Origin of the sequence: Pseudomonas pseudonitroreducens (assembly GCF_021603645.1) — a bacterium.
Classification (GTDB): domain Bacteria; phylum Pseudomonadota; class Gammaproteobacteria; order Pseudomonadales; family Pseudomonadaceae; genus Pseudomonas; species Pseudomonas pseudonitroreducens.
This window is the reverse complement of record NZ_BQHJ01000001.1, coordinates 741748-798084: the sequence shown is the minus strand read 5'-3', so window position 1 is coordinate 798084 and position 56337 is coordinate 741748. Positions and strand designations below refer to the sequence as shown.

Genomic DNA, 56337 nt, shown 5'->3' with positions numbered 1-56337 from the left:
CGAAGAACAGCGCCGAGGAACCCAGCAGCGTCACCGCGCGGATGCTCTGCCCGCGCACGTCCAGCTGCCGCCAGCGCTCAGCCAGCGGTCGGCCGCGCAGGCAGAGCAGGAACGCCGGCAGCACGCCGAAGGCCATGCGGAAGAAGGTCACCTCGTTGGCCGGGTATTTCAGCGCCACCACCTTGGCCAGCGCATCCACCACGGCGAAGCAGAACATCGACATCAGCATCAGGCCCACGCTGCGCATGGCATGGCTGCGTGGGGCGACGAGGGTCAGCTGGGGCATGTCGTGTTCTCCTGTTTCGTGGGTGGGTGGATGCGCCGTCAAGGCTTCAGCGCGAGCTGAAGCGGTTGGCGAGGAAGGGCAACACCGGCACGCTGGTGACCAGGTCGCTGGCTTGTTCGGCGAGCAGCTGGCCGGTGATGGCGGCGAGGGTCAGGCCGATGTGGCCGTGGCCGAAGTTGTAGAACACCTGCGGCAGGCGTCGCGACGGACCGAGCACCGGCATGCTGTCCGGCACCGAGGAGCGGAAGCCCATCCATTGCGAGACCGGCTCGTGCTGCAAGCGCAGGAAACGTCGAGCGCCACGGGTCAGGTAGCGGTAGCGTGCCGGGCTCGGCAGCGCCTCCAGCCCGGCGAACTCCACCGTGCCGGCGACGCGCAGGCCCTGGGCCATGGGCGTCATGTAGAAGCCGCCAGCACCCCAGCACACCGGGCGATTGAGCACCTCGCCGGCATGGCCGAAGAGCACGTGGTAACCACGTTCGGTGTCCTGCGGCACGGCATCGCCCAACTGCTCCACCAGGGTCCGCGACCAGGCGCCGGTGCACAGCGCCACGCGGTCGGCGGCCAGCCGCTCGCCGCTCGCCAGTTGCGCCTGCACCGCGTCCCTGCCCTGCCCGGCCGGTTCGATGCCCAGCAACTCGCCACGGCGGAATTCGCCGCCCATGGCCTGGAAGCGCTCGAACAGGCGCAGGCTCAGCGCATACGGGTCGAGCGTGCGGCTCACCCCCGGCAGCTCCACGGCGCAGCTCGCCCGGGCATTGAGCGCCGGTTCCAGCTCGCGTAATTCACCGCCGTCGACGAAGCGGATCGGCACCTCGAAGCGCCGGTGGTAATCCACCATGGCCTGGGCGTCGCCGCGTTCGTGCTGCTCGAAGATGTACAGCGCGCCATCGTGGCGGATCAGGTCATTGGCGCCGGCCGCATCGAACAACCCCTGCCACGCCTCCATGCACGGTCGCAGCAGGGTATTGAGATCGTGGCCGATGGCCTCGACGCGATCACGCCGCGAAGCCGCCAGGAACCGCAGCAGCCACGGCGCGATACGCGGCAGGTAGGCCGGGCGGATCGCCAGCGGGCTGTCCGGGCGCAGCAGCATGCCCGGCGCCTTGCGCCAGATGCCGGGCGTGGCCACCGGCTCCACCGAATAGGTGGCGAAGGTGCAGGCATTGCCGAACGAGGTGGCCAGGCCCGGCGGATTGCGGTCCAGCAGGGTCACGCGGAAGTCGCGGCGTTGCAGTTGCAGCGCGGTGGCCAGGCCGACCACGCCGGCGCCGACCACCAGGGCGTGGCGGCGCAGGTCGTTGGGCTGGGTCATTTGCCGCTCATCACTCGGGTCCACAGGCGGGTGCTCATGCGCATCCCGGAGGGCGACAGGGTCTTGATCGGGAACAGGGTGTCGAGCACTTCCTGCGGCGGATAGACGGCCGGGTTGGCGCGCAGTTCCGGCTTCACATACTGGCTCGCGGCGGCGTTGCCGTTGGGGTACTGCACGGCGTTAGTGATATTGGCGATCACCTCGGGCTGCAGCAGGTAGTTCATGTAGGCGTAGGCGCTGTCCAGGTGTGGCGCGCCCTTGGGAATCACCACGGTGTCCACTGCGATGGTGCTGCCTTCGCGCGGCAGGCTGTAGCCGATCTTCACGCCGTTGCCGGCCTGCTGGGCAGTGGTCATGGCCTGCAGCACGTCGCCGCTGAAACCGATGGCGACGCAGATGTTGCCGTTGGCCAGGTCGCTGACGTACTTGGACTGGTGGAAGTAGCGGATCGACGGGCGGATCGCCTGCAGCGCCGCCTCGGCCGCCTTGAAGTCGTCCGGGTTCTGGCTGGCCGGGTCGCGGCCGAGCACCTTGAGGGTGATGGGCACCATCTGGGTGGCGTTGTCGATCACTGCGATACCGCACTGGGCGAGCTTCTCCGCGTTCTTCGGATCGAACAGCAGCTGCCAGCTGCGGGTGACGTCGGTGTTGCCGAAGATGGCCTTGATCTTGTCCTCGTTGTAGCCGATGCCCACGGTCACCCAGAGGTAGGGAATGGCGTAGCGGTTACCCGGATCGCTGACCTCGAGGATCTTCATCAGCTTGGGATCGAGGTTGTTCCAGTTGGGCAGCTTGCTCTTGTCCAGCTCCTGGATGGCGCCGGCCTTGATCAGCCGCGGCAGGAAGTGGTTGGACGGGCTGGCCAGGTCGTAGCCGCTGGCGCCGGTCATCAGCTTGGCTTCGGTGGTCTCGTTGCTGTCCACCAGGTCGTAGGTGGTCTGGATGCCGGTCTGCTTCGTGAAGTTCGCCAGGGTGTCGTCGGCGATGTAGCTGCTCCAGTTGGCGATGGTGACGGTCGGCGCCGCCTGGGTGGTGCCAGCCAACAGCGACAGGGCCAGGCCTGCCAGGGTCATGGGACGGTTGATCATGCTGCCCTCGGTTTTTTGTTTTTGGAGATGGTCGATATGGATGGTCATGCGTGGGTAAAGCGCTGGATCAGGCCTCCGCGCGGGCGCGGCGCACTTCCCAGGCCATGCGCAGCGAAGCGCCGATATCGAAGAACGGGCTGGGCGGCAGGTAGCCTGGGGTGGCCTGCGCCAGCACATCGGCCAGCACCGGCGAGCTGTCCCCCATCGCCATCTCCACCAGCAGGCGGCCCCACAGGGTGCCGCGCGCCACGCCCGAGCCGTTGCAGCCGGCCACGGCATGCAGGCCCTGATCGACACGGGCGAAATACGGCTCGCCGGAGCGCGTGCCGCTCAGGTGGCCGGTCCAGCTGTAGGCAATGTCGGCGTCGACGATGCCGGGGAAGCGCTTCTGCAAGCCGACCAGATGACGGCGGCGACGCTCGGCCAGCGCGTTGTTGTCGAGGTCGCGATGGCGGTACTCGACGGTGTTGCGGATCAGCAGCCGACGCCCTGGCAGCAGGCGCACGGTGCCGCCGCCGGGCAATGGCGCAAGCACGCCCCATTGGCGCTCGCCGAACAGCGACTGCCAGCGTGGCTCATCCAGCGGGCGGGTGATGCTGGCACTGAGTTCCAGCGGGAAGGCACCGCTGTCGTGCAGGCCGGCGCGGGCGATGAAAGCGCCCAGGCAGACCAGCACCTGTGGCGCATGGACTTCGCCCTGGGCGGTACGCGCGGCCCAGCCCTGGCCCGTGCGGCGCAGGTCGGTCACACCGCTCTGCTCGAAGACTTCCACCGATGCCGGCAGGCTCTCGGCCAGGCCCTTCACATAACGCGCCGGTTGCAGCAACGCGTTGCCGCCGGTGCAGTGAATGGCCCGCGCGTAGAAGGCGCTGCCGAGCCGTTGCTCCAGCGCTGCCCCTTCGTAGTAGCGCGCGTTGGCGCCGACCGAGGCCAGCGTGGCGAGGATGCCGTCGACATCACCCAGGTGCTCGGCGCGGTGCGCGGCGAAGTGGTAGCCGTCGTTGTACAGCTCGCAGTCGATGGCCAGTTCGGCGATGCGCTGGCGAACCTCCTGCGCAGCCGCGATGCCGATGCGCGAGGCCACCTGGTAGGCGGCATGGCCGGGTTGCCCGAGGCGTTCGCTGGCCGCCGGCAGCTCGTGGGCGACGACGAAGCCGGAGTTGCGCGCGGAGGCCCCCTGGGCGATGCGCTGACGCTCCAGCAACACCACGCGCTGCTGCGGAAAACGCGCTGCCAGCGTGTGGGCGGCGGACAGCCCGGTGATGCCGCCGCCGATGATCAGCCAGTCCGCTTGCTGGGTGCCGCTCAGCGTCGGCCGTGCGGGCAACTCGCCCGCCAGGGCGATCCAGCCGCAGTGATTGTTCATTGCCCGGCACTCCTTCACAATCCATGCGCCGGGCGTATCCAAGCGATTTCCCCGATGGCGCGTCATGGCCAGAATCTACGGGCAGTAGCGCTGGACGCACCAACGCTCATTTTTCATCCTTGTATTCGCAAAACGCATAGATTGCAGAGGGAAGCCCGATGGACAGACTGCTGCGCGTTCCCTCCCTGCAGGCGCTGCAGGCCCTGGTGCAGGTCGCCGAGTCCGGCAGCTTCACAGCGGCCGCACAACAGTTGCACCTGACCCAGAGCGCCATCAGCCGCCAGGTTCAGCAACTCGAGGAGTACTACCGCGTACCGCTGTTCGACCGCACCAGCCGCAAGGTGGCGCTGACCGACGCCGGCCGCGAGGTGTACACGGTGGCCGAGGGCATGCTGCAGCAACTGCTGCGCCTGGAGGAACGCCTGGCCCCGGCCTCGGCGGAGCGGCCCTTCCGCATCCGCATCTTCGTCTCGCTGGCGGTACGCTGGCTGTTGCCGCGCCTGAGCTCCTTCTATTCGCGACACCCGGAGCTGTGCCTGTCCATCGAGACGGTGGGCGGCGAAGTGGTGGACGATGGCGGCGACTGCGACGCCTACGTGCTCTACCTGCCCAGCGGCAGCGACCCGCAGGGCCGCGCACTGACGCCGCTGTACGACGAATACCTGATCCCAGTGTGCGCCCCGCGCCTGGACGACGGCCAGGAACCGCCGCGCTCACTGGAGGAGCTGGCCCGGCACCCGCTGATCCACGCCTCCAGCGGCGGCCTGGAATGGCCGCAGTGGCTGCGCGCCCAGGCCGCGCCACCACCCACGCAGTTCAAGCACATGCTGTTCAACCTCGATGACCTGGCGCTGGACGCCGCCACCCGTGGCCTGGGCGTGGCGATGACCGACCGCCTGCTGGCCCACGACGCCCTGCAGCGCGGCGACCTCATCGTGCCTTTCGGCGAAGCGCTGAAAACCGGCGGCCGCTACGCCCTGTGGCTGCGCGACAGCGGCGCCGCCCACCCGGCCTGCCAGGCGGTGCTCGACTGGTTCGAGGAGCAGCGGCTGGAGCTCTGATCGGCGGTCCCTCGCAGTGCCGGATCCGCCACGCTCGCCGCCCCTTGCAGGCGCCCGGCGTCGGAATCCCCTGGGGCTCGAACGTCCCAGGTGAGCCACGCAATGTGATGCCGACCTTGCACGGCACCTACTGACGACGAGGGGTTCCCGCGCCCGGCGCGGGAACCCCTCGCGGCCTGCGATCACTCGGCCATGTTGAGGTCCGGCAGCTTCTGCTGGAACATCCGCGTCGCGCTGGCCAGGCAGACGAAGCCCAGGCACATCCAGGCGAAGCCGATCATGAAGGACATCCCCGACAGGCTCGACCAGAGCCAGATGGTGCTGAGGAAACCCACCGCCGGCAGCGCGCCGTAGCGCAGGTAGTTGCCGCGGCCGCGCAGGCGCTCATCGACCAGGTAGTGCTTGATCACCGCCAGATTCACCGCGGAGAAGGCGAACAGCGCGCCGAAACTGATCATGTTGGCGACGGTATCCAGGGTGACGAACAGCGCGATCAGCGAGAGCAGGCTGATCAGCATGATCGCGGTGGCCGGCACGCGCTTCTTCGTCACCAGCTTGCCGAACACGCGGGGCAGCGCGCCGTCGCGGCCCATGGCGAAGAGCACGCGGGAGACGCTCGCCTGGGACACCATTGCCGAGGCGAAGCACCCCGCCACATAGGTCGCGGTGAAGAAGGTCACCAGCCACTCGCCGCCGATGCGGCGCAGCACATCGAGCGACGCGGAATCGGCATCGGTGAGCGCCTGCCACTCGGGGAACACCAGCTGGCCGAAGTAGGCCATGACGATGAACAGCAGGCCGCCGATCAGGGTCACCAGCATGATCGCCGCGGGAATCTGCCGACGCGGCTCCGGGGTTTCCTCGGCCATGGTCGACACGGCATCGAAGCCGAGGAACGACAGGCACAGCACCGCCGCGCCGGACATCACCAGCGGCAGGCTGAAATGCTCGTCATAGAAGGGCTGGACCAGTGCCACCGGCTCCGGCTGGGCGCCCAGGTGGCTGAGCGAGAGGGCGATGAACACCACCACGAACACCATCTGCGCGACGATCAGCACCCAGTTGACCCGGGTGATCGATTCGATGCCGACGAGGTTGAGCAGGGTCACCAGCGCAATGGAGCCGAGGATCCACACCGACAGCGGGACCGAAGGGAAGTAGTCGGTCATGTAGATGCCGATCAGCAGGTAGCTCAGCAGTGGCAGGAAGATGTAGTCCAGCAGCAGCGTCCAGCCCGCCATGAAGCCGAAAGCGGCGCCGAAGGTCTTGCGTGTGTAGCTGTAGACGGAGCCCGAAAACGGGTGTGCCTGCACCATGCGCCCATAGCTGTAGGCGGTCAGCAGCATGGCCGCGAGGGTGAACAGGTAAGCCGCCGGCAGGTGGCCCTTGCTCATGCGGGTGACCAGGCCGTAGGTGGTGAAGACCGCCAGCGGAACCATGTAGGCCAGGCCGAACAGCACCAGCGCCGGGATGCCCAGCGATTTGCGGAAGGACCGTGAGGACGCGGACGGCTCATGGGGTTGATGGGCAGGCAAGGAGGTATCGGACACGCTTGTTGTTTTTTTCATGGCTGACTCTTGGACTGCGAGCCTCTGGGCTCGTTGGACTGGAACGGCGTGATGCCGGTCGAGGCTTCCTGCGCAGCGGTCGGATGCCCGGAGCTTTCAGCCGGGGCGAAGTGTCGGGCAGCCGCTGTCGGGGGAATTCAGCGGAGCTCGATCGGGACGGCCCGCCACGCTGGCGTGGCCGCAGGAGCAGGGAGGCGTTGCGCGAAGAGCGCACCCTCCCACGCGGCGACCCGAAGGCCGCCGTTCATGGCGTCACCGAAGAAAACCTGCGCTGCAAAACACTGCCGCCACTCGTTGAACGCTTGCACCTGGGCACTCCTGCTGGGCCGCCTCGAAGGACGTTGTTGTTCGAATGGGGGCGCATGGTGCTTCAGCTCGACGCCGAGGAAAATTAGTAAAAATATCTTCGCGGCCAAAGAAAAAAATGGCCCTGCACGGCGCACTGCCGGCCCCGCTTAGCTGTCGAGAGTGGCTGCGCGGGCTTGCATCCGAGCGTACCGGCGCAGCGCTCGATGCGCCCTTGGGGAGCCTGTGCGCCAGTCCGATTTCAGCGGAAAACCACCTGGGCTGATGTACCATGCCGCGCCTCAACCTCCGGCGAACCTCTGTCTGGCTGCCTATGTCCTCCAACGCGCTGTACACCGACCTGTCCTCCTACTACGACCTGATGTGCGCCGACATCGACTACCAGGCGCAGAGTCACTGTGTGCGCCGTCTGCACCAGTTGTTCGGCAACCCGGGACGGCGGCACCTGGACCTGGCCTGCGGGACCGGGCCGCACGTGCGCCACTTCCTCGACTTCGGCTATCAAAGCGCCGGCCTGGACATCAATCAGCCAATGCTGGACATCGCCCGCCAGCGCTGCCCGGAGGCGCACTTCAGCCGGCAGGACATGGCGAGCTTCGGTGTCGAGGAACCGCTGGACCTGATCACCTGCTTCCTCTACTCGATCCACTACAACCCTGGCGTGGAACAGCTGCAGGCATGCCTGGCGAGCGTGCACGATGCACTCGCCGACGGCGGTGTGTTCTGCTTCAACAGCGTGGACAAGGGGCTGATCGACAACAGCTCCTTCGTGCGCCACTCGGTGCAACACCAGGGCAGCCAGTTCACCTTCGGCTCGGGCTGGTACTACAGCGGCACGGGCGAGCAGCAGGCACTGCGCCTGAGCATCGAGAAGACCACGGCTGGCGAGACCCAGGCCTGGCAGGACGAACACGCGATGGTCGCCCTGAGCTTCGTCGAGCTGCAGCGCCTGCTGGAGCCACGCTTCGAGGTGCAGATTTTCGAGCATGACTACCAGCGGATCACGCCCTGGACCGGCAGCTCGGGCAATGCCCTGTTCGTCTGCGTGAAGCGCTGAGCGCACTGGGCGACGGCGCCGGGCCGGCGGCACTGGCGCCGACCTGACAGGACGCTCGGGTTACCATGCGGCCCGTTTCGCTCGAGCGGTCGCCGCGGCCGCGCCGGGGCAGCCTGGTCGCGCTCAGAAGCGCGCGTCGGCGATGGCAGGCAACGTCAGCTCGCGCACGAACGAGGCGCTGGACAAGCGCAGCAGCGCATCGACCAGGGTAACCACGTCGTGCAGCGGGATCAGTTGCCCTTCCCCACGCGCCGCCGCATCGTCGAGCGGCGTGGAAAGCAGGTCGTCGGTGTTCAGGTTGCCCAGTTGCAGCACGGTCACCGCCAGGCGCTCATCGCGGAAGCTTTCACGCAGCGCATCGGCCATGCCATTGAGGGCGAACTTGCTGGCGCCGAATGCCACTTCCGGACGGCCGCTCTGGCGCAGCGCCGAGGTCGAGCCGGTGAGGATCAGTTGCGGCCGCACCGAGCCAAGCAAGCGCGGGACCAGGTGCTTGAGCAGCAGCAAGGTGGCCGTGATGTTGACCTCGACCAGCGTGCCGATGGACGCGTCGCTGTCCTCGAGGAACGCGTACTGCTCGCTGAAGGCGTGCTCCTCCCAGATACCGACGTTGCAGATCAGCACATCGAGTGCGGCAGGCGTCTGCGCCGCGATCTGCGCCACCGCCGGAGCCGGCTGGGCGAGGTCCGCTTCGATCCACTGCAGATCGACGCCCGGCGCCATCGCCAGGGACTGCGGCCGCCGCCGCGACACGCCGATCAGCGTATCCCCCGGACGGCCAAGCCCTTCGAGCAGGGCCCGTCCCAGCCCCCTGCCCGCTCCCACGATCAGCATGTTCATCGCTTGTCTCCCTGCATTCATGGCGCGTCAATCCCAGCGAAGGTTGAGGACGAGGAAGTTCAGCAACACCCAGATGACCAGCACCAGGTGCGTCAGCTGCAGCCCTTCCTGGCGAATCCAGTAACCGAACCAGAGCCCGCCCAGCAGCATGCCGAAGAGGAAGGCCAGCGCCGCGCTCAGCGCCAGGTTCAGCCAGGCGCGCGCCGCGTCGGGGTCGCCGCCCAGCAGCAGCTCGTAGCAGCCGGCCCAGGCCGCGAGCGCTGCCATGGCCTGCAGCAGGACAATGACGACCAGCACCAGGCGATGCAGCGTCGGCGAGGACAGTGCGCGCGCGAGCAAGGGGAAGTCGATCACCGGTGGCTGGCGCAGCGGCGCCATCGCCATGGTCGCGCCGACCGCCGCGACCGAACTGGAGAAGGCGTGCAGATTGTTGATCAGCGCAATGCTCAGCCAGAGGCTGAAACCGAGGAAACAGATGGCCTGGAAAATCATCAGTGAAGCGTGGGTGTCCATACCGGGTCCTTGTGCGGTCATGTTCCGAATGCGCCCGCCCGCCGCCGGAAACAGCGGCGGCAGACAGGCCCGGACGGACTCTAGGACCTCAACCTAGGTTGAGGTCAACACACAGCAGAAGCGGAAACTGCTTCCCGAAACGCGCCGCGCTCAGAACGCCCCCTGCAGGGTGACCATGAAGTTGCGCGGCTCACCGTAGAATTTGCCCCAGGAAACGGCGCCGACGCTCTGGTAGTACTTCTTGTCGAACAGGTTGTTGCCGTTCAGCGCAAGGCTCCGGTGATCGTCGATGCGCTAGCCCACGCGGCCGCTGTAGATGGCGTAGCCGGACTGCACCCAGGCCAGGTTGCGGCTGCGCACGGAGGTGTCCTGCGCCAGGTCCTAGGCATCGGCGTGTTCGCCCGGGCGGCGGCGCAGCCAGCCCTTCAGCCAGCCGTGGTGGGCAAGGTAAAGCCGCTCGACATCCCGTTCGAATGCCCGCCCGCTGTCCATGAACGTCCAGTCTTGTTAAACATGACAATCGTTCTCAGCAATGCTGGACTTGCCCTGCCCTGCGCAAGTGGGCGAACGCTGCAGGGAATGACCTTCCTCCGGAGACGCAAGATCATTCCCTGCCCTGCCTCACGGCTTGATGGCGATCTTCAGTACACCGTCGCGCTGATGGGCGAACAGGTCATAGGCGCTGACGATGTCATCGAGTGCGTAGTGGTGCGTCACCAGCGAGCCGAAGTCGGCACGGTTCGACTCGATGATGCTCATCAGCCGGCGCATGCGTTCCTTGCCGCCGGGGCACAGGGCGGTATTGATGCGGTGGTCACCCAGGCCGGCCGCGAAGGCGGAAAGCGGTATCTGCACATCCTTGGAGTACACGCCCAGGCTCGACAAGGTCCCGCCCGGCTTGAGCACTTTCATCGCCTGCTCGAAGGTACTCGGCAGGCCCAGGCATTCGATGGACGAATCGGCGCCGCGCCCGCCGGTGAGCTTCATCACCTCTTCCACCACGTCGCACTTCGTGAAGTCCAGCGTGACATCGGCGCCCATGCTGCGGGAGATGCCCAGCCGGTGCTCATTGCCGTCCACCGCGATGATGGTCGAGGCGCCGAGCAGGCGGGCACCGGCGGTGGCGCACAGGCCGATCGGCCCCTGGGCGAAGATGACCACGGTATCGCCGATGCGGATATTGGCGTTCTCGGCGCCCTTGAAGCCGGTCGACATGATGTCGGGGCACATCAGCACCTGCTCGTCGGTGAGGCTGTCCGGGATCGGTGCGAGGTTGCCTTCGGCGTCCGGCACCAGCACGTATTCAGCCTGGGTGCCGTCGATCAGGTTGCCGAAGCGCCAGCCGGCGGTGGCCTTGTAGCCGTGGCAGGCGCAGCGGCCACTCTCGATCAGGTAACTGCCATCCTGCGAAGGCACGCCATCCTGCGCGGCATAGGAATTGAAATTCGGGCAGATCGCCCCGGCGATGACCCGCTGGCCTTCGCGGTAGCCCTTGACCGCACTGCCGAGTTTCTCGATGACGCCAACAGGCTCATGGCCAACGGTCAGCCCCCTGGCGACCGGGTATTCACCCTTGAGGATGTGCACGTCAGTACCACAGATGGTGGTCGTGGTAATGCGGATCAGCGCGTCGTTGGGGCCTATCTCCGGAATGGGTTTGTCCGCCAGTTCGATTCGACCCGGCTCCACGAAGATCGCCGCTTTCATCATTGCCATCGTTCTTTCTCCTTGCTTGGAAGGTCCAGTGTGCTTGGCCGCTGTGAAATCCCGTTGATGCATATCAAGCAGGGGGAAAGCCCGGGCGAGTCATCGTCGGGAAGGGCTTGTCGCTGCGGGCAGCCACCCGGCAGTGCAGGAGCGAAATCAGCGGCAACCAACCGCTCGGCGCCCTGCGCAGGCTGGCCGACACCACGGAGCGCAGCTACGAGGTGGCACTCAGCGATGCCGGACGATATCAACCGAGATTTCCACGGCCGTCACGCTGCCGCGATTCTCCAGCCAGTGCGTGGTGGTGTGGTCTTCGGGCCAGCCGAGGCCTGGTCCGTAATCCGTGGCGACGCCGTTGCGATGGTCGGTGATGCTGCCCTGCAGGATGAACACCGTGCCAGGTCGGTCCACGTGGTCATGCACTGGCCCGAAGACGCCGCCAGGCTCGATGGTCACCCGGCGCATCCGCAACTGGCGGCCCGCCATGCCTTCGATCTCCGGACCAAGGTCGACCGCGGACAGCAACTCCACCGTCACACCCCGGGTCTCGGGCACCACCTCTTCGCTGTTCATCACACCGGCCTCGCTGATCGAGAGTCTCTCTGAGCCAGTAAAGACCCTGGCATGGGCTGCTCGAATCGAGGCGACAGAGGGGCGTCAGCCCACCGCCGGCAGACGCTGCAGGTCGCAGAGAGCGGTGGGGCCCAGCAGGCTCTGCTCGAAGTCTTCCAGGCCGTTGTAATGGCGCTGCAGTTCCTCGATGCGACAGCTCAGCTCCTCCTTCTTCGCGGCAATCGCCTGGCGCACCAGCTCCGCGCGCGAAAGCTCATCGCCGCGCTGGAAGATTTCCTGCATCTCCCTGAGGCGGAATCCCAACTGCTGGGCGCACTTGATGAACAGCAGCAGCTCGACCGCCTCCTGCGTGTAGACACGGTACTTGCCCAGCCGCTGCGGCGTGGGCAGCAGGCCGATGTCCTCGTAATGACGAATGCACTTGACCGTGGTGCCGGACAGCTCGGCGACCTTCCCGATATACATGTGAGCCACTCCCTGCAGACCGCGGCAAGGATGCTGCAGTGGCGGGGAAAAACCCAGCCCGCGATTCATCCGGCGGCGAGCGCCTGTACTTGTCGCAGCCAGCTCTCGCGCCGCTGTGGCGGTGAGTGGAGGAGCGGACCGAGCATGAGCGTCTGGGTCGGCCGGATGCCGCAGAATTCCAGGGTAGCCCTGCGCATCTGCTGCAGCGCCGGCATGCGCTGGAACCAGCGGAAGTACCAGGGCGGCGTGTCCATGGTCACCAGCAGGTGCGCGGTGCGGCCCTTTAGCAGTTTTTCCGGGAAGGGCGAGCCCTTCCGATAACGGAAGGCAAAACCGGGCAGTAACACCCGGTCGAGAAAGCCCTTGAGCAACGCGGGTACCCCGCCCCACCAGACAGGGAACACCAGGGTCAGGTGATCGGCCCAGGCAATCGCCTGCTGCGCCTGGAGCAGGTCCGGCTCCAGCGCTTGCGCGCCGTTGTAGCCGTGGCGCAACAGTGGGTCGAAGGCCAGCTCGCCCAGGCACAATAACCTCACCTCATGCCCGGCTCCGCTGGCCGCCTCGCGGTAGCGTTCGGCGAGGGCGGCACAGAAGCTGTCGCCGCTGGGGTGCCCGAGGATCAGCAGAATCCGTTTTTGTCGCATGGTGCTCAACTCCTGGTGAAAGCGAGCCGAGCCTAAAGCCTCCCCCTGAGGGGAGAGTCAACCATGCCGAGCGGTGATCGGCTGGGGGCAGTCACTGCCCCTTCGTCGGCTGCCAGTCCAGCAGGTGATGGGTAAAGCCGTAGCTTGCCGACTGGTAGTAGCTGATCGCCCGGTCCACCAGCGGGTCGCCGGTGTTCGCCGTCACCTCCGTGCTCGCCCCCAGTGCCTGGTTGTGCCGGCGCAGTTCGCCACGCGGGCTGAGGATCGCCAGGTCCTGGCCGTCGAACAGGCCCAGGTGCTGGTAGTTGCCGATCACCACTCGCGGTGGCAGAGCGCTCGGCGCCATCAGGTTGCGACCGTAGAAGGTCGAGGTGTAGCTCAGGTTGAGGATCGACAGCAGGCTGGGTGCCAAGTCGAGCTGGCTGGCCAGTTCCGCGCGCTCCCCGCTCGGCAGCAGCTTGGGTGCGTAGATGAACAGCGGGATCTGGTAGTTCGCCACCGGCAGGTCTTCCTTGCCGGCGCTGCCCGCGGTGTGGTCGGCGACGAACACGAACAGGGTGTTGTCGAACCAGGGCTTGCTCCTGGCCGCCTTGAGGAACTGGCCGATGGCGTAGTCGGTGTACTTCACCGCGCCGTCGCGCCCCTCGCCCGAAGGGATGTCGATGCGGCCGTCCGGGTAGGTGTACGGGCGGTGGTTCGAGGTGGTCATCAGTTGCAGCAGGAACGGCTGCTGGCGAGTGTGGTCCTCATCCGCCAGCTTGATGGCCTGGGCGTAGAGGTCCTCGTCGCTCATGCCCCAGGCGTTCTTGAAGTGGATATCCGCTTCCTGGACGCTGGACTGGTCGACGATGCGGTAGCCGTTGCCACCGAAGAAGGCATTCATGTTGTCGAAGTAGCCACGGCCGCCATACAGGAACACGGCGTCGTAGCCGACGTTCTTCAATTGCTGGCCCAGGCTGGCGAAGCCGCTTTCGCGGCCGACGCGCTTGACGATGGAGCGCCCCGGCGTCGGCGGGATCGACAGGGTGATGGCTTCCAGGCCGCGGTCGGTGCGGGTGCCGGTGGCGTAGAAGTTGTTGAAATAGAGGCTGTTGCGGCGCAGCTCGTCGAGGTTCGGCGTGAGGTCGCGCTCGTCGCCGTTGCTGCCCAGGTACTTGGCGCTCAGGCTCTCGATGGTCACCAGGACGATGTTGTAGCGCTTTGCCGCGCCGGCGCTGACGATGCTGCGGCGAATATCCATCGGCTCGCTGCCGGTGAAGCGGACGCCCGGTTCGGCCAGCTCCGCGCGAATCTGCTGGGTGACTTCCCCGGCCGGCAGGGTCGCGTAGAACTGCGGGTAGTCCAGCTCGTTGTTACGGAATGCGGCGAAGAACTGGTACGGCCCGTTGCTCGCCAGCTCGCGGGCATAGGTGTTGCCGTCCTGGCCGCGCGGGGAATCCTGGTCGACCAGCAGGCCGGCCACCAGCGCCAGTGCCAGCAACGCGGCACAGCCCAGCAGGCGCCGCGGCAGGGACGGCACTTCGGCTGTAGCGAGGCGGCGCAGGGGCTTGAACAGCACGAGGGTCACGGCCAGGGAAAGCGCTGCCAGGATGCTCAGCAGCAGGCCGATGGGGTAGGACTCGAGGATGTTGTTGAGCACCTCGTCCGAGTACACCAGGTAATCGACCGCGATGAAGTTGAAGCGCACGCCGAACTCATCCCAGAACAGCCACTCGGCTACCGCCGTGAAGAGCATCACGTAGACGCTGACGAACAGCGTGGCCGTCAGCAGCCAGCGCCAGGCAGCGCTGCGCCAGACCCGCGCCGGCATCAGCAGCAGGACCAGGCCCATCGGCAGCAGGGCATAGACCAGGAAACTCAGGTCATACAGCAGGCCGATGGCAAAGACCGCCAGGTGCGCCGAGCCCACCTCGGGCAGGTGGCCAATCAGCAGGACCGACCGGGTGAGGAAGAAGACGATCAGCCAGAGCAAGGCGACCAGCGCCAGGAAGCGCGTCGGTGCCGAGCGGAAAAGTTGCATGGGGTGTCCCTTGTAGTGGTTCTTCCTGCGCTACACGATGCGGCGCAGGTCAGCGCCGGTGCCGGCAGCCGGGGCGTGACAGTACAAGGCGAAAGGAAAAGAAATCGTCAAATGGAGCTGCCGGTTTCGTGAATTGCCGATGATCCGCTGGCGATCACGTTCAGGCGACGGCACTGGCGCACGAAAAGTCCCGCTCCACGACTTTTTCACATGTCCTTGACGAGACCTTGATCGCGCGATTCGACAATGGCGGTAACTGACGAGTCCGCACCCCATGAACGAACCCCAACGCCTGTTCGCCCCCTCTCCCGCTCACGAGCGCGATGCCCTTGCCGGCCGTTCGCTCGGCGGCGGTCTTTGCCAGCGGATTCGCCAGTGGCGGCAGAAGCGCCTGCTGCGCCTGGCCCTGCGCATGGCCGAGGAGCCGATCCTGATGCTCGAGGTATCGCGGTCGCCGGGCGCCGCCTGGCCGGTGCTGCTGGAGCACAGCAATCGCATCATCGTGGCAACCTGCCCGTCCGTCGACTCGCTGGAGCAAGCCCACAACAAGCTGCCCGAGGCCATGAAGCGGCGGATCAGGGACCTGCCCGCCCCGCAGGAGCAGGCCGAACTGCGCAAGGGCTCGGTCGACTGCCTGCTGCTTCCGGAAATCCCCCAGACTGCCTGCAACAGACAGAACATCCGGCTGCTGAACCAATGGATCCCGGTCACCCGCGACAGCGTGATCCTCTTCGCCCGAGTCGGCCAGGGCAGCCCCGCCGCCCCAGCGTCCGGGCCCTGCCCCTGCGGCTCCGAGCCGCATTCCGACGGCCCGGACTTCCCGAGCGCCCACACCCTGGAGCGCGAGTTCCAGCGCCTGGGCTTCGCGCAGATCCGCCACTACAACGTGATCCCCGGCGCGGACGGGGTGCGGGTCTATATCCTGCGCAAGTGACCACTTGCACCATCCGTCGCTGAAGCAATGGGCGCGGGCACGCTCGCTATACTGCTGGTTTGCCTTCACCGATGATTCTCAGGGGTTCTCCCCGATGCAGAACAGCAAGGCTTCGCGCCGCTTTCCGTGGCTCACCCTGGCGCTGGTTCTGGGCAGTGTCGCCGGCTGGCAGCTCGGCGATGCGATCGGGCTGCACGGCAAACGCTGGTTTGTCGAACCCGAGTTCATCTTCGAGATTCTGGTGGCACTCAGCGGCGCGCTCTGTGGCGCGCTGCTCTCCTATGCCAGCGAGCGCGGGCCGCTCTGGCGAGCGCTCGGGGTACTCGCGGGCGCCTGCTTCATCGTGGCCGTCCTCGGCTATTGCCGGCACCGGCTCGGAGTACCCTCTGCGGACATGGGACTGCTGACCTACGCCCGGCAATTCATCCTGCAGACCTTCGGCATCTGGATGTCGCCCGTGATCGGCGCAGCGCTGGTTTCGCTGTTGCGGGTGATTCTGCGCTGAACCCTGTGACATGATCGCCGCTCCACCGCCCGCTCCGGAGCTCCCATGTCGCTGACCCTGCTGCTGCGCTGCCACGACCTCGATCTCACCCGCGAGCACTACCGCGACACGCTCGGCTTCAGCGTGACCGACTCCGCACAGGGTACGCTCAGCGTGCAACTGGAGGACTGCCGCCTGCTGTTCACCGCCCAGGATCTGTGGGGCGGCGAAGTGGCGTGCTCGGGGACGGTCTACCTGCAACTCGCGGACGTTGCCGGCTACTTCGCCGCCGTGCAGGACCGGGCACAGATCGCCTGGCCCCTGCAGGACATGCCCTACGGCTCGCGGGAGTTCGGCGTGCGCGACTGCAACGGCTATCACCTGGCCTTCGCCCAGCGCACCACCAGCTGAGCGGGGCGCGCATACGAGTACCGCCGAGGAGCACCAGCAGCGCGTGCAGGACGTCCTGCTGGTCGTCACAGTCGGTACCATCCGGCCTCATGCGTGGTGTCGTCTCCTGCTGTCGGCGCGCTACAGCCCGGCCACCAGCGAAGTGTTCAAGGCCTGGATCGAAGCGCAGTTCGTCGCTGGCGCGCCCGGGGAGTCTGGCACCAGCTGGCCGCTCCGCCTCACTGCCCCGCCTCGGCCAGCAACCAGTCGCGGAACGCCCGCACCTTGGGCAATTCGGCACACTCCGGGCGATAGACCACGTAATACGCCTGGGTCAGCGGGCAAGCCGGGCCCCGATCGGCGAAGGGGCGGATCAGCCGCCCGGCCGCCAGGTCGTCGCGCACCATCACGCTACGCGCCAGCGCCAACCCCTGCCCCTCCATCGCCGCCTGCAGCACCGCCGCCGAATTGTTGATGCGCAGGCCATGGCTCGCCTGCACCTGCGCATAGCCCGCCGCATCCAGCCAGCGGCGCCAGGTCGGGAAATCCGGGTCGTGGGCCATCGACAGATCGTGGATCAGCGTGGCTCGCTCCAGCGCAAGAGCCGACAGCTTGCCATTCCTGAGCAACGCGAAGTCCGGCGCGCACACCGGGAAGATCGTCTCCTCCATCAGCCGCGTTGCCGTCAGCCCTGGCCATCGCCCGCGCCCGTAGCGCACGCCGACGTCGATGCGATCCACCTGGAAGTCGACGGCTCGAGCATTGGTGTCCAGCAGTACGTCCAGTTCGGGATGCGCCTGCTGAAAACCCTCGATTCGCGGCAGCAGCCATTTCGACGCGAAGGCCGGGCTCACAGCGACCGTCAGTCCTGTGTTGACACTGGCGTCGCGCAGCCGCGACAGGCCCAGCGCCAGGCGCTCGAAGCCCTCGCGGATATCCGGCAAGGCGGCGCGCGCTACCTCGGTAAGCTGCAACCGCGCCGAGCCACTGGCGGCGCGGGTGAACAGGGCAACGCCCAGCCAGGATTCGAGGTGGCGAACCTGCTGGCCGACAGCCGCCGGAGTGACGTTCAGCTCCGTTGCCGCCGCGGAGAAACTCTGGTGCCGGGCCGCCGCTTCGAAAGCGCGCAGGGCATTCAGGTAAGCCGGGGTTGTCATCGATAGATTTTCTATGTCGATCAGGAAGAACTTGTGCGTTGTCGGCCACTTCGCCGAGATCGACAATTTACCCCACAAAGCCATCCCAAGCGACCAGCAAAAGGCTACTGAGCGCTGAACGACGGCTTCTTCCGATCACCGGCCAGCGGCCAGCGGCCAGCGGCCAGCGGCCACAGCGAGGACTTCCACCATGAATAGTTTTTCTAACAAGGTTGCCATCATCACCGGCGGCGGTTCAGGCATCGGCAAGGAAGTCGCACGGCGCCTCGTCGAGGCCGGCGCCAGCGTCGTCATCGGCGGCCGCGACGGCGCCAAGCTGCAAGCCGCAGCGCGTGAAATCGACCCCAGCGGCGAGCGCGTGCGTAGCCTCGCCGGCAGCATCGCCGACCCGGCCACCGCCCAGGCCCTGGTCGAACTGGCGCAGCGCGAGTTCGGCGGCGTCGACATCCTTATCAACAACGCCGGCATCTTCACGCCCAAGCCGTTCCTGGAAGTCACTCCGGAGGAATACGACGCCTTCCTCGATACCATCCTCAAGGGCAAGTTCTTCATGGCCCAGGCGGCAGCCAAGGCCATGCTGCAGCGCGGCGGCGGCGCCATCGTGCAGACCGGTTCGCTATGGGCCATCCAGGCCATCGGCGCCACGCCCTCGGCGGCCTACTCCGCGGCCAACGCCGGCGTGCATGCGCTGACCCGCAACCTGGCCATGGAGCTGGCCGGCTCGAACATCCGCATCAACACCGTGGCCCCGGCCGTGGTGGAAACGCCGGTCTACGGCACCTTCATGGATGCCGAACAGGTCAGGCAGGTATTGCCGACCTTCAATGCCTTCCACCCGCTGGGGCGCAACGGCCAGCCGGGCGACGTGGCGGCAGCGATGCTGTTCCTGGCTTCCGACGAGGCCTCGTGGATCACCGGCACCGTGCTGCCAGTGGACGGCGGCGTCACCGCCGGCCGCCAGTGACCAGACGGGCGCCGCAAGGCGCCCGTTTGCCTTGCTCCGGCCTCAGACCGTGACGACTATCTTGCCCACCTGCTGGTTGGCTTCGAGGAAGCGATGCGCCTCCTGGATCTGCTCCAGCGCGAAGGTCCGCGCGATCACCGGGCTCAGCGCGCCGGACTCCAGGCCCTTGACGATGAACGCCTTGGCGCGCTCCAGCGCCGCCGGGTCGGCGACGATCTCGGCGTAGAGGTAACCCTTGAGCGTCAGGCTCTTGCCGAGCACGGTGAACAGCGGGTACGGCGTCGGCTCCGGGCTCAGTGCGCCGTACTCGAGGAGGATGCCGCCACGGGCCATGGCCTGGGTGAGCACCTCGAAACCAGGGCCACCGATCGGGTCGAACACCACGCGGGCGCCCTGCCCGCCGGTGAGCGCCATGACCTTCTCGACGATATCCTCGTCATCGCTGACGATCACGTGATCGGCGCCCGCCTCCAGCAGCGCCTGCTTCTTGGCCTGGGTGCGGGTCACCGCAATGGAGGTGGCACCGACCATGCGGGCGATCTGGAAGGCGGCCAGCCCCACGCTGCTCGATGCCGCGGTGACCAGCACGAACTCGCCCTTCGACAGTTTCGCCTGCTCCACCAGCGCGCCCCAGGCGGTGACGTACTGCATCCAGGATGCCGCGGCCTGTTCGAAGCTGAGGTTCTGCGGGTGCTTCACCACCAGGTACGCCGGCACGTTGGCCACTTCGCCGTAGGTGCCCCAGCGGGCGATATCCAGCGGCGGGATCAGGCTTACCGCATCGCCGACCGCGACATTCTTCACGGCACTGCCCACCGCATTCACCACGCCGGCCGCCTCGTAGCCCAGACGACTGGGGAACTCGGCCTCCTGCAGGTAGGCGTGGTTGCGGAACATCACTTCGGCACGGTTCAGGCCGATGGCCCTGACCGCGATCTGTACTTCATCCGGCGCCGGGGCAGGTACATCCACCGCCTCCAGTTTCAGGACGCTGGCGTCACCGTATTGGTGGATTCTGACAATGCGGGCCATGGCAAACCTCTTCTCGATCGGGGGCCGGGACGAAAGCGCCGGCCGGAATGGGAGTGTAGAAAGTCCCTGCAACGGTGCTCGACCGTCCGCGACATGGGGAGAAATCTAGGCGTTGGTCCGCTGCGGATAAAGGCCTAGGATGGGCGGACACTTGAAACGCAGGGTTTGTAATGGACCGCCTCGAACAAATGGCCGTCTTCGTCAAGGCGGTGGAACTGGGCTCCTTCAGCGCCGCTGCCGAAGAACTGCAGCTGTCGTCGCAACTGGTAGGCAAGCAGGTGAAGATGCTCGAACAGCACCTGGGCCTGTCGCTGCTCAACCGCACCACGCGGCGCCAGAGCCTCACCGACTTTGGCCGGGCCTTTTACCAGCGCGCCAAGCTGATCCTGGCGGACATGGAGGCGGCGGAGAACCTGGCTGCGGAAACTCGTGGCACGCCCAGCGGGCGGCTGCGGATCAATGCGCCGGTGACCTTCGGCATGCGCATCCTGTCGCCACGCCTGCTGGAGTACATGGTGCGCTATCCGCAGGTGTCGGTGGACCTGACACTGGCCAACGAACTGGTGGACCTGGTCAACGACGGCTACGACGTGGTGTTCCGAATCGGCGAGCTGGCCGACAGCCGCCTCAAGGCCGTCGCCCTCGCGCCGTACCAGTTGCTGCTGTGCGCCGCCCCCGCCTACCTCGCGCGCCGCCCGGCGATCCGCACCCCCGAGGACCTGAGCCAGCACGAATGCCTGGGTTTCGCCTTTTCCGATGGCCGATCGAGCTGGACTTTCGACGGCCCGGAAGGACGTATCGAGGTGCCGATTACAAGCCGTTTGACGATCAATCAAGGCGACCCGCTGCTGGCCGCCGCCATCGCCGGACTGGGCGTGGTGCTGCAGCCTCGGGAGCTGGTTGGCGAGGCACTGCGCAACGGCACGCTGGTTCATCTGTTGCCGCAATACAGCGTGCCGGCCTCGCCGATGCACATCCTCTACGCCCCGGACCGTCGCCTGACGCCCAAGCTGCGCAGCTTCCTCGACTTCGCCAGCGCCGCTTTCGGTCGCCCGGCCTGAACCTGGCCGGGTGGCGCCGGCATTGCCCGGGGCTGGCCAGCGGCCGCCAGGAACCGGCAGACTGTCGGCGAAGAAACAGGAGCCGCCATGGATAGCCACAGCCCGCCCACCCTGCGCACCGAGCGCCTGCTGCTGACGCCCGTGCAACTGAGCGATGCGCCGACCATCCAGCGCCTGTTCCCGCACTGGGAAGTGGTGCGCTACCTCGACCGCCGCGTGCCCTGGCCCTATCCGGCCGACGGCGCGCTGGTCTATGTACGCGACTGGGTGCTACCGGCCATGGCCCGTGGCGAGGAATGGCACTGGATGATCCGCCTTGCCAGCACGCCGGACGACGCCATCGGCAACATCTCGCTGTTCGACCAGCCGGGCAATCACCGTGGCTTCTGGCTGGCGCCGGCCTGCCAGGGGCGCGGCTACATGGGCGAGGCTTGCGATGCGGTCAATCGCTTCTGGTTCGAGACGCTGGGAAAGCCGCTGATGCAGGTGCCCAAGGCCATCGTCAACGAAGGTTCCCGGCGTATCTCCGAACGCGAGGGCATGCGCCTGGTGGGCCGCGACGAAGGCCACTTCGTCAGTGGCGTACTGCCACGGGAAACCTGGGAGCTGACGCGCGAGGAGTGGCTGGCACGCCATGCAGCCGACTGAACGGGCCTGGCAGGGCGAACTGTGGCTCAGCGCAGACTTCTGCCTCGTCGCCGGCACCACCGGGCACGCACGCGCCCACGCCCACTACGCGCATCAATTGCTGATGGCTTGCGAGGGTGAGGTGAAGGCGCTGCTCGACGACCAGCCACAGCAGGCCTCGCTGCTGGTGATCGCCTCCAACCAGCGCCACGCGATCCTCGACGGCGACCAGCGCGCCGTCACCCTGTTCGCCGAGCCGCTGGCGTTCGAGCTGGCTGACCTGCAGCAGCTGTGCCTCAACACCGGGCCGAACCTGCCGGCCCTCGCGCAATGCCTGCGCGAGCTGCCGCGCCGCGAGCTCGACCCGCGCCTGGATAGAGCCCTGCAACGCATCCGCGCGCTGGATGACGGCGCCCTGCCCGCCCAGGAACTGGCCGAGACAGCCGCGCTCTCGCTGAGCCAACTGGAGCGGCTGTTCAGCGGCACACTGGGGCTGTCGGTACGCCGCCTGGTGCTCTGGCAGCGGCTGCGCCAGGCACTGCGCCTCGCGATGGCCGGCGACAGCCTGACCAGCGCTGCCATCGCCGCCGGCTTCGCCGATTCCGCGCACTTCTCGCGCAGCGTGCGCAGCCAGTTCGGCATTCGCGCCGACCTGACGCTGCGCCAGCTGAAGCTGCGGCTAATCGACTAGCGCGCGGCGCAGCTCTGCCGGCAATGGTGCCGGTGGATGCGCTGCATCGGAGCGGCGAAACGGCTCGGCGATCTGCTCCAGGTAGGCGGCCGGGTAATCGGGCCGATCACCGATGCCCAGGTCATCCTCCGCCAGTTCATAGTCCGGCAGGTACAGCGCGGTGCCCAGCAGGCGATCCCAGAAGCTGAAGAACAGCGCGAAGTTCACATCCCCCGTGGTGCCGTACTTCAGGTGATGCAGGCGGTGCAGCGGCGCCCAGGCGAACACATGGCGCAGCGCGCCGATGCGCATATCCACGTTGCTGTGCTGCAGCAGCAACTGGATCGCGATGGCGAACGCCAGCAGCGCCGCAACCTCCACGGGAATACCCAGCAACAGCAGCGGCAGCGTGCCGCCCAGGGCTTCGAGCATCTGGTGCAGCGGGTGCTTCATCAGGCCGTTGAAGCCGTACATGCGCGTCACGCTGTGGTGCACCGCGTGCAGACGCCAGAGCAGTGCGGAACGGTGGCTGGCGTAGTGCACCAGAGTGATGCCGAGATCGGCGATCAGCAGCGCCACCAGCAGTTGCAGCGCCAGCGGCCAATCCGTCGGCCACAGTTCGACGTGCGGCAGCCACAGGGCCAGCAATGGAATCGCTGCAATGCCCAGGGCGTTCAGCGTCTCGTTGACCAGCGCGTGGGCCAGGTCGCGGGCGCCATCGCCGTGACTCTCGTTCCAGCCCGCTCGATACGGCCAGAACCGCTCGGCAAGAAAGGCCAGCAGGATCGCCAGCGGCAACAGCGCCGGCAGGCAGAGCAGCGATACGCCTTCACCGACCAGGTACAGGGCCAGGCCGATGAAGCCGAAGAACAACGCGGGGGCGTAGAGGTGTCGCATGGGGCAACTCCGGTGCAGGTGGGAGTCGCCAGTGTTCCCGTTGCTGCGTCACCGGCGCTTGAACAATCCGCGCATCTCGCCGGATCAACGCCGCCAGGCACACCCCAGCGCACTGAGTGCCAGTATCAGCGCCGCGCCGGCGTAGGCCCAGATCGCCGGCACCTGCGGCAGCAGCACGCCGGCAAGGATCGGTCCGAGCCCGGCGCCGATGTCGCGCCAGACCGCATTGCCGGCCAGCGCCTGGATGCGTGCCTGCGGATTGCGGCTGGCGACCAGCGTGACCACCAGCGGCAGTTGCAACGCGCGCAACACCAGCACGAAGAAGGCGCCGACGAACAGCCAGTAGCTGCCGAACATCAGCAGCGCCAGCGAGGTGGCCAGCGACAGGATCACCAGCATGCGCAGCGCGCCGAAGCGGTCCGCCAGGCGCCCGCCGAAGGGGCTGAAGAGCATCTCGCTGAGATAACGCACCGCCATCAGGATGCCCGCCACCAGTACGCCGGTGCCGCCCAGATGGGTCTGCGCGTAGAGCGACAGGCCGAAGATGAACAGGCCGTCCAGGGTCACGCCTTCGATGAACGACCAGGTGGCGATGCTGTCCGGCAGGCGCAGACGGCGACCGCTGCTGACGGGAATCTCGTGCCCCGTGGCCGGCAGCGCACGAGCGCGCCAGAGGCCGCACAGGGCGGCCACGCAGAGTACGAAGAACACGCTGCGCGGCCCGAAGGCCTGGGCCATCACCGCCCCCAGCGGCAGGGCCAGCATCGGCCCGATGGACAAGGTCGCCCGCGAGCGGCCGGCGCGCCGCGCGGCGCCTTGCGCTTCAGCGGTGGCGAGGGTCTGGGTGCTGAGGTTGAAGGTGGCGAAACACAGGCCCCAGACCAGGCGAAACACCAGCAGTACGGCAAACCCGGAGAGCGTTGCCGAGGCCAGCGCGCAGAACGCCGTGGCGAACGCTGCGAGGCTGCAGGCGGCGCGGTCACCATGGCGCGCGTAGAAGCGCACCACCCAGCCATAACCGACGATGCGTACCAGGCGGTTGGCCGCCAGCAGGATGCCCGCTTCCACCAGGGTCACGCCGAAGTCCGCCGCGTACATCGGCAGCAGCAGGTAGAGCAGCACGTCGGCGGGCAGGCACAGGCCGAGCACCTGGGCGGAGTTGCGCGAATCTCGATCGGCGCGGCGCAGTGGCGCCTGCTCGGCAGCGGACGACATGACAGTCTCGTGACGGCGACGGGGGCCGCAGGATAACCCGCCCCCCGACCCGCAAGACAAGCCTTACGCCCACCCCGACGGCTGTGCTATCGCGCGAGTGTGCGCAGGAAGGAGGCGATCACCTGGCTGCTGCGACGCTCAGCCAGGTAGTACAGGTAGGTCTCGGTGAACGCCGGGTCGCCGATGATGCGGATGGCCTTCAGGCGTGGATCGGCGATGTACTCCGCCTCGGACACCACGCCGATGCCGATGCCACGGATCACCGCCTCGCGCAGCGCCTCGCGGCTGCCGATCTCCATGGCGATGCGCGGGGTGACATCCGCCGCTTCCAGCACCCGCTCCAGGGCCACGCGGGTGGTCGAGCCCTGCTCGCGGCGCAACAGCGGCTGGCCCTGGAGCGCCTGCAGCGGCACCGCGTCGTGGCGGGCAAAGGGGTGTTCGGCGTGGGCGAAGAGGATCACCGGGTGCCGCGCATACAGCTCGGCGACGAAGGCCGGGTCGTCATGCAGCCCGGCCAGCACGCCGACATCGGTCACGTAGTTCTCCAGGTCGGCAAGCACCGACGCCGAGTTGCCGATACGGATCGACACGTCGATCTGCGGATAGTCGCGGCGATAGCGGTCGACCATCTCGATCACATGAAACGGCCCCACCGCGCCGACCTTCAGCTGACCGCGATTGAGCTGGCCGGAATCGCGCAACAGGTTGGTCGCCTCGGATTCGAGCATCGACATCTGCTGGGCGATGGGCAGCAAGTCGCGACCCACGGCGGTCAGCTCGATGCGCCGGCCACGGCGATGGAACAGCTCGACGTTGAATTCGCGCTCCAGGCCCTGGATCTGCGTGGTCGCCGTCGGCTGGCTGAGGCCGATGGCCCGGGCGCCGGCACTGAAGCTGGCGTGGCGGGCGACGGCAAGGAAGGTGCGCAGGCGGGCGGTGGACATCCATAGCTCCTATCAATGGATTTGCGTGCAAACCCATATTGATTTGATGGCGTGACTGTCACATGACAGCCCTAGCTTTGGCGCTACCGAACACAACCTCCGGGTAACGCCATGACTTCGCTGACCAGACTGTTCCGCTTCGCCGTGCTGCCGCTCGCCTTCGCCTCCGCCCTGCTGTCGACCGCCCAGGCGCAGGACGCCCTCACCATCGGCCTGATCCCCTCCGAGGATTCCCAGGCCATGATCAAGAGCAGCCAGCTGGTGCTCGACCAGTTGCAGGAACGCCTGGGCATGCCGGTGAAGCCTTTCGTGGCCACCGACTACAACGGCGTGATCGAAGCCCTGCGCGCCGGCAAGCTGGACGTCGCCTACCTCGGGCCGTTCTCCTACGTGCTGGCGAACCAGGTGGCCGGCGCCGACGCCTTCGCCGTGGCGGTGACCAAGAAGACCGGCAGCAGCGCCTACCACAGCCTGATCATCGCCCGGAAGGACAGCGGCATCCGCAGCCTGGACGACCTCAAGGGCCACACCTTCGCCTTCGTCGACCCCAGCTCGGCCTCCGGCCACCTGTTCCCCAAGGCCGGCCTGGAACAATCCGGGCATGACCCCAAGGCGCTGTTCTCGCGGGTGATCTTCTCCGGCTCCCACGACGCCAGCATCCTCGCCGTGGAGAACCGCAAGGTGGATGCCGCCGCCGTGGCCGACCGCATACTCGCTGGTGCCATCAGCGCCGGCCAGGTGCAGCAGGACGACTTCCAGGTGGTCTGGAAATCCGACGACATTCCCGAATCGCCCATGGTCTGGCGCAAGAACCTCGACCCGGAACTGCAGAAGAAGCTGGTCGCCGCGTTCGCCTCGATCAAGGACGTGCCGTGGGGCGACCAGGGCCTGCTCAATGGCTTCCAGCCGACCAACGACGCCGCCTACAACGTGGTGCGCGACACCGCCAAGGTGCTCGACCTCGACCTGCGGAGCCTGAAATGATCCGCGTCGCCCAACTGACCAAGGGCTACGGCGACAACCCGGTGCTGCGCGGGATCGATCTGCGCATCGAGGCCGGCGAGTTCGTGGTGATCCTCGGTCAGTCCGGCGCCGGCAAGTCCACCCTGCTGCGCTGCATGAACCGCCTGGCGCAGGCCGACAGCGGCACGCTGCAGGTCGCCGGGGTCGATGCGCTGCTGCCCCGCGACCAGCGTGAACTGCGCCGCCGGGTGGCGATGATCTTCCAGCACCACAACGTGGTGCCGCGCCTGTCGGTGCTGAAGAACGTGCTCACCGGGCGCCTGGGCTGCGTCGGCACTCTCGCCTCGGTGCTGCAACTGTTCAGCCGTGAAGACATCGCCCTGGCCCGCGAATGCCTGCGCCGGGTGGAACTGGAACACAAGGCCGATGCGCGCACCGATTCGCTGTCCGGCGGGCAGATGCAGCGCGTCGGCATTGCCCGAGCGCTGGCCCAGCGGCCGCAGGTGATCCTCGCCGACGAACCGGTGGCGAGCCTCGACCCGAAGACCGCGCAACTGGTCATGCACTACCTGCGCGAAGCCACCCGCACCCTGGGCATTACCGTAGTGTGCAACCTGCACCAGGTGGACCTGGCGCGCGAGTTCGGCGACCGCATCGTCGGCCTGGCCAACGGCTGCGTGGTCTTCGACGGCAGCGCCGGGGAACTGGATGAATCGGCGCTGCAGCGGATCTACCAGCAACGCCCAAGCGGCGAGGCGACCGCCTACCAGGCGGCGGCTCGCGCGGTGTACACCAGCGGCACAGGAGTCGGCGCATGAACCTGCGAAGCCATCAGTGGATGGTCGAGACGCCACACAGCAAGCGCGGTTGGCTGACCACCGGCGCCGCCGTACTGGCGGTGCTCTACCTGCTGCACTGGAGCGCCGAGGGCGCGCAACTGAGCTGGAGCGAACTGGCCAGCGGCCTGCCGCAGATCGGCGACTTCCTCAGCCGCTCGCTGCCGCCGGACCTGAGCATCCTCCCCAGCCTCTGGCGCCCGGCGCTGGAAACCCTGCAGATCGCCCTCTGGGGCACGCTGCTGGGCATCGTCCTGGCGGTGCCGCTGGGCTTCCTCGCCGCGCGCAACCTGCACGGCAACCGCTGGCTGTACCTGGGCACGCGACAATTGCTCAACGTCATCCGCAGCATCAACGAGCTGATCCTCGCCCTGGTGTTCGTCTCGGCGGTCGGCCTCGGCCCCTTCCCCGGCGTGCTGGCCCTGGCGCTGCACGGCGTGGGCATGCTCGGCAAGTTCTTCGCCGAGAGCATCGAGGAGATCGACCAGGGCCCCATCGAAGCCTTGCAGGCCACCGGCGCGCGGCCGTTGCAGGTGATCACCGCCTGGATCGCCGTGGTGCTCTATCGCTTCGAGGTCAACCTGCGCTCGGCCACCGTGCTCGGCATGGTCGGCGCCGGCGGCCTGGGCTTCGAGCTGGTGAGCAGCCTGAAGCTGTTCAAGTACCCGGAAACCGCCACCTGCATCCTCGTCATCACCGTCATGGTGGTGCTCGCCGACCTGCTCTCCAACCGCCTGCGCCACGCCATCCAGGGCAACGGCCGGCACTGATCCACTCTCCCTCCTTAACCCTGCCGCGTGCGCCTTCCGGGCGCGCGCCGGGCAGGCTCATGCCTGGAGTTTTGCCAGATGTCCGCACCCGCCGTTATCGGTCAGGCCGATGCCCACCTGCGATCAATCGATTGGAACGAAAACCACGAGGCCCCGAGCATGGCCGCAGATTCAAACAACAACAAGGAACTGCCCATGCCTGCCCGATTCCACAATCCGGTCGCCACCGTTTTCGGCGGCGGCAGCCTGGACCGCATCGCCGACCTCTGCCAAGGCAAGGTCGCCCTGGTGACCTTCCCCGAAGCCGCACAACTGGGGCTGATCGAGCGCGTCCGCCACCTGCTGGGCGACCGCCTCGCCTACGTCATCGACGACGTGCAACCCAACCCCGACGTAGCCTGGCTGCGCAACGTGCACGAGCGCTTCTGGCGTGAAGCGGGCGACTGCAGCACGGTATTCGCCCTCGGCGGCGGCAGCGCCATCGACACCGCCAAGGCGCTGGTCGTCGGCACCGGGTCCGGGCGCTTCGACGAACTGCTCGACCTGCTGGCCGCCGGCAAGCCTTTCGTCCCGGCACGGCACAAGACACTGGTCGCCGCGCCGACCACCGCCGGCACCGGCAGCGAAGTGACGCCCTGGGCGACCATCTGGGACGCGCAGCAACAGAAGAAATACTCCCTGCACCTGGACTGCACCTGGCCGCAGGTGGCGCTGGTCGACCCGGACCTGATGCTCAGCGTGCCCGCCGGGGTCACCGTGTCCACCGGGCTGGACGCGTTGTCCCACGCGCTGGAATCGATCTGGAACCACAACGCCAACCCGATCTCCGACACCTTCGCCATCTCCGCCATCGAGGACATCCTCGACTGCCTGCCGCGTCTGCAACAGGACCTCGGCAACCGCGAACTGCGCTCGCGCATGGCGCTGGCCGCGCTGAAGGCCGGCATGGCCTTTTCCAACACCAAGACCGCGCTGGCCCACTCCATCTCCTACGAGATGACCCTGCGCCACGGCCTGCCCCACGGCATCGCCTGCTCCTTCACCCTGCCGCTGGTGCTGGGCCTGGCCTGGGGTCGCGACGCCGACCGCGACCGCGTGCTGCAGCGCGTCTTCGGCAGCGACCTCAACGGCGCCCAGCAGCGCCTGCGTGAATTCCTCCATCGCCTCGGGGTCAAGACCGAGTTCGGCGATTACGGTGTGACGTCCGCCGAGGCCGAAGCGATGATCGACTTCGCCATGCAGGGCGCACGCGGCCGCAACTTCATCGGCTCGCAAGCCGCCTGAGGCCGCCCTTTAGCCGGCGGCCCTGGCTGCCGCCTTTTCCTGTTGCACCGAAAACCTATTGCACCGAAGAAGAGTGCCGACACGCCGAGCCTTGCGCCGGCGCGAGCGAACAAGAAGGAAAACCGCCATGAACCGTGCACAAACCCTGCCTGGCCTTGAGTCATCCGTGTCGCCCTTCCGCGTGGCGCAGTGGCGCATGCTGCTCGCCGCGATGTTCTGCTACCTGTTCTTCTATACCGGCCGCCAGACCTTCGGCTTTGCCATCCCCGGTATCCAGGCCGAGTTCGGCCTGAGCAAGGAAACCCTCGGCTGGGCCTCCAGCGCCATGCTCTGGATGTACGCCATCGGCCAGGCCATCAACGGCAACCTCGCCGACAAGTTCGGCGGCCGGCGCATCATGAGCCTGGGCGCGGTGCTGTCCTGCGGCGCCAACTGGGTCACCAGTTTCGCCGGCGGCTTCGGCAGCCTGATCCTGCCGTGGGGCATCAACGGCTACTTCCAGGCGCTGGGCTGGGCGCCGGGCAGCCGCCTGCTGTCGAACTGGTGGAGCGCCGCCGAGCGCGGCAAGGTGTACGGCTTCTACGTGTTCGCCGCCGGCTGCGCCTCGGTGCTGTCGTACGTCACCTCGGTGGTGGTGATCGACGTATTGCACCTGGAGTGGCGCTGGATCTTCCGCCTGCCGGTGCTGCTGATGCTCGCCGGCGGCATCGTGTTCTACCTGGTGGCGCGGGAACGCCCGCAGGACATGGGCTTCGAGCCGCTGGCCGACACCGGCGTGGCGAATGCCGAGGACCGCTCCAGCGAAGCGGCCCACGGTGAAGAGGAAAGCTCCACCCAACGCTACCTGGCGGTGCTGAAGAACCCGCGCCTGCTGGTCGCCGCACTGTCCCTGGGCTTCCAGAACGCGGCGCGCTACGGGCTGATCGTCTGGGTGCCGGTGCACTTCCTCGGCGCCGACTGGCAGAAGGGCCAGAGCTTCATCGACCCGAAGTGGATCACCATCGCCCTACCGGTCGGCATGGCCGTCGGCGCACTGAGCAACGGCTGGGTCTCCGACCGCCTGTTCGGCAGCAAGCGCTACCGCGCGATCATGCTCTACATGGTGCTCGGCGCGCTCACCAGCCTGTGGATGTGGAGCCTGCCGGCGCACAGCAGCATCGGCCTGCTCGCGCTGTTCCTCTGCGGCTTCTTCGTCTACGGCCCGGCGTCGAGCTTCTGGGCGCTCTGCCCGGACCTGGTCGGCGCGCGCCGCGCCGGTACCGCCACCGGGATCATGAACTTCTCCTCCTACCTCTTCGCGGGTCTGGCCGAACCCCTGATCGGTCGCATGCTGGACACCACGGGCAATACTTCGCTGATCTTCATCGTGGTCACCACGGCCTGCGTGTGCAGCGCGGGGGTCGCCCTGTTCGTCCGGCGCTGAGGGCACGGCCATGCGCCTAGCCTTCCTCACAGAGAGACCTCATGTACCAGTACCACAAGTGGTTGCGCTCCTTTCACGCCGTGGCCCGCACCGGCAGCTTCACCCAGGCCGCGGCGCTGCTCAGCGTCGGCCAGCCGACCATCAGCGAGCAGGTCAGCGGCCTGGAGAAGCGCTTTTCGGTGGAGCTGTTCCACCGCCGCGGGCGCTTCATCGAGCTGAGCCCGGCCGGCGAGCAGCTCTACGCGATCACCCAGGGCCTGTTCGGCCAGGAGGACGAAGCCTTGCAACTGCTGCAGAGCTTCCAGCAGCGCAAGCAGGGCATGTTGCGCATCGGCGCGGTGTCGCCGCCGATCGCCATGAGCCTGACCTACGCGCTGATGCAGCGTTACCCGCACATCGAGCTGGAGACCTCGTTCACCAGCGAGGCCGGCACCCTGGAGCGGCTGTACAACTTCGACATCGACGTCGCGATCCTCGCCCTCTCGGAGTTCGACCAGCGCCTGAGCACGCAGCTCTACCGCACCTGCCCGATCCTCGCGGTGGTGCGCGACGACCACCCCTGGGCGCAGCAGGAATCGGTCAGCGTGCAGGAGATCGCCAGCCAGCGCGTGGTGTTGCGCGAGCCGGCCTCGCGCACCCGCCAACTGGTCGAGGAAGGCTGCCGCCGACATGGCGTGGAGCTGGACTGCGCGATGCAGCTGAACAGCCGCGAGGCCATCGTCCATGCGGTGGTGCACGGCATCGGCGTGGGCTTCGTCTCGGCGGTGGAGTACGCCGACCGGCCCGGCACGCGCTCCATCGCCTTCGCCGAGGAGCCGTTCCACATCGACTACTACCTGTGCTGCCTGGGCATCCGCCGCAAGCGGCCAATCATCGCCGAGCTGTTCGACTCCACGGCCTGATTCTCGGCCCGAATACCCCGTGACACCGCGAGCCTGCCATGACGCCGGGCGGGCCGCGCTCATCTCCGCTTTTCACCAGGAATCCCCTCACAGGAGCATCACCATGCATTACCAGCAACCCAAGCAACTGCAAGCCACGATCCTCGACTGGGCCGGCACCGTGGTCGATTTCGGCTCCTTCGCGCCGACCCAGATCTTCGTCGAAGCCTTCGCCGAGTTCGGCGTGCAGGTCAGCCTGGAAGAAGCCCGCGGCCCCATGGGCATGGGCAAGTGGGACCACATCCGCACCCTGTGCGATATCCCCGCCATCGGCGAGCGCTACCGCGCGGCCTTCGGTCATCTGCCCACCGACGATGACGTCACGGCCATCTACGAACGCTTCATGCCGCTGCAGATCGAGAAGATCGCCGAGCATTCGGCGCTGATCCCCGGCGCTCTGGAAGCCATTGCCACCCTGCGCAAGGGTGGGCTGAAGATCGGCTCCTGCTCCGGCTACCCGGCGGTGGTGATGGAGAAGGTCGTGGCACTGGCCAAGACCAACGGCTACGTCGCCGACCACGTGGTCGCCACCGACGAAGTGCCCAACGGCCGCCCGCACCCGGCACAGGCGCTGGCCAACGTGATCGCCCTGGGCATCAATGACGTCGCCGCCTGCGTGAAGGTCGACGACACCTGGCCGGGCATCCTCGAAGGCCGCAGCGCCGGCATGTGGACCGTGGCGCTGACATGCTCGGGCAACGCCCTGGGCCTGACCTATGAGCAATACAAGGCGCTGCCGGCGCACCAACTGGAACAGGAACGCCAGCGCATCGGCCAGATGTTCGAAGGCTCGCGGCCGCACTACCTGATCGACACCATCGCCGAACTGCCGGCGGTGATTGCCGATATCAACGCGCGCCTGGCGCGGGGCGAGATGCCGCAGAGCAGTTGATTGATCGGTTCAACCAAGAAGGCCCGCCCAGCGCGGGCCTTCTGCTGTCTGTAGGAGCGAGCTTGCTCGCGAACATCACCATGGAGAATCGGTTCGCGAGCAAGCTCGCTCCTACAAAAGATTGGCCATGCCACACCGTGATATCACGGCAATAGCACTTCAGACCGTTCGTCAGTCCTCGGTAAAAATTCGGAACAAAATTTCCGTCCTTCATCTCGAACCGTCGGAACTGTCATATCCGCGTTACACATCCGATAGCGGTGTATCAACGGATTTACAGCGATTAGAACGGATTCACGGTCGCATTCCGGACCTTTCGTCATAATTCGACGAGTTATTGCAAGATATTTCACAAGGACGCGAAATGGCTCTTCTCTCTTGCCGTAGAGAGCTGCCGGTGGCTGCCGGCCCTGCTCCACGCACCCCACGGACGGGTATCGATTCCCCCCTTCGAAGCGCACTGCGCCAGGCCATCCTGGCCTCCCTGGCCGTGAGTGCCTGCACTGGCGTCGCCCTCGCCGCCGACCCGCTCCCCGCCCAGCAGCTTCTGCAGCAGCAGGAGCGTGATCGCGCGCTGCGCGAGCAGATGGAACCCTCGCCGGATGTGCGCCTGAAGCTGCCGCCCAGCGGCCTGGAAGGCAACCGCCTGCCGCGCAACGAGGCGCCCTGTTTTGCGATCCGCCAGATCACCCTGACCGGCGACGCCGCCGAGCAATTCCAGTGGGCCCTGCGCGCCGCCGACCCTAAGGACGACCCGGCCAGCGGCCAGTGCCTGGGCGCCAACGGCATCAACCTGACGATGAAGCGCATCCAGAACGCCATCATCGAACGCGGCTACGTCACCTCCCGCGTACTGGCGCAGCCGCAGGACCTGAAGAGCGGCACCCTGGCGCTGACCCTGGTGCCGGGGCGTATCCGCTCGATCCGCTTCGCCGAGGACACCTCGCACCGCGCCAACGCCTGGAACACCGTGCCCGCCAAGCCCGGCGACCTGCTCAACCTGCGCGACATCGAACAGGCGCTGGAGAACTTCAAGCGGGTGCCCACCGCCGACGCCGACATCCAGATCACCGCCGCCGAAGGCGCCGGCGCGCAGCCCGGCGAGAGTGACCTGGTGATCGCCTGGCGGCAGAAATTCCCGATCCGCTTCAGCCTCTCGGTGGACGACTCGGGCACCGACGAGACCGGCAAGTACCTGGGTACCACCTCGGTGTCCTTCGACAACTTCCTGACCCTCAGCGACCTCTTCTACTTCAGCTACAACCACGACCTGGGCGGCGGCGACTCCGGCGATCGCGGCTCGCGCGGCCACACCCTGCACTACTCGGTGCCCTTCGGTTACTGGCTGCTGGGAGTGACCTCCAGCGAGTACGACTACCACCAGACCATCTCCGGGGCGAACCAGGACTACAGCTACAGCGGCGAGAGCAAGAACGACGAGATCAGCCTCACCCGCATGCTCTACCGCGACGCCGTGCGCAAGACCACCGCCAGCATCGGCGGCTGGAGCCGGCGCTCGAAGAACTGGATCGACGATACCGAGATCGAGATCCAGCGCCGGCGCATGGCCGGCTGGTCGTTCGGCCTGACCCATACCGAGTACATCGGCGCCTCCACCCTCTACCTGAGCAGCGGCTACCGCCGCGGCACCGGAGCGCGCAACGCCATGGCGGCGCCGGAGGAGCCCTTCGACGAAGGCACCTCGCGCTCCAAGATCATCACCGCCGAAGCCCAGCTCAGCGTGCCCTTCGCCATGGGCGACCAGCGCCTGCGCTACAGCAACACCTGGCGCGCGCAATGGAACCGCACGCCGCTGGTACCCCAGGACCGCTTCACTATCGGCGGGCGCTACAGCGTGCGCGGCTTCGACGGCGAGCAGATCCTCTCCGCCGACCGTGGCTGGCTGACCCGCAACGACCTCGGCCTGGCGCTCGGCCAGACCGGCCAGGAGGCCTACGTGGGCGTGGACTACGGCGAAGTCGGCGGGCAATCGAGCAAGTACCTGATCGGTACCCACCTGGCCGGCTACGTGCTGGGCCTGCGCGGCGGCTATCGCGGAGTGTCCTACGACGTCTTCGTCGGCCAGCCGATCAGCAAGCCCAAGGGCTTCGACACCGCCAGCACCACCGGTGGCTTCAACCTGACCTGGTCCTTCTGAGGAGGCGCCCATGCATATCGACGGATTCGACATCACCGCGCCGGGCTTCTTCGACGAGCCCTGGAGCGAAGCCGAGGCGCTGGGCTCGGCGGTCTGGCTGTGGCTGCACTCGGCGTCCCACCGCGACATCCCGCTGCACGCGCTCAATGCCCTGCTGCTGCCGGCGATCAGCCATCGGCAGTTCATCCTCGGCCGGCAGAACGGCCGCCCGGTGTTCTACGTCGCCTTCAGCAACCTGAGCCTGGAAGCCGAGGCGCGCTACCTGAGCCAGCCGGCCATCTGCATGCCGGCCGCCGACTGGAACAGCGGCGAGCGCATCTGGTTCAACGACTGGGTGGCGCCGTTCGGCCACTCCGTCCCGGTGTCGCGCGTCCTGCAGCGGCACTTCTTCGCCAACCGCTGCGGCCGGGCGCTGTACCACCGTGGCGAACAACGCGGCCTGAGGATCAAGAAGTTCCAGGGTGTCGCGGTCATGCCCGCCGAAGCGCGCGCATGGTTCTCCGACCACCCGCTGGCCATCCAGCTCTGAGCGCGCCCCGCGGCCTGCGCCCTGAACCGACAAAGGGATTTGTATGAACAAGCACCTCTACCGCATCGTCTTCAACAAGGCCCGCGGCCAACTGATGGTCGTCGCCGAGAACGTCAGCAGCGCCAGCAAGGCGCCCGGCACCACTGACGGCCCGCAGAGCGCGTGCGCCGGCTCGTTGCTGGTCAGCCTGCGCCCGTTGCGCTTCGCCCTGATGGCGACGCTTGGGCTGATCAGCCTGGCCGCCCCGCTGGCCCATGCCGACATCGTCGCCGACCATGGCGCGCCGCCCGGCCAGCAGCCGGGTGTGATCAATTCCGCCAACGGCGTGCCCCAGGTGAACATCCAGACGCCCAGCGCCGCCGGCGTCTCGCGCAACACCTACAGCCAGTTCGACGTGAACCAGCAAGGCGCGATCCTCAACAACTCGCGCAACAGCGTGCAGACCCAGCTCGGCGGCTGGATCGACGGCAACCAGAACCTGGCCAACGGCACCGCGCGGGTGATCCTCAACGAGGTCAACGGCAGCAACCCCAGCCAGCTGCGCGGCTACGTCGAGGTGGCCGGCGACCGCGCCCAGGTGGTGATCGCCAACCCGGCAGGGATCGCCTGCGACGGCTGCGGTTTCATCAATGCCAACCGCGCCACCCTCACCACCGGCACCGCGCAGATCGTCGACGGCCAGTTGCAGGGCTACGAAGTGCGCGGTGGCCGCATCGCCATCACCGGCAAGGGCCTGGACGCCAGCCAGACCGACTTCACCGACGTGATCGCGCGCTCCGTGGAGGTCAACGCCGGCGTCTGGGCCAAGGACCTGCGCGTCACCGCCGGGGCCAACCAGGTCAACGCCGACAACAGCAGCGCACGGCCCATCGAAGGCAACGGCGAGAAGCCCTCGGTGGCCATCGACGTCGCCCAGCTCGGCGGCATGTACGCCGGCAAGATCATGCTGGTGGGCACCGAATCCGGCGTCGGCGTGCGCAACGCCGGGCAGATCGGCGCCAGCGCCGGCGACGTGGTGATCAGCGCCGACGGGCGCATCGGCAACAGCGGCCAGATCAACGCCACTGCCAATGTGCGCCTGGACAGCAACGGCGGCATCGACAACAGCGGCTCGCTCTACGCCAAAGGCGACAGCGCCCTGAGCAGCCGCGGCGACATCCGCAACAGCGGCATCGCCGCGGCGCAGCAGAACGTCAGCCTGAACGCCAATGGCATCGTCAACGACAGCCAGGCCACCCTGGCCGCCGGCGTGCAGGCGGACGGCAGCATCGGCAGCAGCGGCCGGCTCGACATCAAGGCCGCGCGGCAGGTGAAGAGCCAGGGCGCCACCCTCGCCGGTGGCGACCTCGAGATCGCCGGCGCCGACCTTGACCTCAAACAGGGCCAGGCCAGCGCCCAGAACATTCGCCTGAGCGCCACCGCCAATGCCGACCTGAGCGGAGCGACGCTGGACGCCGGCAATCTCCTTGCAGCGAACATCGCGCAGAAGCTGACCTCCGATTCGGCCAGGCTGGCCGGCAGCAGCGTGCAGCTGCAGGCCCACGACCTGTCCAACCGCAAGGGCGAGATCATCCAGACCGGCAACGGCGACATGACCCTCGCCCTCCCCGGCACCCTGGACAACAGCGACGGCCGTATCGCCAGCAACGCCACCAACCTGACCCTCGGCGCCCTGAACCTGGACAACCGCCGAGGCAAGGTCGAACACGCCGGCAGCGGCACCTTGAAGATCAGCGCGAATTCCGTCGATGGCCGCAACGGCTCCATCGCCAGCAACGGCCAGCTGCAGGCCAGCCTGAACGACGCCTTGCTCGACGGCGCCAGCACGGTCGCGCGGCAGATCAGCATCGACGCCGCATCGCTGTCCAACCGCCAGGGCGAAATCCTCCAGACCGGCGCCGGCACCCTGCGCGTCAGCACCAGCGGCCTGCTGGACAACAGCGGCGGCACCCTCGCCGGCAACGGCGGCGTGCAGCTGGACGCCGGCAGCCTGCTGAACCAGTCCGGCACGGTCCAGGCTGCCGGGGGCGACCTCCAGGCCAAGGTCAAGAGCAAGCTGGACAACACCTCCGGCACCCTCGCCGCCACCGGCAACTCGCTCCTGGAGGCTGGCGAGCTGGTCAACGCCAAGGGCAAGGTCACCGCCAGCGGCACGCTCGACGTCAGCGCCGGCAAGCTCAACAACGACAGCGGCACCCTCGCCGCCAAAGGCGCCCTGAGCGCCCGTGGCGGCTCGATCAGCAACCAGGGCGGTACCCTCGGCTCGGTGGACGGCAGCGTGGCCGTCGACGCCACCCGGGGCACCCTGGACAACCGCCGCGGGCGCATCGAAGGCCAGCAGCAGATCACCCTGTCCGGCCAGGGCGTGCTCAACGGCAATGGCCTGATCAGCGCCGGCAACCTCAAGCTCGACAGCAACCGCGCCACCCTCGACAACCAGGACGGCGTGCTGATCGCCACCGACGGCGTGGAGCTGCAGACCGGCGCGCTGAACAACCAGGGTGGCCTGGCCCAGGCCGGCGGCCTGCTGCGCATCGACGCCCACGGCCAATCCATTGGCAACACCGACTCCGGCGCCAGTGGCGGCCTGCTCGGCAAGGGCGGGGTGATCCTCGCCAGTGGCAACCTGGACAACAGCGCCGGCTTCATCGGCGGCAAGGGCGATCTCGACCTCACCAGCGCGCAGATCGCCAACAATCGCGGCGGCCTGCTGACCAGCGAAGGCAACGTGCGCATCAAGGCCAGCGGCCTGGACAATCGTGGCGGGCAGCTGCAGACCCTGGGCGACGCCGTGCTCGACCTTGCCAACGGCCGCCTGGACAACGCCGGCAGCCTGCTGCGCGCCGGCGGCAAACTGCTGGTCACGGCGGGCAGCGTCGACAATCGCAACACCCTGGGTACCGACCAGGGCCTCGAAGGCCATTCGCTGACGCTCAGCGCCAGCCAGATCGACAACCAGTCCGGCGCGGTGCGCGCCGACGAAACCCTCACCCTCAACAGCAGCGGCCAACTGGACAACAGCGGCGGTCTGGTCAGTTCCAGCAAGGACCTGAACATCCTCGACGGCGCGGCCAGCAAGTCCCTCAGCATCCTCAACCACGACGGCAAGCTGATCGCCGGGCAGAAGCTGAGCATCGACGCCAGGAACCTGGGCGGCGACGGCAAGACCCTGAGCCTGGGCGACATCAGCCTGAAGCTGCGCGACAGCTACGTGCACAGCGGCCAGCTGCAGGCCAACGGCAGCATCGACCTGCAGACCTCCGGCAACCTGGAGAACCAGGCCCGGCTGGTGGCCGGGCAGGCGCTGAAAGTCCGCGCCGCTGACGTGAACAACAGCGCCACCGGTGAACTCAGCGCCACCCAGCTGACCGTCGACGCCAGCAGCACCCTGAGCAACCGCGGCCTGCTCGACGGCCAGACCACCCGCGTCAACGCCGGCACCCTGAACAACCTCGGCAGCGGGCGCATCTATGGCGACCAGCTGTCGGTGTCCGCCGGCAGCCTGCGCAACGACGTGGAGGACGGCAAGGCCGCCGTAATCGCAGCGCGCAATCGCCTGGACATTGGCGTGGGCAGCCTGCTCAACCGCGAGCATGCCCTGCTCTTCAGCGCCGGCGACCTCTACATCGGCGGTGCCCTCGACGGCGCTGGCCACGCCACCGGCAGCGCCAGTGAAATCCGCAACGCCAGCGCCACCATCGAAGCCCTGGGCGACCTGGGCCTCGCCAGCGCCGTTCTGCGCAACACCAACGAGCATTTCAGTACCCAGGAAGTGGAACTCAGCCGCGAAAGCATCCTCGAGTACCAGCTCACCGGCTCCACCACCCGCTACAAGCCGGAGCAGATTTCCGTCTACAACTCCGAGGTCGATCACCTGGTCACCCCCGAAGGCACCCGTGACGACTGGAACCTCTACAGCTACACCCGCGTGACCCGCGAAACGCAGATCCTCAGCTCCGATCCGGCGCAGATTCTCGCTGGCGGCAATATGCGCCTGGACGTTGCCGACGCGCTCAACGACAAGAGCCGGATCATCGCCGGCGGCACCCTCAGCGGTAACCTGGGCCACCTGGAAAACACCGAGGCGCCCGGCGTGCGCACCACCACCGAGAGCGGCGTGGTCACCCACTTCTATCGCATCCAGAAGAAGGGCCGCGACAAACAGGGCGCCGATGGCGCCGCCTACAACCCGGCGGCCAGCATCGTCGACATTTTCCTCAAGCCCGGCGCCTACGAGCAGAACACCGCCCACGTCGGCAGCGGCACGCAGATCGGCGACCTCAATCTCGGCCGCGTCGACCAGCCGGCCTCCGGCGCAGGCGCCGCCCAGGTCAACGTCGGTAATGGCCGGGTGATCAGCCCGGTGCTGGAAGTTACCGCGGTGCAGAGCAAGAACAACGCCGGCGTCGCAGAGACCATCCGCACCGGCGGTATCGACACCCGCGTGCCGGACAACAGCCTGTTCCACGTCAACCCGCAGGCCACCAGCGGCTACCTGATCGAGAGCGACCCGCGCTTCACCAACTACCGCGCCTGGCTGTCCTCGGACTACATGCTCGACCGCCTAAAGCTGGACCCCGGCCTGACCCTGACGCGCCTGGGCGATGGTTTCTACGAGCAGAAACTGATCCGCGAGCAGATCGCCCAGCTCACCGGGCGGCGCTTCCTCGACGGCTACGGCAACGACGAAACCCAGTACCGCGCCCTGCTCGACAACGGCCTGACCTACGCCCAGGCCTGGAACCTGGTGCCCGGCGTCGCCCTGAGTCCCGAGCAGATGGCGCAGCTCACCAGCGACATCGTCTGGCTGGTGGCCAAGGACGTCACCCTGCCCGACGGCAGCGTGACCCGCGCGCTGGTGCCGCAGGTTTACGTGCGCGTGCGCCAGGGCGACATCGACGGCTCCGGCGCGCTGATGGCCGGGCAGAACGTCGACCTGAACATCCAGAACGACCTGGTCAACAGCGGCACCCTCGCTGGCCGCAACGTGCTGTCGATCACCGCGCAGAACATCCAGAACCTCGGTGGCCGCCTGACTGGCACCGATGTCGGCGTGAAAGCCGCCGGCGACCTGAACAACCTTGGCGGCCTGATCGACGCCAGCCACAGCCTGACCGCCGTGGCCGGCCGCGACATCAACCTGAGCTCCAGCACCCGCGACACCGAGAGTGCCCAGGGCAGCGCCACACGCGTATCGCGGGTCGCCGGGCTGTTCGTCTCCGATCCGGCCGGCGAGCTGATCGCCACCGCCGGGCGCAACCTCAACCTCAACGCCGCCCAGGTGGTCAACAGCGGCACAGGCGGCAAGACCACCCTCGGCGCCGGCAACGACATCAACCTCGGCACCGTGGCCGTCCAGGAACAGCAGAGCATGACCTGGAACTCCAGCAACTGGCGCAAGGAATCCAGCGCCGGCGAGGTGGGCAGCAGCGTGCAGGGCCAGGGCGACGTGCGCCTGATCGCCGGCCACGACCTCAACGCCCGTGGCGCCAGCGTGACCAGCGACCAGGGTGCAGTGCAGGCCTCCGCCGACCACGACGTCAACCTCACCGCCAGCCAGAACAACGCCATGGCCGACGAGGCGCACAAGGTCAAGAGCAAGACCGGCTGGTTCTCCTCCAAGACCATAGTCACCCGCGACACGGTCGACGAGCGCCTGTCCCAGGGCACCACCTTCAGCGGCGAGACCACCTACGTCAGCGCCGGCAACGACCTCAAGGTGGAAGGCAGCAACGTGGTCTCCAACGGCGACACCACCCTGGTGGCGGGCCGCAACGTGACCATCGCCTCGGCCACCGACCACCTCAACGAGCAGCACAGCCGCGACGAGAAGAAGAGCGGCCTGTTCAGCGGCGGCGGTATCGGCTTCACCATCGGCAGCCAGCAGCAGTCGGTGAAGAACACCGACGACGGCGACAGCGCCGCCGCCAGCACCGTCGGCTCGATCAACGGCAACGTCAACATCAAGGCCGGCGAGGCTTACCGCCAGGTCGGCAGCAAGGTCAGCGCGCCCAGCGGTGATGTGAACATCGAAGGCCGCAGCGTGGACATTGTCGAGGCGCAGAACGCCCACCTCAGCACCCAGGAAAGCAAGTTCAAGCAGAGCGGCCTTTCCGTCACCCTGACCAACCCGATCATCAGCGCCGTGCAGACCGCGCAGCAGATGAAGAAGTCCGCCGAGCGCACCGACGACAACCGCATGAAGGCCCTGGCCGCGGCCAACGTCGCGCTGGAAGGCGCCGGCGCCGCCTCCGCGGTCATGGCCAACCCGGCCCAGGCTGGCGGCATCAACATCAGCATCTCCATTGGCGCGAGCAAGAACGAGAGCCGCAGCGAACAGCGCGGCAGCACCGCCGCCGGCTCCAGCGTGAGCGCTGGGCGTGATGTGAACATCGTCGCCAGCGGCGCCGGCAAGGACAGCGACATCACCGTGCAGGGCAGCCAGATCAGCGCCGGGCGCGACGCCAATCTCAAGGCCGAGGGCGACATCGCCCTGCTCGCGGCGCAGAACACCGTCGAGCAGCACAGCACCAGCAAGGGCAGCAGCGCCAGCATCGGCATCGGCTTCGCCGTGGGCGGCACGCAGAACGGCTTCACCATCAACGCCGGCGCCTCGCAGAGCCGTGGCAACGCCGACGGCAAGGACCTAGTGTGGAGCAACACCCACGTCGACGGCGGACGCCAGGTCAACCTGCAGTCCGGTGGCGATACCCAACTGCGCGGCGCGCTGGTCAGCGCACCGCAGGTCACTGCCGATGTCGGCGGCAACCTGAGCATCGAGAGCCTGCAGGACACCAGCACCTACGACGCCAAGCAGTCGAGCAAGGGCGTGGGCGTCAGCCTGTGCATCCCGCCGTTCTGCTATGGCGCTTCCAGCGGCAGCGTCAGCAGCAACACCGCCAAGCAGAACTCCAACTACGCCAGCGTCACCGAGCAATCGGGGATCAAGGCCGGCGACGGCGGCTTCGACATCCGCGTGAACGGCAACACCGACCTCAAGGGCGGCCTGATCGCCAGCAGCGACGCCGCCATCGCGGCCGGGCGCAACCAGCTGAGCACCGGCACCCTGACCCAGGCGGACATCCACAACGCGGCAGACGCCAAGGCCACCAGCAGCGGCATCAACATCAGCTCCGACATGCTCACCCAGGGCAAGTACGGTGTCGGCAAGGCCATCGTCGGCAGCGCGATGAATTCGGGCAAGGATTCGGGCTCCTCCTCCGGCGACACCCGCAGCGCCATCAGCGCCGGCACCGTGGTCATCACCGATGACGCCCTGCAACAGCAACTCACCGGGCAGAACGGCGCGGACACCGTCGCCGGCCTCAACCGCGACACCGCCAACGCGCACACCGCCGCCGAGCGCCAGGACGTCGACGAGATGCGCCGCACCGCCGAGGCGGAACAGGCGATCAAGAACGAAACCTACCGCCAGGCCGTGCAGTTCACCGACGACGCCTACCGCAAGATGTTCCTGGAAAAGGCGCGGATGTTCGTCATTCTCACCGACGAAAATGGCAACGTGCGGCGCGACGGCCAGGGCGTTCCCCTGCGCCGCGAGCTGACCGAGGAGGAGAAGAGCAACCTGCAACCGGGCGCCGATGGCCGCGTGCACATTGCCAACAACGGCATCTTCAACGACGAGAATGGCGCAGCCAAGTACGCGGCGCAGCACAGCACCTCTGACGGCCCGCAGTACTTCATCTGGTTCCCCGATGCCAGCAACTCGGTTTCCGAACTGCTGATCGCCGGCTACCAGAAATACCTGGAGAACGACTTCTGGGGCCTGGCCAACGCCACCGTCGAGACCCGCGACGCGCTGCTGCGCTATGGCGAGACCGGCCTGCACATCGACGGCCACAGCCGCGGCTCGATGACCACCGGCAACGCCATGGAGTCCATCGCACGGCTGCCCGACCCCAGCGGCAGCCTGAGCAACACCACCCTCAACTTCTACGGCCCGGCCTACAATGCCGCCAAGGCGGACGACCTGCTGGCGATGCTGCAGAATCGCGATGATCTGAGCGACGAGCAGAAGAACGCCATGGTGTTGCAACTGCAGAACCACAACACCGACCCGGTGGGCGGCTGGATCGGCTGGAACCCCGGCACCGGCGGCACCATCCCCGAAGACAGCAACACGCTCAAGGAGATCAAGAACGTGGCCGGCGGCAAGTACACCGTGCACAACTGCTATGGAGCGGGCGACAAGGAATGCCAGCAATTCTGGATGGACAAGCCGGGCCAGGTGCCGCAGCTGACACCCGTGAAGACCTACCCGCAGCAGCCATGAGCGCGATGATCAAAGGCAGCGCTCGTCTCGTTCCCCTCCTCGCCTGCCTGCTCGTGGCGGCCTGCAGCCAGGCGCGGCCGTTCCAGCCGCCGCCGCCGCTCTACGAGCTGTGGGCCAAGCCCGGCGTCGACCGGCAGGGCGTGCGCAATGCCCTGCTGGGTTGCGGTTTCCCGGACTCCGCCCACGTCGACAGCACCACCATCACCAACAACGACTACGCCCGTGGCGAGCAGTGCATGCTCGGCAAGGGCTTCGTCCACCAGGGCCGCCACACTTACTGCGACATCCACTCGCAGCTTCCCGCCTGCAAGGCAGCCGGCGTTGCGCAGAAACCTTCGTCGGTGAAACGTCGTCCCGCCTACGAGCAGTGGGAGCATTCCGGCACCGATAGCCAAGGCGTGCAGGATGCGATGAAGGCCTGCGGCTATACCACGGTCATCGAACCCATCGACGAGATGCTACTCAACGACATCGCGGCGGCGCAGCTGTGCATGCTCGATCAGGGTTTTCACTTCAACCAGCCCGCCAACGCCCTGCTATGCAAGAACCCGCCGGTCCTGCCCGCCTGCCGTGGCAAGGTCATCGATACCCGGAACTGCTGCGCGCCGCCCAAGGCCGCCGGGCAGCCTTGAAACAGGAACCAGGATGCTCCTCTCCACCTTCCGCCACGTCACTGGCTCGCTGGCTGTCGCGGCGCTGCTGAGCGGCTGCGGCAATTTCGCCAACGTCCGCTCCTACTCCACGCCCTACTCCACCCCGGCAAGCAGCGAGACGGCGCGCCTGCGGGTGATCACCAACGGCATGGCCCGCGGCGTCCCCGCCAGCGCCTGCATCGACTGGCGCCGCGAAGGCGCCGGTGTGATCGCCGTGGCGCAATCCGGATTCGCCAACCGCAACGGCCAGAGCCTGGGCATGCCGCCCAGCCGCCAGGCGGAACAGCTGCGCCAGGGCGGCTTCGTCAGCAGCGAAGTGAATGTCCCGGCGAACCAGCCCTTCGCCGTCAACTTCCAGAGCCAGGGCATGGTCAGCAGCGGTTATTCGTACAGTTGCCAGCAGTCCATGACCTTCACCCCCGAAGCCGGGCAGGACTATGAACTGTTGCTGATGGAGAGCGGCCAGTGCCTGGCGCGGCTGGTACGCCTGGGCGATGGCCGCAACCTCAGCGGCAGCCTGCAGGACACCGGCTTGTGCAAGGCCTCCGACGCGCTCTGAACGCCGACTTCAGGGTTGCGAATACGGCGGATAGCGGTCATCCGGTACGCGCCGCTGGTTGCCGGGGTCCGGCCCGTCTTCGGGAGCATGGGGCGGATGGGGCGGGTCGACCTGCGGGTCGGCCAGGTCCGGCGAATCCGGATCGAACCCCAGGTCGGGGTCCACGTGGTGCGAGCCATCGGCGGGCGCCTGGCCCGACGCGAACAACCAGCGCTCGCTGGCAGCCACGGGATGCTTGCTGAGGGGGACATGGCGTTTCATGATCACCTCCTGCGTCTCTGGCAGTGACAAGGCAGTTTACGCAGCCATTGCCGAGCGCTTGCCTCGTACCGACCACCGGCCGGTTTCGCTCGCCGCCGCAGGGAAACCCGCGATCTAGACCATGGTCGCAAAGACCCGACCGCCCATCTGTGACACCTTCGCGCGCTTTTTTAGCGCTCCGGAGTCACCGCATGCCCTCGCCCCTCTCCTCCAGCCCGCTCACCCGCCTGAGCGCCCTCGCCCTGCTCGGAGGCATTGCCGCCCCGGCCAGTGCCGACTTCCTGGAGGACAGCAGCGCGCGCCTGGAATCACGCACCTTCTACTTCAACCGCGACTTCCGCGATGGCAGCTCCTCCAACCCGCAGGGCGCCTCCAAGCGCGAAGAGACCGCGCAGGGCTTCATCCTCAATCTGCAGTCGGGCTACACCGAGGGCACCGTCGGCTTCGGCGTCGACGCCCTGGCCATGCTCGGCGTCAAGCTCGACTCCAGCCCGGCCGACAGCAACAGCGGCCTGTTGCCTGCCAGCGGCCACGACCCGCGCCATTCCGCAGACCAGTACGCCAAGGCCGGCGTCACCGGCAAGCTGCGCCTCTCCCGTACCCAGTTGAAGTACGGCGCGATGCTGCCGGACATGCCGCTGCTCAAGTACAACGACGGCCGCCTGCTGCCCAACATGTTCCACGGCGCGCAGCTGACCAGCGAGGAAATCGCCCACCTCAAGCTCACCGCCACACGGCTGGAGCGCTACACCGCGCGCGACTCCAGCGATGCCCAGGACGTGCGCCTGAACTGCAAGAACAAGCGCTACGCCTGCGACACCACCGGCAACCGCTTCGACGCCTACCAGGCCGACTATCAGGTCAATGACCAACTGCTGCTGCAATACGCCAAGGGCGGGCTGGAGAACGTCTATCACCAGCGCTACGTCGGCATCGTCGGCAAACAGGCGGTGGGCGCCGGCAAGCTCAGCGCCGACCTGCGCTGGTTCGACAGCGACGACGACGGCTCGGCCCGCGCCGGCGAGATCGACAACCGCGCGCTGAGCCTGCTGCTGTCCTACGCCCAGGGCGGCCACACTCTCAGCGCCGGCTGGCAGCGCATGAGCGGCGACAGCTCCATGCCCTACCTCGACGGCAGCAACCCCTACCTCGCCAACTACGTGCAGGTGAACGACTTCGCCAACGCCGGGGAGCGCTCCTGGCAACTGCGCTACGACTTCGACCTGCGCAGCGTCGGCGTGCCCGGCCTGAGTTTCATGACCCGCTACGTCAACGGCGACCACATCGCCCTGGCCAATGGCGACGAGGGCAAGGAATGGGAGCGCGACGTGGAGTTCAAGTACGTGATCCAGGCCGGCACCTTCAAGGACCTCAGCCTGCGCCTGCGCAACGCCACCTACCGCACCAACTACGAACAGTCGGCGCGGGACGTGGACGAGGTGCGGCTGATCGCGAGCTACAACTTCTCGATTCTCTGAGGCCGATTCACTGCAGGCGCGGGCCATTCCCATGGCCGCGCCCAACCGTGGGAGCAAGCTTGCTCGCGAACCGCATCCCGCCGCCCTCCCGGCACGCGTTGGCATTGATGGGTATCGCTGCGCTCCACGCCATCCTACATTCGCGCTTCGCCGTGATGCCGCTGCAGTCAGGGACAACGATCGCGGGCACAGTCCCCTGCGGTCCTACGTGATGGGTAAAGGGATGAGACCCGATTCATTCTGTCGGCAATGTCCTGCTACTACATCGCAGCCATCAACCGAAAAGTCCCACGGGCCATTAGCCTTGCGGGCCTACAAGCGCCGTCCATAGCCTCTGTTCCGCCGCAGCGTCATCGCGGTCGGGCGTAGGAACCCGGGAAATAGAGATCAAGGTTCGGTAGCTCCGTAGTCACGATTGCAGGTGCAATCCCGCCCGCAACTTCGTGCTTCTGTGGCGGCCGTGCAGGGAGGCTTCGGCCTACCGGTCTCTTGGTCCCGGCATTCCTACCCTTGCACGGTCCGCCTCTCTTTACCCGTAGGAAGGTTGATTGGCGGCTTCTTGATCCTTAGACCAAGTAGTGGCTGATATGAACTACCCCCCTTTCTCCCCCGCGCACCACCTTCCCTCGCCGCAAGCCCTCCCCGTGGAGGTGCCCCATGCGTGAATTCCTCCCGGTGCCCCTGACCGGCCAATGCGGCGAAGAAGTCCTCTTCATCAACGCCCTGGCCCCCGTCGCCCACCTGCGTGAAGCCGCACTGCGGCGCATGACCGCCGTCGAAGACCTGCTGCAGCTGATGCAGAACGACAGCGACCGCGGACTGGTCCAGGCCACCGCGCGCCTGGCCTCCGCCCTCGCTCCGCTGGCCAGCGAGGCCCGCCAGCTCTATGAGTTGGCGTTGGAACGCCCCGGCTACCAGGCGGGGCCGACAGAACGATGAATACCACCACCGACTCGGCCATCGAGCACTACAGCGCCGCCCTGCACGCCATCGACGCGCTGCGCCCGCTCCTGCGGCAATACCAGGACCCTTACCTGCTGACCCTGCTGGCCCGCGCGGAGGATCACTTCGAGAATGGCTTCTGGCTGGCCCACTTGCGGGTGCTGAGCAATATCCGGGAAATTCCGGCAACACCCTACTGCCGGCGCATTCCGCTGACGCCAACCCAGGCGCGGCATATCGATGTGCTGCGCTCGGGCATGCTCGAGGCGCAACACAGCCTCGCACCGGATGATCGCTCCGCGCCCTGGAACGCGCTCTTCAGCGCACGCCAGCAGCACAGCGTGGGCATTGCCCGGCAGTGCTTCGAAACGGGCTTCCTGATCCGCTTCTTCCAGCTGCTGCAGGAAGCGCGGCACGGCGTGCCGCAGTGGACGCTGGGCGCCCGCTGCATCACCCCGGGCCTGCGCAAGTATCGCTATCGGCCCTGACTCGCCAGCCGGCCTGATTCGGCCGGCCGGCGAGCTGCGCCTCACTTCTTGGCGGTGAGCGTGCTGTAGCTGGTGATCAGGTTGCGGTAATCGGGGATGTGGTTGGAGAACAGCGCGGCGAGGCCTTCGATGTCGTTGCGCCAGTCGCGGTGCAGCTCACAGGCCACGCCGAACCAGGTCATCATCTGCGCGCCGGCCGCCTCCATGCGGCGCCAGGCGGCGTCACGGGTGACTTCGTTGAAGGTGCCCGAGGCATCGGCGACGACGAACACGTCGAAGCCTTCTTCCAGCGCCGACAGCGCCGGAAACGCCACGCAGACCTCGGTGACGACGCCAGCGAGGATCAGTTGCTTCTTGCCGGTGGCCTTCACCGCCTTGACGAAGTCCTCGTTGTCCCAGGCGTTGATGTTGCCCGGGCGAGCGATGTAGGGCGCGTCGGGGAACAGGTCCTTCAGCTCGGGCACCAGCGGGCCGTTGGGGCCGTTCTCGAAGCTGGTGGTGAGGATGGTCGGCAGCTTGAAGTACTTGGCCAGGTCGGCCAGCGCCAGGACGTTATTCTTGAACTTGTCCGGTTCGATATCGCGGACCAGTGAAAGCAGACCGGCCTGGTGGTCGACCAGCAGCACGGCGGCCTGGGACTTGTCGAGACGGACATAGGGCTTGCTCATGGCGTTTCCTCTGGATGAAGGTCACCCGGCACGGGGCGCCGGGCCGATGATGAGTCAGCGGTACTGCGTGCTCGCTCAGTTCGCGCGCGCCACTCGGCGCAATGGCAGGAATCAAGCGTAGGCCATGGAACCCGGTACGCCGGTACAAAAACATCGCACTTCGGCTCTGGCCACCGGTCCACGGTGGAGGATTTTGGAGAAAGGATGATGACGATCAGGTCTTCAGATTTCCCTTACAGACCTATCCAGCGACAAATCCTTACCATCCGTCGACATAATTGCCGTAACCAGTTCTTCTCAATGGAAATATTCGCTAAATGTCTAAGCTGAAAACTGTAGGAAGCGTGTGGGGGAGTCAGCGCCATGGCCAAGAACGTTAAGGAGCGCGCGACAGTCATCTGCCGCCTGGACGACAAGATCCTCTTCGTCCGCAAATCCAAGTCCAAGTGGAACCTGCCCGGCGGCCGCATCGAAGCCGATGAGCGCCCCGGCCAGGCGGCCACGCGCGAGCTGATCGAGGAAACCGGGCTGGCCATCGAGCAGATGAACTACGTGGCGCCGCTGGAGCTGTACCAGACGCTGCACTACGTGTTCGAAACGCCTGTCGACCCGACGCAGCAACCCACGCCGTTGAACGAAATTGCCGACTGCCGCTGGTTCACCCCGGAAGAAGCGAGCAAGCGCAACATCAACAAGTCGGTGCGGCGCCTGTTGCGTTCGTGCCTGAGCAAAGAGGCCGGCTGACGCCGGCCTTTTTCATTGTTCCATCTCCGCGCGCACGGCGGACAACGCAGGCGCCTTCGACTCTTACCAAGTGACCATGGCTGCATGGATTGCTGTAGGAGCGAGCTTGCTCGCGAACCCTCTCGATGCCGGTGCCTGGTTGTTCGCGAGCAAGCTCGCTCCTGCAAGGGCAACGTGGCGTCGCCGTCAGGCCGTTCGGTTCGGAGGGCCTGCCTTACTGTTCGGTGCCTGAGGCACTGTTCCCTTCCCGGCGCCCCCGGCGGACCACGCTGTCGCGTTCGACTCTTACCAAGTGACCATGGCTGCGTAGATTGCTGTAGGAGCGAGCTTGCTCGCGAACCCTCTCGATGCCGGTGTCTGGTTGCTCGCGAGCAAGCTCGCTCCTACTAGGGCAACGTGGCGTTGCCGTCAGGCCGTTCGGTTCGGAGGGCCTGCCTTACTGTTCGGTGCCTGAGGCACTCCAGCGCTTGCGCGCGTTCAGGTAGGCGGCAAGGTCACCGTAGCCCAGGCGTTCGGCGATGCGCGTGCGGCTTTCCCCCTGCAACTCCAGGTGTTGTTCCAGTTCCTTGCGCACCTGATCGAGCAATTCGCGAAAGCCCATGCCCTGCTCCGCCAAGCGCCTGCGCAAGGTGCGCGGGCTCTGGTGCAACTGCTCGGCAATGGCTTCCAGGGCAGGGACTTCGCCGCGTTCGAGCATGCGCCGGGCGATACCGGCCGCGCTGGCCGCCCAGCCACTGAGTTGGCGCAAACGGGCAAGCCGGCGGTCGAGTTCCATCGTGAGCAGTTCCACCAGGCCGGCATGCCGCCCCAGCAGGGGCAGGGCGAGCGTCGGCGCGTCGAAGTACAGCCGGTTGCAGCGGCTGCCGAACTCGATGCGCTCGCCGAACCACGCCCGGTACTGCGTGTGGTACTCGGGCCGGGCATGGCTGAAGCAGGCGCGTACTGGCGTGATGGAGCAACCGGTCGCGCGGCGCAATTGCGTCATCGCCATCACGCTGTAGTGCTCCAGCAGATAACGGCTCAGCGGTTCGGGGGCGTCGATGATCAGCTCGACGGCGACGCTGTCGCCGTCCTCGAGCAGGCGGAAGGTGTCGGTATCGGCCGCCAACGGGGCGTAACGCACCCAGCAGAGCACGGCCTGGCGCACGTCGGCGCAGAACTGCGCGAGGTGGGCGATCACATGCCAGTCCTGTGGGGTGAACTGGCCGAACAGCTGCAGGCCGATGGCCGGCTCCAGGCTCGCCGCTTCGAGCCACAGCTGCTCCAGTTCGATCAGGCTGTAATCGCTGTGGCGGCGCGCGCGATGGCTGCTCAGGTAACGTTCCAGCACCTGGCCGAGCGGCCCGCGGTGGTATCGCTGCGCCACAGGATTGGCCACTTCTCGGATGTTTCTGTCCGTTTCGCGCATGGGTTGCCGTTCGGTCCTGGGTTCTGATGGGCACGCCTTGTCCCATTGGACCCGAACCGAGAGTGCCATGACTACAACAACAATGCTCCTCGATAATCCGACCGTGATCGTGGCGGGAATCTTCCTCGCCTTCATCCTTCTCGAACTGGCCTGCGCCACCTTCCGCCAACCCCGTGGCCAGCGCCGCGATGTGCTGATCGAGATTTTCGGCTCCAGCCTGCTGCTGGGGCTGACCTTTCCGCTGGTGATGTGGGCCAGCGGCGCCCTGCTCGACCTGGCCTTCCCGGCCGCCGCCGGCTCCCTGGCAGGCATCCCGTGGCTGGCGGGCTTCGCGCTGTTCCTGCTGTTCGACGACCTGACCCAGTACTGGTGGCACCGCCTGGCGCACCGCGTACCGGTGCTCTATGCCTTGCACCGCGCCCATCATTCGGCACCCTACATGAGCATCCGCATCGTCTACCGCAACAACAGCTTCTATTACCTGCTGATGCCGGGCATCTGGTTCTCCGGGGCGCTGATCCACATGGGCCTGGCGAATGTCTACTTCGTCTACCTGATCCTGAAGATGTGCGTGATCTTCGGCGCCCACAGCAACCTCGCCTGGGACGACAGGCTCTACCGCATCCGCGCCCTGCGCCCGCTGATGTGGCTGCTGGAGCGGACCATCTCGACGCCGGCCACCCATTCCGCGCACCACGGCCTGAACGCCGACGACGGGGTGACGAACTACAAGGGCAACTTCGGCAACCTGCTGTTCTTCTGGGACGTGCTGTTCGGTACGGCGAAGATCACCCGGCGCCGTCCGCAAACCTACGGCATCGAGGACCTGGCACCGGTGAGCTGGCAGGAGGAGGTGTTCTGGCCGCTGGTACGGACCCGCGCGCCAGCCGCAGCCGAGGACGGCGCGGCGGAGGTGGCCCGATGAGCCCGAATATCGTGCTGGTCGCCGGCTCCAGCCAGTTGCACAGCCAGTCGGCGAAGGTCGCCCGTTACCTCGCCGGTCGCCTGGAAAGCCTGGCGCTGTGCGGTTGGGCCCAGGTCATCGACCTGGGTGCCACGCCGCTGCCGCTGTGGCCGGCCACGGATACGCAGGAGCTCTGGCCGCAGCACCGCGAGCTGCTGCGCGAGGCCGACGCACTGGTGGTGATCGCTCCGGAATGGCACGGCATGGCCTGCCCGGCGCTGAAGAACTTCTTCCTCTATGCCGGGTTGCGCGAGCTGGGGCACAAGCCGGCGCTGCCGGTGGGCGTCTCCGCGGGCCTTGGCGGCGCCTACCCGCTGGCGGAGCTGCGCGCCTCCAGCTACAAGAACAGCCGCATCGCCTACCTGCCGGAGCAACTGCTGGTGCGCCGGGTGGAGAGCATGCTCAACGACGGCCCGCCGAGCGATGAGGATGACCAGCGCCTGCGCGAACGCGCCGACTGGGCACTGCACATGCTCTGCCAGTACGCTGGCGCGTTGCGCGGGGTGCGCGAGCGTATCGATCTGCTCAACCCGGCCTACGCCAACGGCATGTGACGAATCCGGGAGGGTGCGCGGGAAGGCGCTTCAAGGTATCTTCAGCGCCTTCCCAGAAAAACTTCGAAAGGATTCGCCCTCCGATGCTTCGCGCCGCCCTACTCTGCTCCACTGCGCTGTTTTCCAGCCTGACCTTCGCCCAGGTCGAGGTGAAGCCGGTGAAGCATTCCAAGGTCGGCGAAGTGCTGGCGGTGCGGATCAGCGAGGACATCGCTCCGGGCGACTACGAGCGGCTGTTCAAGGGGCTGTTGGCCAACCCCGGCAAGTTCGCCCGCAAGGTGGCCCTGCTCGACAGCATCGGTGGCAGCGCCGCCGAGTCGATCAAGATGGGCCGCCTGCTCCGCGAGTCGGGCTTCGAGACCCTGGTACCGACCAACAGCGTCTGCCAGGGCTCGTGCGTCTACCTGCTGGCCGCCGGCAAACAGCGCACGGTGCGCGGCTACGTGGGCCTGCATCGCCCCTACTTCCCGGCCGGCGACTCGTCCCAGGCCGCGGGCAGCTACAACGCCCGCACCTATTTCCGCGACATGGATATTCCACTGGAACTGGCCGATACCATGCAGAGCATCGATCCGCAGCGCATGCGCGTACTGACTCCGCAGGAACTGCAGCGCTACCGCCTGGGCGTCACGCCCAGCCAGATCAGCGCCCGCTGACGTCGAGCGGCCACTGGTCGGCGTCGAGGTAGCCGAGCAGGCGCGGGCTCTTGTCCGCTTCACTGAGCACGAAGAGCGTCGAGGTGTAGTCCGGGGTCGCCGGGTCGTCCACGCTCACCGAATGCTCCAGGTCCTCGATGCACTCGCTGTGGGTCACCAGGATCAGATTGCGGTGGGCGATCTTGTGCTGCAGCGCCTGGTCCAGCATCGAGCCTTCACATTTGTACAACCAGGGCTGCTCCGTCGGCGTCCGGCCGAACATCGAAGACGCGGTCTGCACGGCGCGCAGCTGGTTGCTGCTGAGGATGTCCGCATTGGCCAGGCCCAGCGCGGCGAAGTCCTGGCCGATCTCATGGGCGCTCTGCCCGCCACGCACGGTGATGCCACTGAGGTCGGCCATGCACGGAGCGCTGGAGCGGTCGCAGCGTTCGGCGTGGCGTACCAGGACGATCAGGTCGCCGTTCTGCCAGTGGGCACGCAATTCGGCCTGGCGCTGGACGTCACCGACCAGGGGTGTCGGCCGTGAGAAATCCAGCGGCAGGAAGCCACTGAGCAAGGCGATCACCGGAAGGATTGCCAGCAAGGACAGCCAACCGCGGGACAGGGAACTGAAAAGCTTTGGGATGGGCATGAGTTCGGCCGTACTGCAGAGAAGAGGTCCGCATCCTTTCCCTCCGTGACGGAGGGAGGCCCGACCCTTCCCTGGGATGACCATCGCACTGCGGGGTTGTCAGATGGCGGGCGATCAAACCCTATCCCCGGTTTCGTGAAGAAGCCGTTATGAATTGCTGAAGAATCCGTCTCTGTCAGAAATGACCGTCTGTCGCCCCGCCGCTTTCACAGCGCCAACTGGCGCAATCGAACGGTTTTCAGACATCGCGCTGTGGTAGAACAAGGCACAGTGCCATCAGCGAGCCGCCGCCATGCCGTACGACGCCGCCCCGGAAAACCCCGTCTACCAGACCCTCCTCGAATCCACCCGCGCCATTCCCTGGAAGATCGACTGGCGATCCATGACCTTCGCCTACATCGGCCCGCAGATCGAAGACCTGCTGGGCTGGAGCCAGGCCAGTTGGGTCAGCGCCAACGACTGGGCCGAACGCATGCACCCGGAAGACCGCGAGCGCGTGGTGAACTTCTGCGTGTCGCAGTCCCGCGAGGGCACCGACCACGAGGCGGATTACCGCGCCCTCACCTCGACGGGCGATTACGTGTGGATCCGCGACGTGGTGCACGTGGTGCGCGACGACAACGGCGAAGTGGATTCGCTGGTCGGCTTCATGTTCGACATCAGCGAGCGCAAGCGCGCCGAAGAGCAACTGATCATGCTGCAGCGCCAGCTGGAGGAGTACTCCTACAAGGACGGCCTGACCGGCGTGGCCAACCGGCGCATGTTCGATTCGGTGCTGGACACCGAATGGGGCAGCGCCCAGCGCAGCGGCCAGCCGCTTTCGCTGGTACTGCTGGATATCGACTACTTCAAGCAGTTCAACGATCACTACGGGCATATCCAGGGTGACGACTGCCTGCGCACCGTAGGCAAGGCCCTGGCCGGCAGCCTGCACCGCCCACGGGACTTCATCGCGCGCTTCGGCGGCGAGGAGTTCGTGCTGGTGCTGCCGGAAACCGACAGCGAGGCCGCCCGGCAGATCGCCGAGCGGTGCCGCAGTGTGCTGCGCGAGCAGCAGATCAGCCATGAGAAGTCCGCCGCCTCCACCCTGCTGACCATCAGCCTCGGCGTCGGCACCGCCGTGCCCGCCTCCAGCGACCGTCCGCTGGACTTCGTCGCGGCGGTGGACCGCCTGCTCTATCAGGCCAAGCAGGCCGGGCGCGACCGGCTGATGGCGGGGCAGTGGAACCGCGGGGATGATTTGCGGCGCGATGCGCCAGAGGCTCCTGCGACGACCTGACTCGACCAAGCGGCCCGACGCCTGCGCCAGAGCTGTCTAAGCTCTATAGCCACACGCGCGTGCCGGCGGCAGCGCGGTGGCCTCACAAGGGCCGCCGACCGTTGCGCCAACCCCTTGGAACACCTGGCCCGGAGCCGGCATTGCGTAGAGCCGACCCCGTAACCAGGACCCCTGACCATGCACGACATCGACCCCGTCGAAACCCAGGAATGGCTGGACGCGTTGGAATCCGTACTGGAGAAAGAAGGCGAAGACCGCGCCCATTACCTGATGACTCGCCTTGGCGAGCTGGCCAGCCGCACCGGCACGCAACTGCCCTACGCCATCACCACGCCCTACCGCAACACCATCCCGGTGGGCCATGAGGCCCGCATGCCGGGCGACCTGTTCATGGAGCGTCGCATCCGTTCGCTGGTGCGCTGGAACGCACTGGCCATGGTGATGCGCGCCAACCACAAGGACCCGTCGCTGGGTGGGCACATCTCCACCTTCGCCTCCTCGGCGACCCTCTACGACATCGGCTTCAACTACTTCTTCAACGGCCCCACCGAGGAACACGCCGGCGACCTGATCTACTTCCAGGGCCACGCCTCGCCGGGCATCTACGCGCGCGCCTACATCGAGGGCCTGCTCAGCGATCAGCAACTGGAAAACTTCCGCCAGGAAGTCGATGGCAAGGGCATCTCCTCCTACCCGCACCCACGGCTGATGCCGCACTTCTGGCAGTTCCCCACGGTATCCATGGGCCTGGGGCCGATCCAGGCGATCTACCAGGCGCGTTTCATGAAGTACCTGGAGAGCCGTGGCTTCATCCCCGCCGGCAAGCAGAAGGTCTGGTGCTTCCTTGGCGACGGCGAAACCGACGAGCCGGAATCCCTCGGCGCTATTTCCCTGGCCGGGCGCGAGAAGCTCGACAACCTGATCTTCGTGGTCAACTGCAACCTGCAGCGCCTGGACGGCCCAGTGCGCGGCAACGGCAAGATCATCCAGGAACTCGAAGGCGTGTTCCGCGGCGCCAACTGGAACGTGATCAAGGTGATCTGGGGGCGCTTCTGGGATCCGCTGTTCGCCAAGGACACCGCCGGCCTGCTGCAGGCGCGGATGGACGAGGCAGTCGACGGCGATTACCAGAACTACAAGGCCAAGGACGGTGCGTTCGTCCGCGAACACTTCTTCGGCACACGGCCGGAACTGTTGGAGATGGTCAAGGACCTCTCCGACGAGGAAGTCTGGAAGCTCAACCGCGGCGGCCACGATCCGTACAAGGTCTACGCCGCCTACCATGCGGCGGTGAACCACAAGGGCCAACCCAGCGTAGTGCTGGCCAAGACCATCAAGGGCTACGGCACCGGCACCGGCGAGGCGAAGAACATCGCCCACAACATCCACGAGATCGATGTCGAGAGCCTGCGCGCCTTCCGCGACCGTTTCGACATCCCGATCAAGGACGCCGACCTGCCCAAGCTGCCCTTCTACCGCCCCGACGAAGGCAGCGCCGAAGCGCGCTACCTGAAGGAACGCCGCGCCTCGCTTGGCGGCTTCATGCCCCAGCGCCACGGCAACAGCCAGGCCATCCCGGCGCCGCCGCTGGAAACGCTCAAGGCGCTGCTGGAGGGTTCGGGCGACCGTGAAATCTCCACCACCATGGCCTTCGTGCGGATCATCTCGCAGCTGGTCAAGGACAAGGAGCTGGGCCAGCGCATCGTCCCGATCATCCCCGACGAGGCCCGCACCTTCGGCATGGAAGGCATGTTCCGCCAGCTCGGCATCTACTCCTCG

51 protein-coding genes and 1 pseudogene (2 of these 52 cut by a window edge) are annotated in these 56337 nt (G+C 66.9%); 30 read left to right on the top strand and 22 right to left on the bottom strand.

Annotated elements, in window-relative coordinates:
- The 4 genes from L6D89_RS03720 to L6D89_RS03705 all read right to left on the bottom strand — a co-directional run.
- On the bottom strand, window positions 1-286 hold the 5' portion of the coding sequence (locus tag L6D89_RS03720; protein WP_236170660.1) for a DMT family transporter. The gene continues 614 nt to the left of window position 1, outside the view; 286 of the gene's 900 nt are visible here — the first part of the coding sequence; it begins with the start codon at window positions 284-286; the stop codon falls past the left edge of the window.
- Between the two features lie 46 nt (window positions 287-332).
- The gene (locus L6D89_RS03715) at window positions 333-1601 is read right to left on the bottom strand and encodes an NAD(P)/FAD-dependent oxidoreductase (protein ID WP_236198779.1); all 1269 of its coding nucleotides are present in this window, start codon (window positions 1599-1601) and stop codon (window positions 333-335) included.
- Entirely contained in the window at window positions 1598-2689 is a 1092-nt protein-coding gene (locus tag L6D89_RS03710) for a polyamine ABC transporter substrate-binding protein (protein WP_236198778.1), read from the bottom strand. Before L6D89_RS03710 ends, L6D89_RS03715 begins: the two co-directional genes overlap by 4 nt.
- 67 nt (window positions 2690-2756) lie before the next feature.
- A complete protein-coding gene (locus L6D89_RS03705) occupies window positions 2757-4055 on the bottom strand; it encodes an NAD(P)/FAD-dependent oxidoreductase (protein ID WP_236198777.1) in 1299 nt (432 codons plus the stop codon).
- A gap of 158 nt (window positions 4056-4213) precedes the next feature.
- Here L6D89_RS03705 and L6D89_RS03700 point away from each other — a divergent pair, with 158 nt between their 5' ends.
- On the top strand, window positions 4214-5116 hold the full coding sequence (locus L6D89_RS03700) for a LysR substrate-binding domain-containing protein (RefSeq protein WP_236170664.1): 903 nt from the start codon (window positions 4214-4216) through the stop codon (window positions 5114-5116).
- A gap of 182 nt (window positions 5117-5298) precedes the next feature.
- Here the strand turns inward: L6D89_RS03700 and L6D89_RS03695 are convergent, their stop codons facing one another.
- On the bottom strand, window positions 5299-6684 hold the full coding sequence (locus tag L6D89_RS03695) for an APC family permease (protein WP_236198776.1): 1386 nt from the start codon (window positions 6682-6684) through the stop codon (window positions 5299-5301).
- A gap of 619 nt (window positions 6685-7303) precedes the next feature.
- On the opposite strand from L6D89_RS03695, the gene L6D89_RS03690 reads away from it, so the two are divergent.
- Entirely contained in the window at window positions 7304-8047 is a 744-nt protein-coding gene (locus L6D89_RS03690) for a class I SAM-dependent DNA methyltransferase (RefSeq protein ID WP_236198864.1), read from the top strand.
- 123 nt (window positions 8048-8170) lie between these two features.
- Here L6D89_RS03690 and L6D89_RS03685 read toward each other — a convergent pair whose 3' ends face one another.
- The 8 genes and pseudogenes from L6D89_RS03685 to L6D89_RS03645 form a co-directional block, all read right to left on the bottom strand.
- Window positions 8171-8887 (bottom strand): SDR family oxidoreductase, encoded by a 717-nt coding sequence (locus L6D89_RS03685; protein WP_236198775.1) that lies wholly within the window; start codon window positions 8885-8887, stop codon window positions 8171-8173.
- A 27-nt stretch (window positions 8888-8914) separates the two neighbouring features.
- Window positions 8915-9400 carry a DUF2165 family protein gene (locus tag L6D89_RS03680; protein ID WP_236170667.1) on the bottom strand — a complete coding sequence of 162 codons (486 nt, stop codon included), beginning with the start codon at window positions 9398-9400 and terminating at the stop codon, window positions 8915-8917.
- A 150-nt stretch (window positions 9401-9550) separates the two neighbouring features.
- Window positions 9551-9733, bottom strand: a pseudogene (locus L6D89_RS03675) (hypothetical protein); the annotation flags it as partial.
- 288 nt (window positions 9734-10021) lie between these two features.
- Complete coding sequence (locus L6D89_RS03665; protein ID WP_236198774.1) at window positions 10022-11116, bottom strand: NAD(P)-dependent alcohol dehydrogenase; 1095 nt, start codon at window positions 11114-11116, stop codon at window positions 10022-10024.
- 219 nt (window positions 11117-11335) lie between these two features.
- The gene (locus L6D89_RS03660) at window positions 11336-11680 is read right to left on the bottom strand and encodes a cupin domain-containing protein (RefSeq protein WP_236170669.1); all 345 of its coding nucleotides are present in this window, start codon (window positions 11678-11680) and stop codon (window positions 11336-11338) included.
- 84 nt (window positions 11681-11764) lie between these two features.
- Window positions 11765-12145 (bottom strand): MerR family transcriptional regulator, encoded by a 381-nt coding sequence (locus L6D89_RS03655; protein WP_236198773.1) that lies wholly within the window; start codon window positions 12143-12145, stop codon window positions 11765-11767.
- A gap of 65 nt (window positions 12146-12210) precedes the next feature.
- A complete protein-coding gene (locus tag L6D89_RS03650) occupies window positions 12211-12789 on the bottom strand; it encodes an NAD(P)H-dependent oxidoreductase (protein ID WP_236198772.1) in 579 nt (192 codons plus the stop codon).
- Between the two features lie 91 nt (window positions 12790-12880).
- Window positions 12881-14809: an LTA synthase family protein gene (locus tag L6D89_RS03645; protein ID WP_236198771.1), complete on the bottom strand. Its 1929-nt coding sequence runs from the start codon at window positions 14807-14809 to the stop codon at window positions 12881-12883.
- Between the two features lie 274 nt (window positions 14810-15083).
- Here L6D89_RS03645 and L6D89_RS03640 point away from each other — a divergent pair, with 274 nt between their 5' ends.
- From L6D89_RS03640 to L6D89_RS03630, 3 genes are all read left to right on the top strand, one after another.
- A complete protein-coding gene (locus L6D89_RS03640; RefSeq protein ID WP_236198770.1) occupies window positions 15084-15743 on the top strand; it encodes a hypothetical protein in 660 nt (219 codons plus the stop codon).
- A gap of 94 nt (window positions 15744-15837) precedes the next feature.
- Window positions 15838-16248 carry a hypothetical protein gene (locus tag L6D89_RS03635; protein WP_236170674.1) on the top strand — a complete coding sequence of 137 codons (411 nt, stop codon included), beginning with the start codon at window positions 15838-15840 and terminating at the stop codon, window positions 16246-16248.
- A gap of 45 nt (window positions 16249-16293) precedes the next feature.
- Complete coding sequence (locus L6D89_RS03630) at window positions 16294-16638, top strand: VOC family protein (RefSeq protein ID WP_236198769.1); 345 nt, start codon at window positions 16294-16296, stop codon at window positions 16636-16638.
- Window positions 16639-16856: 218 nt separating this feature from the next.
- On the opposite strand, the gene gcvA is transcribed toward L6D89_RS03630, so the two are convergent.
- A complete protein-coding gene (gene gcvA / locus L6D89_RS03625) occupies window positions 16857-17774 on the bottom strand; it encodes a transcriptional regulator GcvA (protein ID WP_236198863.1) in 918 nt (305 codons plus the stop codon).
- Between the two features lie 190 nt (window positions 17775-17964).
- On the opposite strand from gcvA, the gene L6D89_RS03620 reads away from it, so the two are divergent.
- Window positions 17965-18738 (top strand): SDR family NAD(P)-dependent oxidoreductase, encoded by a 774-nt coding sequence (locus L6D89_RS03620; protein ID WP_236198768.1) that lies wholly within the window; start codon window positions 17965-17967, stop codon window positions 18736-18738.
- Window positions 18739-18780: 42 nt separating this feature from the next.
- On the opposite strand, the gene L6D89_RS03615 is transcribed toward L6D89_RS03620, so the two are convergent.
- Window positions 18781-19770 (bottom strand): zinc-dependent alcohol dehydrogenase family protein, encoded by a 990-nt coding sequence (locus tag L6D89_RS03615; protein WP_236198767.1) that lies wholly within the window; start codon window positions 19768-19770, stop codon window positions 18781-18783.
- Between the two features lie 170 nt (window positions 19771-19940).
- On the opposite strand from L6D89_RS03615, the gene L6D89_RS03610 reads away from it, so the two are divergent.
- The 3 genes from L6D89_RS03610 (at window position 19941) to L6D89_RS03600 (ending at window position 22149) form a co-directional block, all read left to right on the top strand.
- Window positions 19941-20831 carry a LysR family transcriptional regulator gene (locus L6D89_RS03610; protein WP_236198766.1) on the top strand — a complete coding sequence of 297 codons (891 nt, stop codon included), beginning with the start codon at window positions 19941-19943 and terminating at the stop codon, window positions 20829-20831.
- 87 nt (window positions 20832-20918) lie between these two features.
- The gene (locus L6D89_RS03605; protein ID WP_236198765.1) at window positions 20919-21479 is read left to right on the top strand and encodes a GNAT family N-acetyltransferase; all 561 of its coding nucleotides are present in this window, start codon (window positions 20919-20921) and stop codon (window positions 21477-21479) included.
- Window positions 21466-22149, top strand: coding sequence for a helix-turn-helix domain-containing protein (locus L6D89_RS03600; RefSeq protein WP_236198764.1), 684 nt, complete (start codon window positions 21466-21468; stop codon window positions 22147-22149). Before L6D89_RS03605 ends, L6D89_RS03600 begins: the two co-directional genes overlap by 14 nt.
- Here the strand turns inward: L6D89_RS03600 and L6D89_RS03595 are convergent.
- From L6D89_RS03595 to L6D89_RS03585, 3 genes are all read right to left on the bottom strand, one after another.
- Window positions 22138-23025 carry a sterol desaturase family protein gene (locus tag L6D89_RS03595; protein ID WP_236198763.1) on the bottom strand — a complete coding sequence of 296 codons (888 nt, stop codon included), beginning with the start codon at window positions 23023-23025 and terminating at the stop codon, window positions 22138-22140. The genes L6D89_RS03600 and L6D89_RS03595 overlap by 12 nt on opposite strands.
- A gap of 84 nt (window positions 23026-23109) precedes the next feature.
- The gene (locus L6D89_RS03590; protein ID WP_236198762.1) at window positions 23110-24240 is read right to left on the bottom strand and encodes an MFS transporter; all 1131 of its coding nucleotides are present in this window, start codon (window positions 24238-24240) and stop codon (window positions 23110-23112) included.
- An 86-nt stretch (window positions 24241-24326) separates the two neighbouring features.
- Window positions 24327-25184 carry a LysR substrate-binding domain-containing protein gene (locus L6D89_RS03585; RefSeq protein ID WP_236198761.1) on the bottom strand — a complete coding sequence of 286 codons (858 nt, stop codon included), beginning with the start codon at window positions 25182-25184 and terminating at the stop codon, window positions 24327-24329.
- A 111-nt stretch (window positions 25185-25295) separates the two neighbouring features.
- Between L6D89_RS03585 and phnD the strand changes: the two genes are divergently transcribed.
- The 12 genes from phnD (at window position 25296) to L6D89_RS03525 (ending at window position 44485) form a co-directional block, all read left to right on the top strand.
- Window positions 25296-26168, top strand: coding sequence for a phosphonate ABC transporter substrate-binding protein (gene phnD, locus L6D89_RS03580; RefSeq protein WP_236198760.1), 873 nt, complete (start codon window positions 25296-25298; stop codon window positions 26166-26168).
- The gene (phnC, locus tag L6D89_RS03575; RefSeq protein WP_236198759.1) at window positions 26165-26965 is read left to right on the top strand and encodes a phosphonate ABC transporter ATP-binding protein; all 801 of its coding nucleotides are present in this window, start codon (window positions 26165-26167) and stop codon (window positions 26963-26965) included. Before phnD ends, phnC begins: the two co-directional genes overlap by 4 nt.
- Window positions 26962-27753, top strand: coding sequence for a phosphonate ABC transporter, permease protein PhnE (gene phnE / locus L6D89_RS03570; RefSeq protein WP_236198758.1), 792 nt, complete (start codon window positions 26962-26964; stop codon window positions 27751-27753). Before phnC ends, phnE begins: the two co-directional genes overlap by 4 nt.
- Window positions 27754-27948: 195 nt before the next feature.
- Window positions 27949-29037: an iron-containing alcohol dehydrogenase PsrA gene (psrA, locus tag L6D89_RS03565; protein WP_236198757.1), complete on the top strand. Its 1089-nt coding sequence runs from the start codon at window positions 27949-27951 to the stop codon at window positions 29035-29037.
- Window positions 29038-29164: 127 nt separating this feature from the next.
- Window positions 29165-30460, top strand: coding sequence for an MFS transporter (locus L6D89_RS03560; protein ID WP_236198756.1), 1296 nt, complete (start codon window positions 29165-29167; stop codon window positions 30458-30460).
- Between the two features lie 41 nt (window positions 30461-30501).
- Window positions 30502-31362: a LysR substrate-binding domain-containing protein gene (locus L6D89_RS03555; RefSeq protein ID WP_236198755.1), complete on the top strand. Its 861-nt coding sequence runs from the start codon at window positions 30502-30504 to the stop codon at window positions 31360-31362.
- Window positions 31363-31465: 103 nt separating this feature from the next.
- Window positions 31466-32293, top strand: a complete 828-nt coding sequence (phnX, locus tag L6D89_RS03550) for a phosphonoacetaldehyde hydrolase (RefSeq protein WP_236198754.1) — start codon at window positions 31466-31468, stop codon at window positions 32291-32293.
- Between the two features lie 490 nt (window positions 32294-32783).
- On the top strand, window positions 32784-34451 hold the full coding sequence (locus L6D89_RS03545; protein WP_236198753.1) for a ShlB/FhaC/HecB family hemolysin secretion/activation protein: 1668 nt from the start codon (window positions 32784-32786) through the stop codon (window positions 34449-34451).
- A gap of 10 nt (window positions 34452-34461) precedes the next feature.
- Window positions 34462-34980, top strand: a complete 519-nt coding sequence (locus L6D89_RS03540; RefSeq protein ID WP_236198752.1) for a toxin-activating lysine-acyltransferase — start codon at window positions 34462-34464, stop codon at window positions 34978-34980.
- A gap of 43 nt (window positions 34981-35023) precedes the next feature.
- Complete coding sequence (locus L6D89_RS03535) at window positions 35024-43273, top strand: hemagglutinin repeat-containing protein (protein ID WP_236198751.1); 8250 nt, start codon at window positions 35024-35026, stop codon at window positions 43271-43273.
- Window positions 43270-43905 carry a hypothetical protein gene (locus L6D89_RS03530; RefSeq protein WP_236170694.1) on the top strand — a complete coding sequence of 212 codons (636 nt, stop codon included), beginning with the start codon at window positions 43270-43272 and terminating at the stop codon, window positions 43903-43905. The genes L6D89_RS03535 and L6D89_RS03530 overlap by 4 nt, the downstream gene beginning before the upstream one ends.
- Window positions 43906-43918: 13 nt before the next feature.
- Window positions 43919-44485, top strand: a complete 567-nt coding sequence (locus tag L6D89_RS03525) for a hypothetical protein (protein ID WP_236198750.1) — start codon at window positions 43919-43921, stop codon at window positions 44483-44485.
- 9 nt (window positions 44486-44494) lie between these two features.
- Here the strand turns inward: L6D89_RS03525 and L6D89_RS03520 are convergent, their stop codons facing one another.
- Entirely contained in the window at window positions 44495-44746 is a 252-nt protein-coding gene (locus L6D89_RS03520; RefSeq protein ID WP_236198749.1) for a DUF6021 family protein, read from the bottom strand.
- 191 nt (window positions 44747-44937) lie between these two features.
- Here L6D89_RS03520 and L6D89_RS03515 point away from each other — a divergent pair, with 191 nt between their 5' ends.
- The 3 genes from L6D89_RS03515 to L6D89_RS03505 all read left to right on the top strand — a co-directional run bounded on the left by L6D89_RS03515 (window position 44938) and on the right by L6D89_RS03505 (window position 47654).
- On the top strand, window positions 44938-46224 hold the full coding sequence (locus tag L6D89_RS03515; protein ID WP_236198748.1) for an OprD family porin: 1287 nt from the start codon (window positions 44938-44940) through the stop codon (window positions 46222-46224).
- A gap of 657 nt (window positions 46225-46881) precedes the next feature.
- On the top strand, window positions 46882-47163 hold the full coding sequence (locus L6D89_RS03510) for a hypothetical protein (protein WP_236170698.1): 282 nt from the start codon (window positions 46882-46884) through the stop codon (window positions 47161-47163).
- Complete coding sequence (locus L6D89_RS03505) at window positions 47160-47654, top strand: hypothetical protein (RefSeq protein WP_236198747.1); 495 nt, start codon at window positions 47160-47162, stop codon at window positions 47652-47654. Before L6D89_RS03510 ends, L6D89_RS03505 begins: the two co-directional genes overlap by 4 nt.
- 41 nt (window positions 47655-47695) lie before the next feature.
- Here L6D89_RS03505 and ycaC read toward each other — a convergent pair whose 3' ends face one another.
- The gene (ycaC, locus tag L6D89_RS03500) at window positions 47696-48322 is read right to left on the bottom strand and encodes an isochorismate family cysteine hydrolase YcaC (protein WP_205336358.1); all 627 of its coding nucleotides are present in this window, start codon (window positions 48320-48322) and stop codon (window positions 47696-47698) included.
- A 363-nt stretch (window positions 48323-48685) separates the two neighbouring features.
- Between ycaC and L6D89_RS03495 the strand changes: the two genes are divergently transcribed.
- Window positions 48686-49066, top strand: a complete 381-nt coding sequence (locus L6D89_RS03495; protein ID WP_236198746.1) for an NUDIX hydrolase — start codon at window positions 48686-48688, stop codon at window positions 49064-49066.
- Window positions 49067-49502: 436 nt separating this feature from the next.
- Here the strand turns inward: L6D89_RS03495 and L6D89_RS03490 are convergent, their stop codons facing one another.
- Window positions 49503-50474 carry an AraC family transcriptional regulator ligand-binding domain-containing protein gene (locus tag L6D89_RS03490; protein ID WP_236198745.1) on the bottom strand — a complete coding sequence of 324 codons (972 nt, stop codon included), beginning with the start codon at window positions 50472-50474 and terminating at the stop codon, window positions 49503-49505.
- A gap of 67 nt (window positions 50475-50541) precedes the next feature.
- On the opposite strand from L6D89_RS03490, the gene L6D89_RS03485 reads away from it, so the two are divergent.
- The 3 genes from L6D89_RS03485 to L6D89_RS03475 all read left to right on the top strand — a co-directional run bounded on the left by L6D89_RS03485 (window position 50542) and on the right by L6D89_RS03475 (window position 52648).
- Window positions 50542-51399, top strand: coding sequence for a sterol desaturase family protein (locus L6D89_RS03485; RefSeq protein WP_236198744.1), 858 nt, complete (start codon window positions 50542-50544; stop codon window positions 51397-51399).
- Window positions 51396-51992 (top strand): NADPH-dependent FMN reductase, encoded by a 597-nt coding sequence (locus L6D89_RS03480; RefSeq protein ID WP_236198743.1) that lies wholly within the window; start codon window positions 51396-51398, stop codon window positions 51990-51992. The genes L6D89_RS03485 and L6D89_RS03480 overlap by 4 nt, the downstream gene beginning before the upstream one ends.
- Before the next feature lie 83 nt (window positions 51993-52075).
- The gene (locus tag L6D89_RS03475) at window positions 52076-52648 is read left to right on the top strand and encodes a COG3904 family protein (protein ID WP_236198742.1); all 573 of its coding nucleotides are present in this window, start codon (window positions 52076-52078) and stop codon (window positions 52646-52648) included.
- On the opposite strand, the gene pmrG is transcribed toward L6D89_RS03475, so the two are convergent.
- Window positions 52635-53231: a lipopolysaccharide core heptose(II)-phosphate phosphatase PmrG gene (gene pmrG / locus L6D89_RS03470; RefSeq protein WP_236170704.1), complete on the bottom strand. Its 597-nt coding sequence runs from the start codon at window positions 53229-53231 to the stop codon at window positions 52635-52637. The two genes, L6D89_RS03475 and pmrG, sit on opposite strands and share 14 nt — an antisense overlap.
- A gap of 340 nt (window positions 53232-53571) precedes the next feature.
- Here pmrG and L6D89_RS03465 point away from each other — a divergent pair, with 340 nt between their 5' ends.
- Both L6D89_RS03465 and aceE read left to right on the top strand, forming a co-directional pair.
- Complete coding sequence (locus tag L6D89_RS03465; RefSeq protein WP_236198741.1) at window positions 53572-54558, top strand: sensor domain-containing diguanylate cyclase; 987 nt, start codon at window positions 53572-53574, stop codon at window positions 54556-54558.
- A 177-nt stretch (window positions 54559-54735) separates the two neighbouring features.
- A protein-coding gene (gene aceE / locus L6D89_RS03460; RefSeq protein ID WP_236198740.1) for a pyruvate dehydrogenase (acetyl-transferring), homodimeric type crosses the window boundary here: on the top strand, window positions 54736-56337 show its 5' portion. The gene runs 1047 nt beyond the window's last position; 1602 of the gene's 2649 nt are visible here — the first part of the coding sequence; its start codon is at window positions 54736-54738; the stop codon falls past the right edge of the window.

Excerpts from the sequence above, each read along its gene's own strand:
- phnX (WP_236198754.1), top strand. The coding sequence starts at position 31,466 with ATGCATTACCAGCAACCCAAGCAACTGCAAGCCACGATCCTCGACTGG.
- L6D89_RS03685 (WP_236198775.1), bottom strand. The coding sequence starts at position 8,887 with ATGAACATGCTGATCGTGGGAGCGGGCAGGGGGCTGGGACGGGCCCTG.
- phnD (WP_236198760.1), top strand. The coding sequence starts at position 25,296 with ATGACTTCGCTGACCAGACTGTTCCGCTTCGCCGTGCTGCCGCTCGCC.
- L6D89_RS03680 (WP_236170667.1), bottom strand. The coding sequence starts at position 9,400 with ATGGACACCCACGCTTCACTGATGATTTTCCAGGCCATCTGTTTCCTC.
- L6D89_RS03485 (WP_236198744.1), top strand. The coding sequence starts at position 50,542 with ATGACTACAACAACAATGCTCCTCGATAATCCGACCGTGATCGTGGCG.
- L6D89_RS03700 (WP_236170664.1), top strand. The coding sequence starts at position 4,214 with ATGGACAGACTGCTGCGCGTTCCCTCCCTGCAGGCGCTGCAGGCCCTG.
- L6D89_RS03640 (WP_236198770.1), top strand. The coding sequence starts at position 15,084 with ATGAACGAACCCCAACGCCTGTTCGCCCCCTCTCCCGCTCACGAGCGC.
- L6D89_RS03665 (WP_236198774.1), bottom strand. The coding sequence starts at position 11,116 with ATGGCAATGATGAAAGCGGCGATCTTCGTGGAGCCGGGTCGAATCGAA.
- L6D89_RS03515 (WP_236198748.1), top strand. The coding sequence starts at position 44,938 with ATGCCCTCGCCCCTCTCCTCCAGCCCGCTCACCCGCCTGAGCGCCCTC.
- L6D89_RS03635 (WP_236170674.1), top strand. The coding sequence starts at position 15,838 with ATGCAGAACAGCAAGGCTTCGCGCCGCTTTCCGTGGCTCACCCTGGCG.
- L6D89_RS03465 (WP_236198741.1), top strand. The coding sequence starts at position 53,572 with ATGCCGTACGACGCCGCCCCGGAAAACCCCGTCTACCAGACCCTCCTC.
- L6D89_RS03505 (WP_236198747.1), top strand. The coding sequence starts at position 47,160 with ATGAATACCACCACCGACTCGGCCATCGAGCACTACAGCGCCGCCCTG.
- L6D89_RS03495 (WP_236198746.1), top strand. The coding sequence starts at position 48,686 with ATGGCCAAGAACGTTAAGGAGCGCGCGACAGTCATCTGCCGCCTGGAC.
- L6D89_RS03655 (WP_236198773.1), bottom strand. The coding sequence starts at position 12,145 with ATGTATATCGGGAAGGTCGCCGAGCTGTCCGGCACCACGGTCAAGTGC.
- L6D89_RS03490 (WP_236198745.1), bottom strand. The coding sequence starts at position 50,474 with ATGCGCGAAACGGACAGAAACATCCGAGAAGTGGCCAATCCTGTGGCG.
- L6D89_RS03600 (WP_236198764.1), top strand. The coding sequence starts at position 21,466 with ATGCAGCCGACTGAACGGGCCTGGCAGGGCGAACTGTGGCTCAGCGCA.
- L6D89_RS03595 (WP_236198763.1), bottom strand. The coding sequence starts at position 23,025 with ATGCGACACCTCTACGCCCCCGCGTTGTTCTTCGGCTTCATCGGCCTG.
- L6D89_RS03520 (WP_236198749.1), bottom strand. The coding sequence starts at position 44,746 with ATGAAACGCCATGTCCCCCTCAGCAAGCATCCCGTGGCTGCCAGCGAG.
- L6D89_RS03695 (WP_236198776.1), bottom strand. The coding sequence starts at position 6,684 with ATGAAAAAAACAACAAGCGTGTCCGATACCTCCTTGCCTGCCCATCAA.
- L6D89_RS03630 (WP_236198769.1), top strand. The coding sequence starts at position 16,294 with ATGTCGCTGACCCTGCTGCTGCGCTGCCACGACCTCGATCTCACCCGC.
- L6D89_RS03610 (WP_236198766.1), top strand. The coding sequence starts at position 19,941 with ATGGACCGCCTCGAACAAATGGCCGTCTTCGTCAAGGCGGTGGAACTG.
- L6D89_RS03710 (WP_236198778.1), bottom strand. The coding sequence starts at position 2,689 with ATGATCAACCGTCCCATGACCCTGGCAGGCCTGGCCCTGTCGCTGTTG.
- L6D89_RS03560 (WP_236198756.1), top strand. The coding sequence starts at position 29,165 with ATGAACCGTGCACAAACCCTGCCTGGCCTTGAGTCATCCGTGTCGCCC.
- L6D89_RS03510 (WP_236170698.1), top strand. The coding sequence starts at position 46,882 with ATGCGTGAATTCCTCCCGGTGCCCCTGACCGGCCAATGCGGCGAAGAA.
- L6D89_RS03620 (WP_236198768.1), top strand. The coding sequence starts at position 17,965 with ATGAATAGTTTTTCTAACAAGGTTGCCATCATCACCGGCGGCGGTTCA.
- gcvA (WP_236198863.1), bottom strand. The coding sequence starts at position 17,774 with ATGACAACCCCGGCTTACCTGAATGCCCTGCGCGCTTTCGAAGCGGCG.
- L6D89_RS03480 (WP_236198743.1), top strand. The coding sequence starts at position 51,396 with ATGAGCCCGAATATCGTGCTGGTCGCCGGCTCCAGCCAGTTGCACAGC.
- L6D89_RS03530 (WP_236170694.1), top strand. The coding sequence starts at position 43,270 with ATGAGCGCGATGATCAAAGGCAGCGCTCGTCTCGTTCCCCTCCTCGCC.
- L6D89_RS03715 (WP_236198779.1), bottom strand. The coding sequence starts at position 1,601 with ATGACCCAGCCCAACGACCTGCGCCGCCACGCCCTGGTGGTCGGCGCC.
- L6D89_RS03650 (WP_236198772.1), bottom strand. The coding sequence starts at position 12,789 with ATGCGACAAAAACGGATTCTGCTGATCCTCGGGCACCCCAGCGGCGAC.
- L6D89_RS03605 (WP_236198765.1), top strand. The coding sequence starts at position 20,919 with ATGGATAGCCACAGCCCGCCCACCCTGCGCACCGAGCGCCTGCTGCTG.
- L6D89_RS03585 (WP_236198761.1), bottom strand. The coding sequence starts at position 25,184 with ATGTCCACCGCCCGCCTGCGCACCTTCCTTGCCGTCGCCCGCCACGCC.
- phnC (WP_236198759.1), top strand. The coding sequence starts at position 26,165 with ATGATCCGCGTCGCCCAACTGACCAAGGGCTACGGCGACAACCCGGTG.
- L6D89_RS03475 (WP_236198742.1), top strand. The coding sequence starts at position 52,076 with ATGCTTCGCGCCGCCCTACTCTGCTCCACTGCGCTGTTTTCCAGCCTG.
- L6D89_RS03615 (WP_236198767.1), bottom strand. The coding sequence starts at position 19,770 with ATGGCCCGCATTGTCAGAATCCACCAATACGGTGACGCCAGCGTCCTG.
- ycaC (WP_205336358.1), bottom strand. The coding sequence starts at position 48,322 with ATGAGCAAGCCCTATGTCCGTCTCGACAAGTCCCAGGCCGCCGTGCTG.
- L6D89_RS03705 (WP_236198777.1), bottom strand. The coding sequence starts at position 4,055 with ATGAACAATCACTGCGGCTGGATCGCCCTGGCGGGCGAGTTGCCCGCA.
- L6D89_RS03540 (WP_236198752.1), top strand. The coding sequence starts at position 34,462 with ATGCATATCGACGGATTCGACATCACCGCGCCGGGCTTCTTCGACGAG.
- L6D89_RS03645 (WP_236198771.1), bottom strand. The coding sequence starts at position 14,809 with ATGCAACTTTTCCGCTCGGCACCGACGCGCTTCCTGGCGCTGGTCGCC.
- L6D89_RS03660 (WP_236170669.1), bottom strand. The coding sequence starts at position 11,680 with ATGAACAGCGAAGAGGTGGTGCCCGAGACCCGGGGTGTGACGGTGGAG.
- L6D89_RS03535 (WP_236198751.1), top strand. The coding sequence starts at position 35,024 with ATGAACAAGCACCTCTACCGCATCGTCTTCAACAAGGCCCGCGGCCAA.
- L6D89_RS03590 (WP_236198762.1), bottom strand. The coding sequence starts at position 24,240 with ATGTCGTCCGCTGCCGAGCAGGCGCCACTGCGCCGCGCCGATCGAGAT.
- L6D89_RS03690 (WP_236198864.1), top strand. The coding sequence starts at position 7,304 with ATGTCCTCCAACGCGCTGTACACCGACCTGTCCTCCTACTACGACCTG.
- L6D89_RS03555 (WP_236198755.1), top strand. The coding sequence starts at position 30,502 with ATGTACCAGTACCACAAGTGGTTGCGCTCCTTTCACGCCGTGGCCCGC.
- phnE (WP_236198758.1), top strand. The coding sequence starts at position 26,962 with ATGAACCTGCGAAGCCATCAGTGGATGGTCGAGACGCCACACAGCAAG.
- L6D89_RS03525 (WP_236198750.1), top strand. The coding sequence starts at position 43,919 with ATGCTCCTCTCCACCTTCCGCCACGTCACTGGCTCGCTGGCTGTCGCG.
- psrA (WP_236198757.1), top strand. The coding sequence starts at position 27,949 with ATGCCTGCCCGATTCCACAATCCGGTCGCCACCGTTTTCGGCGGCGGC.